This window comes from Streptomyces sp. T028 (assembly GCF_048159505.1).
Lineage (GTDB): Bacteria > Actinomycetota > Actinomycetes > Streptomycetales > Streptomycetaceae > Streptomyces.
Map to the genome: position 1 here is coordinate 165,149 of NZ_JBLRVZ010000005.1, position 57,015 is coordinate 222,163.

General features: G+C 70.4%; 51 protein-coding genes (2 of these 51 only partly in view). 29 read left to right on the forward strand and 22 right to left on the reverse strand.

The window, feature by feature from the left end; genetic code table 11:
* From ACLZN2_RS05215 to ACLZN2_RS05225, 3 genes are all read right to left on the reverse strand, one after another.
* On the reverse strand, positions 1 to 93 hold the 5' end (the start) of the coding sequence (locus tag ACLZN2_RS05215) for a PadR family transcriptional regulator (protein ID WP_133912636.1). Its footprint begins 432 nt before the window's first position; 93 of the gene's 525 nt are visible here — the first part of the coding sequence; the start codon lies at positions 91 to 93; the stop codon falls past the left edge of the window.
* A gap of 165 nt (positions 94 to 258) precedes the next feature.
* Positions 259 to 513, reverse strand: a complete 255-nt coding sequence (locus ACLZN2_RS05220) for a hypothetical protein (protein WP_416977160.1) — start codon at positions 511 to 513, stop codon at positions 259 to 261.
* Complete coding sequence (locus ACLZN2_RS05225) at positions 510 to 1,409, reverse strand: SPFH domain-containing protein (RefSeq protein WP_416977161.1); 900 nt, start codon at positions 1,407 to 1,409, stop codon at positions 510 to 512. Before ACLZN2_RS05225 ends, ACLZN2_RS05220 begins: the two co-directional genes overlap by 4 nt.
* A gap of 289 nt (positions 1,410 to 1,698) precedes the next feature.
* Here ACLZN2_RS05225 and ACLZN2_RS05230 point away from each other — a divergent pair, with 289 nt between their 5' ends.
* Positions 1,699 to 4,176, forward strand: a complete 2,478-nt coding sequence (locus ACLZN2_RS05230) for a transglycosylase domain-containing protein (protein ID WP_416977162.1) — start codon at positions 1,699 to 1,701, stop codon at positions 4,174 to 4,176.
* Between the two features lie 69 nt (positions 4,177 to 4,245).
* Here ACLZN2_RS05230 and ACLZN2_RS05235 read toward each other — a convergent pair whose 3' ends face one another.
* From ACLZN2_RS05235 to ACLZN2_RS05265, 7 genes are all read right to left on the reverse strand, one after another.
* A complete protein-coding gene (locus ACLZN2_RS05235; RefSeq protein WP_416977163.1) occupies positions 4,246 to 6,348 on the reverse strand; it encodes a SpoIIE family protein phosphatase in 2,103 nt (700 codons plus the stop codon).
* Positions 6,349 to 6,673: 325 nt separating this feature from the next.
* Positions 6,674 to 7,366 (reverse strand): DUF402 domain-containing protein, encoded by a 693-nt coding sequence (locus ACLZN2_RS05240; protein ID WP_416977164.1) that lies wholly within the window; start codon positions 7,364 to 7,366, stop codon positions 6,674 to 6,676.
* Between the two features lie 72 nt (positions 7,367 to 7,438).
* Positions 7,439 to 8,842 (reverse strand): class II fumarate hydratase, encoded by a 1,404-nt coding sequence (locus tag ACLZN2_RS05245; protein WP_416977165.1) that lies wholly within the window; start codon positions 8,840 to 8,842, stop codon positions 7,439 to 7,441.
* A 77-nt stretch (positions 8,843 to 8,919) separates the two neighbouring features.
* A complete protein-coding gene (locus ACLZN2_RS05250) occupies positions 8,920 to 9,588 on the reverse strand; it encodes a response regulator (RefSeq protein WP_416977166.1) in 669 nt (222 codons plus the stop codon).
* A complete protein-coding gene (locus ACLZN2_RS05255) occupies positions 9,585 to 10,751 on the reverse strand; it encodes a sensor histidine kinase (protein WP_416977167.1) in 1,167 nt (388 codons plus the stop codon). The genes ACLZN2_RS05250 and ACLZN2_RS05255 overlap by 4 nt, the downstream gene beginning before the upstream one ends.
* A gap of 241 nt (positions 10,752 to 10,992) precedes the next feature.
* The gene (locus ACLZN2_RS05260) at positions 10,993 to 11,559 is read right to left on the reverse strand and encodes a peptidoglycan-binding domain-containing protein (protein ID WP_416977168.1); all 567 of its coding nucleotides are present in this window, start codon (positions 11,557 to 11,559) and stop codon (positions 10,993 to 10,995) included.
* A 474-nt stretch (positions 11,560 to 12,033) separates the two neighbouring features.
* Positions 12,034 to 13,704 carry a fumarate hydratase gene (locus ACLZN2_RS05265; RefSeq protein ID WP_416977169.1) on the reverse strand — a complete coding sequence of 557 codons (1,671 nt, stop codon included), beginning with the start codon at positions 13,702 to 13,704 and terminating at the stop codon, positions 12,034 to 12,036.
* 149 nt (positions 13,705 to 13,853) lie between these two features.
* Between ACLZN2_RS05265 and ACLZN2_RS05270 the strand changes: the two genes are divergently transcribed.
* Both ACLZN2_RS05270 and ACLZN2_RS05275 read left to right on the forward strand, forming a co-directional pair.
* Complete coding sequence (locus ACLZN2_RS05270; protein ID WP_416977170.1) at positions 13,854 to 14,549, forward strand: DUF1707 SHOCT-like domain-containing protein; 696 nt, start codon at positions 13,854 to 13,856, stop codon at positions 14,547 to 14,549.
* A 164-nt stretch (positions 14,550 to 14,713) separates the two neighbouring features.
* Complete coding sequence (locus ACLZN2_RS05275) at positions 14,714 to 15,085, forward strand: WhiB family transcriptional regulator (RefSeq protein WP_416977171.1); 372 nt, start codon at positions 14,714 to 14,716, stop codon at positions 15,083 to 15,085.
* Between the two features lie 207 nt (positions 15,086 to 15,292).
* Here the strand turns inward: ACLZN2_RS05275 and glpX are convergent, their stop codons facing one another.
* Positions 15,293 to 16,327 carry a class II fructose-bisphosphatase gene (gene glpX / locus ACLZN2_RS05280; protein WP_416977172.1) on the reverse strand — a complete coding sequence of 345 codons (1,035 nt, stop codon included), beginning with the start codon at positions 16,325 to 16,327 and terminating at the stop codon, positions 15,293 to 15,295.
* Positions 16,328 to 16,454: 127 nt separating this feature from the next.
* On the opposite strand from glpX, the gene ACLZN2_RS05285 reads away from it, so the two are divergent.
* Entirely contained in the window at positions 16,455 to 16,979 is a 525-nt protein-coding gene (locus tag ACLZN2_RS05285; RefSeq protein ID WP_416977173.1) for a DUF4245 domain-containing protein, read from the forward strand.
* Positions 16,980 to 17,046: 67 nt separating this feature from the next.
* On the opposite strand, the gene ACLZN2_RS05290 is transcribed toward ACLZN2_RS05285, so the two are convergent.
* From ACLZN2_RS05290 to xseA, 3 genes are all read right to left on the reverse strand, one after another.
* Positions 17,047 to 17,637, reverse strand: coding sequence for a malonic semialdehyde reductase (locus ACLZN2_RS05290; RefSeq protein ID WP_416977174.1), 591 nt, complete (start codon positions 17,635 to 17,637; stop codon positions 17,047 to 17,049).
* Between the two features lie 151 nt (positions 17,638 to 17,788).
* Positions 17,789 to 18,010 carry an exodeoxyribonuclease VII small subunit gene (locus ACLZN2_RS05295; RefSeq protein ID WP_416977175.1) on the reverse strand — a complete coding sequence of 74 codons (222 nt, stop codon included), beginning with the start codon at positions 18,008 to 18,010 and terminating at the stop codon, positions 17,789 to 17,791.
* Complete coding sequence (gene xseA, locus ACLZN2_RS05300; RefSeq protein WP_416977176.1) at positions 17,994 to 19,229, reverse strand: exodeoxyribonuclease VII large subunit; 1,236 nt, start codon at positions 19,227 to 19,229, stop codon at positions 17,994 to 17,996. Before xseA ends, ACLZN2_RS05295 begins: the two co-directional genes overlap by 17 nt.
* A gap of 106 nt (positions 19,230 to 19,335) precedes the next feature.
* Between xseA and ACLZN2_RS05305 the strand changes: the two genes are divergently transcribed.
* Both ACLZN2_RS05305 and ppgK read left to right on the forward strand, forming a co-directional pair.
* Complete coding sequence (locus ACLZN2_RS05305) at positions 19,336 to 20,373, forward strand: 4-hydroxy-3-methylbut-2-enyl diphosphate reductase (protein ID WP_416977177.1); 1,038 nt, start codon at positions 19,336 to 19,338, stop codon at positions 20,371 to 20,373.
* A gap of 29 nt (positions 20,374 to 20,402) precedes the next feature.
* Positions 20,403 to 21,158: a polyphosphate--glucose phosphotransferase gene (gene ppgK / locus ACLZN2_RS05310; protein ID WP_416977178.1), complete on the forward strand. Its 756-nt coding sequence runs from the start codon at positions 20,403 to 20,405 to the stop codon at positions 21,156 to 21,158.
* Between the two features lie 22 nt (positions 21,159 to 21,180).
* Here the strand turns inward: ppgK and ACLZN2_RS05315 are convergent, their stop codons facing one another.
* On the reverse strand, positions 21,181 to 21,540 hold the full coding sequence (locus tag ACLZN2_RS05315) for a DUF6542 domain-containing protein (RefSeq protein WP_416977179.1): 360 nt from the start codon (positions 21,538 to 21,540) through the stop codon (positions 21,181 to 21,183).
* Positions 21,541 to 22,205: 665 nt separating this feature from the next.
* Here ACLZN2_RS05315 and ychF point away from each other — a divergent pair.
* Both ychF and ACLZN2_RS05325 read left to right on the forward strand, forming a co-directional pair.
* Positions 22,206 to 23,294, forward strand: coding sequence for a redox-regulated ATPase YchF (ychF, locus tag ACLZN2_RS05320; RefSeq protein ID WP_416977180.1), 1,089 nt, complete (start codon positions 22,206 to 22,208; stop codon positions 23,292 to 23,294).
* Positions 23,295 to 23,468: 174 nt separating this feature from the next.
* Complete coding sequence (locus ACLZN2_RS05325) at positions 23,469 to 24,497, forward strand: Clp protease N-terminal domain-containing protein (RefSeq protein WP_416977181.1); 1,029 nt, start codon at positions 23,469 to 23,471, stop codon at positions 24,495 to 24,497.
* A 42-nt stretch (positions 24,498 to 24,539) separates the two neighbouring features.
* On the opposite strand, the gene ACLZN2_RS05330 is transcribed toward ACLZN2_RS05325, so the two are convergent.
* The gene (locus ACLZN2_RS05330) at positions 24,540 to 25,727 is read right to left on the reverse strand and encodes a serpin family protein (RefSeq protein WP_416977182.1); all 1,188 of its coding nucleotides are present in this window, start codon (positions 25,725 to 25,727) and stop codon (positions 24,540 to 24,542) included.
* Between the two features lie 166 nt (positions 25,728 to 25,893).
* On the opposite strand from ACLZN2_RS05330, the gene ACLZN2_RS05335 reads away from it, so the two are divergent.
* The 6 genes from ACLZN2_RS05335 (at position 25,894) to ACLZN2_RS05360 (ending at position 32,531) form a co-directional block, all read left to right on the forward strand.
* Complete coding sequence (locus tag ACLZN2_RS05335; protein ID WP_416977183.1) at positions 25,894 to 27,138, forward strand: DUF4190 domain-containing protein; 1,245 nt, start codon at positions 25,894 to 25,896, stop codon at positions 27,136 to 27,138.
* Between the two features lie 189 nt (positions 27,139 to 27,327).
* Positions 27,328 to 28,080, forward strand: coding sequence for a GntR family transcriptional regulator (locus ACLZN2_RS05340; protein WP_416977184.1), 753 nt, complete (start codon positions 27,328 to 27,330; stop codon positions 28,078 to 28,080).
* Positions 28,081 to 28,461: 381 nt separating this feature from the next.
* A complete protein-coding gene (locus ACLZN2_RS05345; RefSeq protein ID WP_416977185.1) occupies positions 28,462 to 28,677 on the forward strand; it encodes an SPOR domain-containing protein in 216 nt (71 codons plus the stop codon).
* Between the two features lie 30 nt (positions 28,678 to 28,707).
* Positions 28,708 to 29,127, forward strand: a complete 420-nt coding sequence (locus ACLZN2_RS05350; RefSeq protein ID WP_416977186.1) for a (deoxy)nucleoside triphosphate pyrophosphohydrolase — start codon at positions 28,708 to 28,710, stop codon at positions 29,125 to 29,127.
* Positions 29,128 to 29,168: 41 nt separating this feature from the next.
* Positions 29,169 to 29,597, forward strand: coding sequence for an ATP-binding protein (locus ACLZN2_RS05355; RefSeq protein ID WP_416977187.1), 429 nt, complete (start codon positions 29,169 to 29,171; stop codon positions 29,595 to 29,597).
* 258 nt (positions 29,598 to 29,855) lie between these two features.
* Positions 29,856 to 32,531 carry a SpoIIE family protein phosphatase gene (locus ACLZN2_RS05360; protein ID WP_416977188.1) on the forward strand — a complete coding sequence of 892 codons (2,676 nt, stop codon included), beginning with the start codon at positions 29,856 to 29,858 and terminating at the stop codon, positions 32,529 to 32,531.
* On the opposite strand, the gene ACLZN2_RS05365 is transcribed toward ACLZN2_RS05360, so the two are convergent.
* Positions 32,494 to 33,621 carry a hypothetical protein gene (locus tag ACLZN2_RS05365; protein WP_416977189.1) on the reverse strand — a complete coding sequence of 376 codons (1,128 nt, stop codon included), beginning with the start codon at positions 33,619 to 33,621 and terminating at the stop codon, positions 32,494 to 32,496. The genes ACLZN2_RS05360 and ACLZN2_RS05365 overlap by 38 nt on opposite strands.
* Before the next feature lie 96 nt (positions 33,622 to 33,717).
* Positions 33,718 to 35,259, reverse strand: coding sequence for a hypothetical protein (locus tag ACLZN2_RS05370; protein WP_416977190.1), 1,542 nt, complete (start codon positions 35,257 to 35,259; stop codon positions 33,718 to 33,720).
* Between the two features lie 151 nt (positions 35,260 to 35,410).
* Here ACLZN2_RS05370 and ACLZN2_RS05375 point away from each other — a divergent pair, with 151 nt between their 5' ends.
* Entirely contained in the window at positions 35,411 to 36,508 is a 1,098-nt protein-coding gene (locus ACLZN2_RS05375) for a hypothetical protein (protein ID WP_416977191.1), read from the forward strand.
* A gap of 53 nt (positions 36,509 to 36,561) precedes the next feature.
* Positions 36,562 to 36,891, forward strand: a complete 330-nt coding sequence (locus ACLZN2_RS05380) for a hypothetical protein (protein WP_416977192.1) — start codon at positions 36,562 to 36,564, stop codon at positions 36,889 to 36,891.
* On the opposite strand, the gene ACLZN2_RS05385 is transcribed toward ACLZN2_RS05380, so the two are convergent.
* From ACLZN2_RS05385 to ACLZN2_RS05400, 4 genes are read right to left on the reverse strand one after another with little or no spacing between them, the layout of a single operon-like run.
* Positions 36,872 to 37,642 carry a succinate dehydrogenase/fumarate reductase iron-sulfur subunit gene (locus tag ACLZN2_RS05385; protein WP_416977193.1) on the reverse strand — a complete coding sequence of 257 codons (771 nt, stop codon included), beginning with the start codon at positions 37,640 to 37,642 and terminating at the stop codon, positions 36,872 to 36,874. The genes ACLZN2_RS05380 and ACLZN2_RS05385 overlap by 20 nt on opposite strands.
* The gene (locus tag ACLZN2_RS05390) at positions 37,639 to 39,585 is read right to left on the reverse strand and encodes a fumarate reductase/succinate dehydrogenase flavoprotein subunit (RefSeq protein WP_416977194.1); all 1,947 of its coding nucleotides are present in this window, start codon (positions 39,583 to 39,585) and stop codon (positions 37,639 to 37,641) included. Before ACLZN2_RS05390 ends, ACLZN2_RS05385 begins: the two co-directional genes overlap by 4 nt.
* A 16-nt stretch (positions 39,586 to 39,601) precedes the next feature.
* Entirely contained in the window at positions 39,602 to 40,435 is an 834-nt protein-coding gene (locus ACLZN2_RS05395) for a hypothetical protein (protein ID WP_416977195.1), read from the reverse strand.
* A 50-nt stretch (positions 40,436 to 40,485) separates the two neighbouring features.
* Complete coding sequence (locus tag ACLZN2_RS05400; RefSeq protein WP_416977196.1) at positions 40,486 to 40,785, reverse strand: hypothetical protein; 300 nt, start codon at positions 40,783 to 40,785, stop codon at positions 40,486 to 40,488.
* A gap of 298 nt (positions 40,786 to 41,083) precedes the next feature.
* Between ACLZN2_RS05400 and ACLZN2_RS05405 the strand changes: the two genes are divergently transcribed.
* The 13 genes from ACLZN2_RS05405 to ACLZN2_RS05465 form a co-directional block, all read left to right on the forward strand.
* The gene (locus tag ACLZN2_RS05405) at positions 41,084 to 43,288 is read left to right on the forward strand and encodes an ABC transporter family substrate-binding protein (protein WP_416977197.1); all 2,205 of its coding nucleotides are present in this window, start codon (positions 41,084 to 41,086) and stop codon (positions 43,286 to 43,288) included.
* 182 nt (positions 43,289 to 43,470) lie between these two features.
* On the forward strand, positions 43,471 to 45,378 hold the full coding sequence (typA, locus tag ACLZN2_RS05410) for a translational GTPase TypA (RefSeq protein WP_416977198.1): 1,908 nt from the start codon (positions 43,471 to 43,473) through the stop codon (positions 45,376 to 45,378).
* Positions 45,379 to 45,974: 596 nt separating this feature from the next.
* Positions 45,975 to 47,600, forward strand: a complete 1,626-nt coding sequence (locus tag ACLZN2_RS05415; protein ID WP_416977199.1) for a peptide ABC transporter substrate-binding protein — start codon at positions 45,975 to 45,977, stop codon at positions 47,598 to 47,600.
* A 142-nt stretch (positions 47,601 to 47,742) separates the two neighbouring features.
* Entirely contained in the window at positions 47,743 to 48,675 is a 933-nt protein-coding gene (locus ACLZN2_RS05420; RefSeq protein WP_416977200.1) for an ABC transporter permease, read from the forward strand.
* Positions 48,668 to 49,618 carry an ABC transporter permease gene (locus tag ACLZN2_RS05425; protein WP_416977201.1) on the forward strand — a complete coding sequence of 317 codons (951 nt, stop codon included), beginning with the start codon at positions 48,668 to 48,670 and terminating at the stop codon, positions 49,616 to 49,618. Before ACLZN2_RS05420 ends, ACLZN2_RS05425 begins: the two co-directional genes overlap by 8 nt.
* Before the next feature lie 11 nt (positions 49,619 to 49,629).
* The gene (locus tag ACLZN2_RS05430) at positions 49,630 to 50,682 is read left to right on the forward strand and encodes an ABC transporter ATP-binding protein (protein ID WP_416977202.1); all 1,053 of its coding nucleotides are present in this window, start codon (positions 49,630 to 49,632) and stop codon (positions 50,680 to 50,682) included.
* Positions 50,675 to 51,820: an ABC transporter ATP-binding protein gene (locus tag ACLZN2_RS05435; RefSeq protein ID WP_416977203.1), complete on the forward strand. Its 1,146-nt coding sequence runs from the start codon at positions 50,675 to 50,677 to the stop codon at positions 51,818 to 51,820. Before ACLZN2_RS05430 ends, ACLZN2_RS05435 begins: the two co-directional genes overlap by 8 nt.
* A 70-nt stretch (positions 51,821 to 51,890) precedes the next feature.
* A complete protein-coding gene (locus ACLZN2_RS05440; protein ID WP_416977204.1) occupies positions 51,891 to 52,280 on the forward strand; it encodes a VOC family protein in 390 nt (129 codons plus the stop codon).
* Positions 52,281 to 52,443: 163 nt separating this feature from the next.
* A complete protein-coding gene (locus ACLZN2_RS05445; RefSeq protein ID WP_416977205.1) occupies positions 52,444 to 54,069 on the forward strand; it encodes a peptide ABC transporter substrate-binding protein in 1,626 nt (541 codons plus the stop codon).
* A 6-nt stretch (positions 54,070 to 54,075) separates the two neighbouring features.
* Positions 54,076 to 54,999, forward strand: coding sequence for an ABC transporter permease (locus ACLZN2_RS05450; protein ID WP_416977206.1), 924 nt, complete (start codon positions 54,076 to 54,078; stop codon positions 54,997 to 54,999).
* Positions 54,992 to 55,954: an ABC transporter permease gene (locus ACLZN2_RS05455; RefSeq protein ID WP_416977207.1), complete on the forward strand. Its 963-nt coding sequence runs from the start codon at positions 54,992 to 54,994 to the stop codon at positions 55,952 to 55,954. Before ACLZN2_RS05450 ends, ACLZN2_RS05455 begins: the two co-directional genes overlap by 8 nt.
* Positions 55,955 to 55,961: 7 nt before the next feature.
* Positions 55,962 to 56,936, forward strand: coding sequence for an ABC transporter ATP-binding protein (locus tag ACLZN2_RS05460; protein ID WP_416977208.1), 975 nt, complete (start codon positions 55,962 to 55,964; stop codon positions 56,934 to 56,936).
* Positions 56,929 to 57,015, forward strand: the beginning of a protein-coding gene (locus ACLZN2_RS05465; protein WP_416977209.1) for an ABC transporter ATP-binding protein. It continues 942 nt past the right edge of the window; only the first 87 of its 1,029 coding nucleotides appear in the window; the start codon lies at positions 56,929 to 56,931; its stop codon lies off the right edge, out of view. Before ACLZN2_RS05460 ends, ACLZN2_RS05465 begins: the two co-directional genes overlap by 8 nt.

The window sequence follows — 57,015 nt, forward strand, 5'->3', positions numbered from 1 at the left end:
GTGACCGAACTTCTCGTCGAAGGCCCGCTTCAGGTCGTAACCGTGTCGGGGCCCGGACTCCAGGAGTCCCAGGAGGGTGTGACCGATGGACATGGGGAGGACTGTACACGCGGTGTATACCCGGGGTGTATACGCGGAGTGTGTAGGTGGTGGCGGGGTGTGGGGGCGTGCAGGTGGGCGCCTATTGTCACCGTTCTGCTACAGCCAACCAGCCCGTCTGGGGGTCCCCCCTCTGGGGGAGATCGGGGACGAGGCCGTTCAGGCCGACGGGGGTCTGGGGGCGGAGCCCCCAGGGGGCCGCCCGCGGCGAGGAATCGGCCCGGTGTCCCGCGGCAGCCTCCCGGCCTCCGCGAGAGCCCGCCGCAGCAGGAACTCGATCTGCGCGTTGGCGGAGCGCAGCTCGTCCCCGGCCCACCGCGCCAGCGCGTCGTACACCGCGGGATCCAGCCGCAGCAGCACCTGCTTGCGCTGCGGTCGACGTCGAGGGGCCGGACCCCCGGAGGGAACCGTCACTGGTAGAGGGTCCCGGTGTTCAGCACGGGCTGCGGCGCCCGGTCCCCGCACAGCACCACCATCAGGTTGGACACCATCGCCGCCTTCCGCTCCTCGTCCAGTTCCACGATGTCCTGCTCTGCGATCCGGGTGAGCGCCGCCTCGACCATCCCGACGGCCCCGTCCACGATCTCCCGCCGCGCCGCGACCACCGCGCCCGCCTGCTGCCGCTGCAGCATCGCCGAGGCGATCTCGGGAGCGTACGCGAGATGCGTGAACCGGGACTCGATGATCCGCACACCGGCCGCCTCCACGCGCGCGTGCAGCTCGGCCGCGAGCTTCTCGGTGATTTCCTCGGCGTTGCCGCGCAGCGAGAGCCCGTCCTCGTCGTGGGAGTCGTACGGGTACTCGATGGCGATGTGCCGTACGGCCGCCTCGGTCTGGGTGGAGACGAACTCCAGGAAGTCGTCGACCTCGAAGACGGCCTGTGCGGTGTCCTGCACCTTCCACACGACGACGGCGGCGAGCTCGATCGGGTTGCCGTACGCGTCGTTGACCTTCAGGACGGCCGTCTCGTGGTTGCGGACGCGGGTGGAGATCTTCTCGCGCGAGGTGAAGGGGTTAACCCAGCGCAGCCCGTCCTCGCGGATGGTGCCCCGGTAGCGCCCGAAGAGCTGCACCACGCGCGCCTCGCCCGGCGCCACCGTGTTCAGCCCGCACATCGACAGGAAGGCGGCGATGCCTATGGCGATGCCGCCGACGATCAGCGCGGCCTTGCCGCCGGCCGCGGACACCGCGGTCGCGGCGGCGATCAGCCCGGCGCCGATCAGCAGCCCGACCAGCCCGCCGAGCAGGGCGAGCCCACCGCCCACGCTGTGGGCGGGGAACTCCTTCACCGAGGAACGCTCTGTGGACATGGGTGATTCCCCCCGTTTCATGCAGGCGTGAGCCGGTACGCACCGCTCCCGCGTAATCTTTTTCCTAGCTAAGTGATATCACTTTATGAGTGCATGGCAACCCCCGGGGCGTTCTGTTCGTCGAATGAGGTGACGTGGTGTGCCGGTTTCCCGGCGGGGTGCTGATTCTCACCCCCTCCGAACACCGGACCGAGACCTCTTCGTCACAGCCGACGGTGTTAGCTTTCTGAGCTGACCTGCCTCCTGGCACTGGTGTGACTGCCGAGTACGAAGCGGAGCGAGCGGACTCATGGGACGAGCGGACGAGAGACGAGCGCGGCAGAGCGGTGGCCGTCGCGCGGCGCCCAAGAACCGCTCGCCGAGGAGAGAGGCCCCGCCGCCGCGCAGCGAGTCGCGCTCGGCCGTGGAGGCCCCCGAGGCGCCGGGGACGGCCGACACCGCGGGCGGTCCCGCACCCGGCGGCCGTGCGGCCGCGCGCAGGGCCGCGGCCGGCAGGAAGGGCGGCCGGGGCGTCAAGGGCGGCGGCAAGGGCGGTAAGAAGGAGAAGAGCCTCATACGCCGGATCTTCACCTGGAAGAAGATCCTCGGCGCGTTCCTGATCATGACGACGGCCGTGGTCGGCGCCCTCGTCTGGCTCTACGTCAGCACCCCGATACCCGAGGGCAACCCCGACGCCGAGCTCCAGAGCAACGTCTACGAATACGAAGACGGCTCGATCATGACCCGCGACGGCGACGTCAACCGTGAGCTCGTCGATCTCGCCGTGGTCCCCAAGAAAGTCCAGCGCACCTTCGTCGCCGCCGAGAACAAGTCCTTCTACACGGACGCCGGCGTGGACCTGAAGGGCACCACCCGAGGCGTTCTCAACACCCTCATGGGCAAGGGCGCGCAGGGCGGTTCGACGATCACCCAGCAGTACGTCAAGAACTACTACCTGAGCCAGGAACAGACCGTCTCGCGCAAGCTGAAGGAACTGGTCATCTCGCTCAAGCTGGACCGGGAGAAGTCCAAGGACTACATCCTGGCCGGCTACATCAACACCAGCTACTACGGCCGCGGTTGCTACGGCATCCAGGCCGCCGCCCAGTGCTACTACCGCGTCGACGCCGACAAGCTCACCGTCGAGCAGGGCGCCTACCTCGCCGCGCTGCTCCAGGCCCCCAGCCAGTACGACTGGGCCGTCGCCTCCGACACCGGCAAGCGACTGGTCAAGGCCCGCTGGAACTACGTCCTCGACAACATGGTCGAGCAGAACTGGCTCGACAAGACCGAGCGCGAGGAGATGACGTTCCCGGAGCCCAAGGAGCCGAAGGCCGCACCGGGCCAGGAGGGCCAGGTCGGCTACATGGTGTACGCGGCCAACGTCGAACTCGCCAAGCAGCTCGTCGCCACCGGCGTCGCCGACGACTTCGAGTCGGCCGCCGCCCTGGTGAAGAAGGGCGGCTGGAACATCCAGCTCAACATCGACAAGAAGAAGCAGAAGGCGCTGGAGAAGGCGGTCAAGGAACAGCTGACCAGCAAGCTCGACGCGAAGAAGCGCAAGGTCGACGGTGACGTCCAGGCCGGCGCGGTCTCGGTGGACCGCAAGACGGGCGCCGTCGTGGCGATGTACGGCGGCAAGGGCTACACCGACCACTACATCAACAACGCCACCCGCACCGACTACCAGCCCGCCTCCACCTTCAAGCCGGTGATACTCGCCGCGGCCTTCGACGAGCAGGCCAAGACGCAGGACGGCGACGAGATCACCGCCGACACGATCTACGACGGCACCAGCAAGCGCCCGGTCGTCGGCAGCGACATCGGCTTCGCGCCGGAGAACGAGGACGACCAGGACTACGGCGACGTCACCGTCCAGACGGCGCTGAACAAGTCCATCAACTCCGTCTTCGCGCAGATGGGTGTCGACGTCGGCATGGACAACGTGCTGAAGGTCGCGGACGACCTCGGCATGGACACCGAGGACCTCAAGGCGGTGCCGGCCCAGACCCTCGGCACCATGGGCGCGAGCCCCCTGCAGATGGCCGGCGTCTACGCCACCCTCGACAACCACGGCAAGAAGGTCACGCCGGCGATCATCGCGTCGGCGAAGAACAGCGCCTACCCGTCCTTCAAGCACACCGACCCCATCGGCGACCAGGTCATCAGCCGGGAGGCCGCCGACTCGGTCACCTCGGTCCTCACCGGCGTGGTCGACGACGGTACGGCCAAGAAGTCGGTGCGGGACAACCCGCTGCGCAAGGGGCAGAAGGTGGCGGGCAAGACGGGTACCTCCGACAACAACAAGTCGGCCTGGTTCACCGGCTACACCCCGGACCTGGTCACCTCGGTCGGCCTTTTCGGTGAGTCCGCCAAGGCCCCGCATCCCCAGGTCACCCTGACCGGCGCGACGACGGGCCTGACCACGGTCGCGGGCCGAATCAACGGTGGTGGCTTCCCCGCGCAGATCTGGGCGGCGTACATGTTCGGCGTCTCCACCAAGGTCACCAAGTTCGACCTGGAGACCGACCAGGGCGCGGCGGTCCAGACGTCGTCCCCGTCCCCGACCAACTCCCCCTCGTCGAGCCCGACCCCCTCCGACACCCCCACGGCGAACAACACCCCGACCAACGCGCCCACGACGAACCCGCCCACGACGAATCCGCCCACGACGAATCCGCCTACGACGAATCCGCCGACGGGCGACACGACCACCGCACCGAGCACCGAGGACCCGACAGTGGACCCGACGAACCCGACGGACCCATTGAGCGGCGACGGCCAGTAAGCGCGCAAAGAGGGGGTGCCCGGTGACTACCGGGCACCCCCTCTTTGCGCTTACTGGCCGTCACTCGAACTACGACCGATTCAACTCAAACCACACAACCTTGCCGGTACTGAGCCGCGTAGCCCCCCACCGCCGTGCCAGCCGATTGACCAGATACAGCCCCCGCCCACCCTCATCGGTGGCCCGAGCCTGCCGCAACCGCGGCAGCTGCGGCACGTCGTCCCCCACCTCACAGCGCAGGACGTCGGTGCGCAGGAGCCGCAATGTGACCGGCCGGGAGGCATACCGCACCGCGTTGGTGACGACCTCACTCACCAGCAGTTCGACGGAGTCGGTCAGATCCTCCATCCCCCACCGGGACAACGCCCGCCGGGCCAGCCGCCGGGCACGGCCGGGTGCCGCGTCCTCCGGCTCCAGGAACCAGTACGCCACATCGCTCGGCGCGATCCCGTCGAAGCGGGCGGCGAGCAGCGCGATGTCGTCGTCCCGGTCGCCCGGCCCGAGCATGTCGAGCACCTCGTCGCAGAGCGCCTCCAGCGGCGGCGGATGGTCGGGCCCCGTGAGCTGAGCGGTCGCGGCCAGCTTCTCCCGCAGCTGCTCTATCCCGGTCGCCACGTCGCGGAGCCGGGACTCCACCAGGCCGTCGGTGTACAGCAGCAGTGTCGCGCCGGCCGGCGCGTCCAGCTCCACGGCCTCGAAGTCGACCCCGCCCACGCCGATCGGGGCCCCCGGCGGCACCCGCAGCACCTCGGCCCGGCCGCCCAGATGCAGCAGGACCGGCGGGGGATGGCCGGCGTTGGCGATCGTGATGCGGTGCGATACGGGGTCGTAGACGGCGTAGAGACAGGTCGCCATGCGGTCGGAGCCGAGCCGCTGGGCCTGCTCGTCGAGGTGGTGCAGCACCTCCTGCGGCGGCAGGTCGAGCCCGGCGAGGGTCTGGGCGGTCGTCCGCAGCTGGCCCATGATCGCGGCCGATGTCATCGAGTGCCCCATGACATCGCCCACGACCAGTGCCACCCGGCTGCCGGGCAGCGGGATCGCGTCGTACCAGTCGCCGCCGACCCGCGCGGTCTCGGCCGCCGGGAGGTAGCGGGACGCGAGCCGTACGCCCGTCGGCCGGGGGAGGTGCTCCGGCAGCATGGTGCGCTGCAGTTCGTCGGCGATGTACGCCTCACGGTCGTACAGCACGGCCTTGTCGATGCCGAGCGCGCTGTGTGTGGCGAGCTGGGCCGCCACCAGCAGGTCGTCGTTCTCGAACGGGAAGCGCTCCGGGCGGCGCAGGAAGACCGCCGCGCCGATCACCCGGCGACGGCCCCGCAGCGGCGCCAGGATGGCCCGCTGGCCGCCCGGGACGACCAGGGTGCTGTCCTCGCCCAGGAGTTCGGGCAGCGCGGCACGGGCGGCCGGGCTGTCGGCGAACACCGGGCGCACCCCGCGCAGCACCTCCGCGAGCGCCCCGCCGGGCCGCACCTCGCACAGTTCGGCGATCGCGGAGGACAACTCGGCGCTCAGCTCGGAGGGCTCGGGCGGCGGCAGCGCGAGCGCGGCGAAGCCGGTCTCGGTGTCGCGTTCCTCCGGGATGCGGTCGGTGCGCCGCAGCCGCAGCATGACGCGGTCGGCCACCGGCCGCTCGTCACCGACCGGCAGCGGGTCGCGCAGATAGACGAGTATCGCGTCGGAGAAGGTCGGCACGGTGGCCCGGCACAGCCCCATCACGATCTCGTCGAGGTCCAGGCCGCGGGCGATCCGCCGGGTCGCGGCGCCCACGAAACGCAGCCGGTCCCCGTCCCTGCGCATCGGTATGGGCCGCCCGGGCGTCACCCCTTGCCCCGTACGACGCTCGGAGCGCGTGTCACCGCCCGGCTGGGCCGGGATGGACTCGGGCGCCGGACGTGGCCGGTGGCTGTCGGGTTCGGCTCCGGCCGCCGGCTGTGAGTGCTCGGCCTGTGAACCGGCCGGATCCGTTCCCTGGGCACTCTTGTTTCCCTTGCTGCCCTTCCCGCTGGTGGCACACGACGCGGTGGTGCCAGGGCCGTCCTCCGCGCGGCCCTGGGAGGCGGCGGGAGGTAAGGCGTCCGAGGCGTCCGGGGCCTGGGTGTGCAGGAGCGCCCCGCGGGCTTCCGCGGGGTCGCCGCCCTGGGGGCGTTCGTAGCTGGTGGGCTGCTCCGTCACGCGTGTCGAATCCGTCCGTCCGGGGCTGCGCGGCGCGCACACAGTTGGTCCCGCAGAAAACCCGATACCCGGAATATCTGTCCCCGGAACGGAATTCCCACGTGGTCAGAGGCTGTTCCTGTGCCACCGGAGGACCGGGCGCGGCCCTGACAGCGGGCGCCGGATGTCCCTTCGGCCCCGCCGGTGTTGCCCTCGTACCCCTCGCTCACGTCCTGCCGCCCCTCGGTGACGTTCGGTCAGACCCGGTGTCGGCCCCGGGAGTTGCTGTTCGATGGTCTTGCGGAGGACGATCCTACGTTTCCTGCCCGGGGGCGCATCAAGGGTCTCATGTGGACATGTGCGCCGGGACGCGGTCCCAGTCCTCCGGAAGCAACGGTACGGCCCAGGAGGGATCCGGGCGCCAGTGCTGCCAGCCCTTGTTGAACGGAGCCTCCCAGGCGCCGATCGCCTCCACCGCCGACCGGCCCGCCTCCCGCACCCGCTCGGCGACGGCGGCGTCCATCAGTCCGTCCTGCTGGGCCTGCGCGAACTCGTCCTCGTCGCGCCAGCCCCAACTGCGGTCCGGATACACGCAGATGTCCAGAAAGTGATCCTCGGAGTCCACTCCGCCGTCCCAACGGGCAAGCGGCTGCTCCAGGTTGACGTACCAGTTCTTGAACTGCCAGCCCGGCTCCCAGAACAGCCACACCGACCAGGGGGCGCCGGGCCGGGCCAGCTTCAGCACGCCGGTGCCGAACCAGCGGTCGAGCTGGACGGTCCGCGGCTTGGTGTAGCGCGTCGGCAGCGGCTCCTGGTGCAGCGGGGTGCCGTCCGCGAGCACGGGCTTGACGACCTGGGTGCCGGGCGCCAGCCAGACCGCGAGCAGCTCCTCGTCGTCGCGGACCACGGTGACCGGGCGGGCGATGTGGAAGCCCGGGCCGCCGTTCTCCCGGTAGCGCCACAGGATCCGGTCCCCGGGCGCCCAGTGGGCCGCCGTACCGCCAGTTCCCATGCGTCTCACCGCTCCACCGTCTGCCATGCACAGATATTAGGTGCCATGGGCATACGACGCTGCGGCGCGCGTCACGGTTCTGCGCGCCGTCGGGAAAGGTTACGGGCGCGTCATCCGCAGGACATCCAGGGCTTCGTCGAGTTGTTCGACCGTCAGCCTGCCGCCCTCCACATACCCGCTTTCGAGGACGACCTGGCGGATCGTCTTGCGCTGCGCCAGCGCCCTCTTGGCGACCTTGGCGGCCTCCTCGTAGCCGATGTACTTGTTGAGCGGGGTGACGACGGAGGGGGAGGACTCGGCGTACTCCCTGGCCCGCTCCCGGTGTGCCACGATCCCGTCCACGGTCCGGTCGGCGAGCAGCCTCGAGACATTCGCCAGCAGCCGGACCGACTCCAGCACGTTCTTGGCGATGACCGGGAGCATGACGTTGAGTTCGAAGTTGCCAGCCGCTCCGGCGGCGGCGACGGTGGCGTCGTTGCCCATGACCTGCGCGGCGACCATCAGCACGGCCTCCGGGATGACCGGATTCACCTTTCCGGGCATGATCGAGGACCCGGGCTGGAGGTCGGGCAGCGAGATCTCGGCGAGCCCGGTCCTCGGTCCCGAGGCCATCCACCGCAGATCATTGGCGATCTTCGTCAACGAGACCGCGATGGTCCGCAGCTGCCCGCTGGTCTCCACGATCCCGTCCCGGGCACCCTGCGCCTCGAAGTGGTCCCGCGCCTCGGTCAGCGGCAGCCCGGTGACGCGGGCGACCTCCGCGATGACGGCGGCGGAGAACCCGGGCGGGGTGTTGATCCCGGTCCCGACGGCGGTCCCGCCGAGGGGCAGCTCGGCGAGCCGCGGCAGGGAGGCGGTGAGCCGTTCCACGCCGTACCGCACCTGCGCGGCGTACCCGCCGAACTCCTGTCCCAGCGTCACGGGCGTGGCGTCCATGAGATGGGTCCGCCCCGACTTCACGACGTCGGCGAACTCCTCGGCCTTGCGGGTGAGGGCGTCGGCGAGGTGCTCAAGGGCCGGGATCAGATCCCGGGTGACGGCGGCGGTGGCGGCGATGTGGATGGAGGAGGGGAAGACGTCGTTGGACGACTGCGACGCGTTGACATGATCATTGGGGTGGACGGCCCGGCCGAGCCGCTCACTCGCGAGCGTGGCGAGGACCTCGTTGGTGTTCATGTTGGACGAGGTCCCGGACCCGGTCTGGAACACGTCCACCGGGAAGTGCGCGTCCCACTTCCCCTCGGCGACCTCCGCGGCCGCGTCCTGGATCGCCGCGGCCACCTCCTTGTCGAGCACCCCGAGCTCGGCGTTCACCTTCGCGGCGGCACCCTTGATCCGCGCCAGCGCCTCGATGTGCGCCCGCTCGATCCGCTGCCCGGACACGGGAAAGTTCTCCACGGCCCGCTGCGTCTGCGCCCGCCACTTGGCGTCCGCCGGCACCCGCACCTCACCCATGGAGTCGTGCTCGATCCGGTACCCGCCCTTGTCCTGCTCGTCGGCCATCGACGATCACCTCCACACAGGACAGCATCGCGGACGCGCCCGCTGTTCCCATGGAGGTGACCTGCCGCGTGCCTCTCCTACCCTCCCGGTGTCACCAGCCCTGTCTCATAGGCCACCACGACTGTCTGGGCGCGGCTGTCCAGGTTCAGCTTGGCCATGATGCGGTTGAGGTGGGTCTTGACCGTCGCTTCGCTGATGCAGAGACGGTCGGCGATCTCCGGGTTGGACAGGCCACGCGCGACGAGCTTGAGGACCTCGACCTCGCGGGTCGTCAGGGTTTCGAGGTCCGGCGGGGGGTTGGCACCATCCGCTTCGTGGTTCTGGCGGGCGAACGCCTCGACCAGTCGGCGGGTCACGGTGGGTGCGAACAGCGCGTCGCCGGCGCCGACCGCGGCGACCGCCGCCAGCAGCCGTTCGGGCCCTGAGTCCTTGAGCAGGAAGCCGGAAGCTCCAGCGCGCAGTGCCCCGTACACGTACTCGTCGAGGTCGAAGGTGGTAAGGACCAGTACCCGGGGTGCGGGGTCGGCCGCCTCGGCGAGGATGCGCTGTGTGGCCTGGATGCCGTTCATGCCGGGCATGCTGATGTCCATCAGGATCACGTCGGGCCGAGTCGTGGCGGCCAGCCGCACCGCCTCCTCGCCGTCTGCCGCCTCGCCCACGGCCTCGAAGCCGGGCGCGGCGTTGAGCAGGCCGACGAGCCCGGCGCGGATGAGGAACTGATCGTCGACCACGAGCACTCTGGTCATTTCGTTTGCTCGCCTCCCCGCTGTGCGCCGGTCGCCGCGGTCGGCAGGCTCAGGCGGACCGCGAAACCCCCCTCGGGGCGTGGGCCGACGCTGATCGTCCCGCCGTAGAGCCTGGCCCGCTCCCGCATGCCGATCAAGCCGTGTCCACCGCCTGTCGGGAGTTCGGCCGGCATCACCTCAGCTCCGTTGTCGGTGACACTGACGGTCAGTTCACGCTGCCGGTAGTCGAGCCGCACCTGTGCGCCCGCGTGGTTGGTGTGCTTGAGGACGTTGGTCAGTGCCTCCTGGACGACGCGGTACGCGCACAGCTCCACGCCCGGGGTGAGGCGGCGCGCGGTGCCCTGGACACTCAGCTCGACGGGGACGCCGCCGGCCCTGACCCGCTCGACCAGATCGTCGAGGCGGGCGAGGGTGGGCATGGGCGCGGCTGACTCCTCACCGCCCAGATCGTGTTCCCGCAATACCTTCAACATCCGCCGCAGCTCCTCCAGGGCTTCGCCGCTGGTGTCCTCGATGGTGGTGAGCGCGTTCCGGGCCGTGGCGGCATCGGAGTCGAGGACGAACCGGGCCAGGCCTGCTTGCACGGAGATCACCGCCATGTGGTGGGCGACGACGTCATGCAGCTCCCGTGCTATGCGCCCGCGTTCCTCGGTGACCTCACGGCGGGTCCGCTCGGCCTGCTCCGCGCGGAGCCGCTGAGCGAGTTCGCGGGAGCGGCGGGCCAGAGTACCGGACCACACCAGCACCAAGCTGAACAGCAGGGCCTGGCCGACGACCAGCACCGTGGACAGGCTGTCGCTGATCGCTGCGGCGTACACCCACTTGGCGGTCATCACGGCCGCGCAGCAGAGGGCGGTCCGCGTCGAGTGCGTCGACGCCACCGTGTGCAGCGCGAGCAGCGAGCCGAACGCGGACACCACCGGCCAGTACCCCAGGCCGATGTAGGCGATGCTTGCGCATTGCACGGCCGCGAACACCACGAGCGGTGCCCTGCGCCGCAGAACGACAGGCAGATGCGCCAGGGCAAGCAGCACATAGGCGCGCGCGTCAGGTTCCGGCCAGCCGTGCGCCGCCGATTCCTGTCCCAGCCGGACGGCCACCCAGACCATGACGAAGACGATCACCGTGTCGACGGCGAGCGGGCGGGATGTACGCATGCGCATCGCCGCAGGGTAACGCCGGCGCGGGTGCGGCGGCGTCAACCTTCCGCGGTACCACGGAAGTTGCGGATCGGCGCGGCTACCGCGGTCGGTGGAGTGGTGGATGCTCATCTCCGCCGCTCCCGTCGTCGGTGGCCTCACCCTGCTCTTCTTCCTCGCAACCTCGGCACAGGTCGCGGTCGTGTGCCCCCGACGAACGGTGCGCCCACGATGAACGGGGCATCCTGGGCGCATCGAGGTGGTGTCAGGTGCAGCTCAGGTAGTCGTAGCCGGCGATCCGCGCGTCGCCGCTGCCGTCGTAGAAGTGGTACCGGCCGTCACTGTCGCGGGTGACGCTGATCGTGTGGTCGAAGCCGATGTAGGTGTCCACGGCACCGTCGGCGGTCAGGTCGAACAGCCCGTAGGAGCCGGAAGACACGCGGATCGCGGCTCCGAAGGTTTCCTTGCCGACCACTCCGTCAGCGGTCAGGCCCGTGGTGTTCTGCCAGCTCGCGGTCGCGGCCTTGGTGTTCGATCCGAAGTGGCCGTCGATGTCCCCGGCGTCGAACTTCGTGCCGTCCGTTTCGATGGCGCCATCCGCCCAGAGGATCTTCTGCCACAGGCAGGTGGCGTTGGACGACGTGTTCGTGCTGGTCGACAGGATGCCCTCGTCCACCCAGTCGTCGGTCCAGGTGCCCGCGCCGTAGACATACGCGCGCCCGCTGTAGGTGCCGCTTGCCGCGGCCGGCGAGGTGCTCAGCGCGAGTGTGGCGGCGGTCAGCGTGCCGACAACGCCCGCGGCCAGCCGGGCTCTCTTCACACGTGTACTCACAGGTGTCCCATTTCGATCGTGTGGATGACTGTGCGTCCTGGTCTGCGAGCCCGGCTCCGCTCGACGGGCCGTGCCGCTCGCTGTGCCCAGACAGTAGGAGCGATGCCACGGCTGACGCGTCCCACAAGGGTTGGAACTCCCGCTCCACCGCGCGCGGTAGCCGCCGGGTTGTACAACCACCGTGGTATTTCCACACCCGACCCTGTGGGACGGGGAGAGCCCCTGGCGTCGGCCAGGGGCTCTCTGGGGTGTCTCTGCCGGCTCAGCCGAGTCCGGGCCCCCGCACGGGGATCGAGGACTTGTTCGTCCGGCGGCACCATTCAGTGTCAGGCGTTTGAGGACGAGGCCCTTCGGGCCGTACGGGGGGTCAGGGGGCGGAGCCCCCTGGGCGGGGTCGAAGGGGCGGCAGCCCCTGGGGACGGGACGGGTAGGGGCGGCGGGGGGCGAAATCCATCCCCCGCCGCGCCAGAGGCACTACGCCAGCCCGGGCCCCCGTACCGGAATGGTCGTGAACGTCGGCGCCGGAGCCGGATCCTTGAAGAAGTCGTTGCCCTTGTCGTCGACGACGATGAACGCCGGGAAGTCCTCGACCTCGATCTTCCAGACGGCCTCCATACCGAGCTCCTCGTACTCGACGACCTCGACCTTCTTGATGCAGTCCTGGGCGAGCCGCGCGGCGGGCCCGCCGATGGACCCGAGGTAGAAGCCGCCGTGGCTCCCGCACGCGTCGGTGACCTGCTGCGACCGGTTGCCCTTGGCCAGCATCACCTTGGAGCCGCCCGCCGCCTGGAACTGCTCCACGTAGGAGTCCATCCGGCCGGCGGTCGTCGGGCCGAAGGAGCCGGACGCGTAGCCCTCGGGGGTCTTGGCCGGGCCCGCGTAGTACACCGGGTGGTCCTTCAGGTACTGCGGCATCTCCTCACCCGCGTCCAGCCGCTCCTTGATCTTGGCGTGCGCGATGTCGCGGGCGACGACCAGCGGCCCGGAGAGGGAGAGGCGGGTCTTGACCGGGTACTTGGTCAGCTCGGCGAGGATGTCGTCCATCGGCTGGTTGAGGTCGATGCGGACCACGTCCTCGTCGGAGGAGTCGAGGTGCTCGTCCGTCGTGTCCGGCAGGAACCGCGCCGGGTCGGTCTCCAGCTGCTCCAGGAAGACGCCCTCCGCCGTGATCTTCGCGACGGCCTGGCGGTCGGCGGAGCAGGACACGGCGATGGCGACCGGGCAGGACGCGCCGTGCCGCGGCAGCCGCACCACCCGCACGTCGTGGCAGAAGTACTTGCCGCCGAACTGCGCGCCGATGCCGATCTTCTGCGTCAGCTCGAAGACCTTCTCCTCCAGCTCCTTGTCCCGGAAGCCGTGCCCGAGCGGCGAGCCCTCGGCCGGGATCTCGTCCAGGTAGTGCGCGGAGGCGTACTTCGCGGTCTTCAGCGCGTACTCGGCGGACGTACCGCCGACGACGATCGCCAGGTGGTACGGCGGGCACGCGGCCGTACCCAGTGAACGGATCTTCTCCTCCAGGAACCTCATCATGGAGGCCTCGTTTAGGACGGCCTTCGTCTCCTGGTAGAGGAAGCTCTTGTTGGCGCTGCCGCCACCCTTCGCCATGAACAGGAACTTGTACGCGCCGCCGTCGGTGGCGTACAGCTCGATCTGGGCCGGGAGGTTGGAGCCGGTGTTCTTCTCCTCCCACATGGTGAGCGGAGCCATCTGCGAGTACCGCAGGTTGAGGTTGAGGTACGCGTCGTAGATGCCCCGGCTCAGGGCCTCCTCGTCGCCGCCCTCGGTCAGCACGTTCTGTCCGCGCTTGCCCATGACGATCGCCGTGCCGGTGTCCTGGCACATCGGCAGCACGCCCGCCGCCGCGATGTTCGCGTTCTTCAGCAGGTCCAGCGCGACGAACTTGTCGTTGCTGGAGGCCTCCGGGTCGTCGATGATCCGCCGCAGCTGCGCGAGGTGGGCCGGCCGCAGATAGTGCTGGATGTCGTGGACGGCCTCCGCGGCGAGCTTGCGCAGCGCCTCCGGCTCCACCTTGAGGAACGTCCGCCCGTCGGCCTCGAAGGTGGAGACACCCTCGGAGGTCACCAGCCGGTACGGGGTGGTGTCCTCTCCCATGGGGAGCAGATCGGTGTACGCGAACTCAGGCATCGCAGCCCATTCCTCACTCTGCAGACGGCGGCCCGCCGACACCGGCGGGCCTCACCAGCGTAGAACCTGCCTCTGACACGGAGCTTGTGAGGTAAGGCTCAGTTGGAGTGGGGGTATCGCGATCTATCGTGTTTGGGTACGCTGGTCCCGTGGACCTTCAGAAGCAGACCGCTGCCGCCCCCACACCGCCCCCGCCCGCCCAGCTGCGAGCGTCGGACGCCGACCGCGACCGTGTCGCCGACATCCTCCGCGAGGCCCTCGCCGAGGGCCGGCTCACCGCCGACGAGCACGCCGAGCGCGTGGAAGGCGTACTGGCCGCCAAGACCGTCGGCGAACTGGAGGTCTTCATACGGGACCTGCCCGCCGCCCACGCCCGCCGTACGGCACCCGGCGGAGCCCCGAGCCACCCCGCCGCCGGAGCCATCCCCGCCGACCCCGACGACAACGTGGTCGCGGTCTTCAGCAGCGCCAGCCGCCGGGGCCGCTGGCGCGCGGGCCGCCGTATCCACGCGTACGCGATCTTCGGCAGCGTCGAGATCGACCTCAGCGAGGCGCTCTTCGAGTACCAGCAGGTCATGATCAAGGCCTGGGCCGTCTTCGGCAACGTCGAGGTCCGCGTCCCGGAGAACGTGTCGCTGCGCGGCACCGGCGGCGGCGTCCTCGGCAACTTCGAGGTGGACGCCCTCGACTCGCCCGAGCCCGACGCCCCTGTGGTCTATGTCGACGGCTGGGCGGTGCTCGGCAGCATCGAGGGCCGGCCGAAGCGCGGCAGGCTCGTCGCGGACATTCTCGATCGCGTGCAGCGCAAGGTCGACAAGGGTTTGCGCAAACACCTGGACCGTTGACGGTCGTGAATCGCGCCGCGCCCCCAGGGACCCTCACACCCCACGGGACCGCGCACGACTCCCCGGAACCCAGCGGTTCGGGACCGAGTGCATAGGCGCGCGCACAGCGGGTAGGCCTTGCTGCATCGTCTCTCGCTCGCGAAGCCGTCGTCAGGAGTAGACCCGTGCTGCAACCGCCGCATTCGTCCCTGCAGGTCGCCGCTGTTCCGGCCCAGCGGGTGCCAGCGCGCGACCAAGACGCTCCCTGGCACACCGAGGCGGTGTGCCGCCGTGACGAGGCAGGCCTGTTCTTCGCCCCCTCCAAGGAACCCACCGCCGCCCGCCTCTCCCGCGAAGAGGCCGCGAAGCGGGTCTGCGCCCGCTGTCCCGTCATGGTGGAGTGCCGCGAGCACGCCCTGCTCCAGCCCGAGCCCTACGGCGTCTGGGGCGGCCTCACCGCCGCCGAACGCCGAGTCGTCCTGGCCCGACGCCGCCGCCGCGACATGGAACTGAAGAAGGCAGCCCGGGCGACGGACCGCATAGCGCAGGCGGGCTGACGGCCACATGCAAAAGTGGGCGCCCCCCTCCGCACCGGGGGGCGCCCACTTTTCGGCATGCGGGGAGGTGCGCCAGTTCAGGGGCGCGGGGCTGTATCGATCTGCGGCTTCGCCGCGATGGGGGTCCCCCCGCTCGAGCGAAGCCGAGAGTGGGGGAGCGACCAGCCACAACGCACCCGCACCCGTCAGCGCACCACAAGCCCCCGGCTACTTCGCCCGATCGAAATCAATCGCGGAGTAAGCGCGAAGCTTGCTGAGCCGATGCTCGGAGTCGATCCGCCGAACCGTCCCCGACCGTGACCGCATCACGATCGAGTCGGTCGTCGCGGTCTCCGACCGATACCGCACCCCCCGCAGCAACTCCCCGTCGGTGATCCCGGTCGCGACGAAGAACACGTTCTCGCCCTTGACCAGGTCCTCGGTCGTCAGCACCCGGTCGAGATCGTGCCCCGCGTCGACCGCCCGCTGCCGCTCCTCGTCGTCCTTGGGCCACAGCTTGCCCTGGATGGTGCCGCCCAGGCACTTCACGGCACAGGCCGAGATGATCCCCTCCGGCGTACCGCCGATGCCGAGCAGCAGGTCGATACCGGTGCCCTCGCGCAGCGCCAGGATCGAGCCGGCCACATCACCGTCGGAGATCAGCTTGATGCGCGCCCCGGTGTCCCGGATCTCCTTGATGATGCCCTCGTGCCGCGGCCGGTCCAGGATGACGACGGTGACGTCCTCCGGGGTGGCCCGCTTGGCCTTGGCGACCCGGCGGATGTTGACCTCGACGGGCGCGTTGATGTCGACGAACTCGGCGGCCTCCGGGCCGGTGACCAGCTTGTCCATGTAGAACACGGCGGACGGGTCGAACATCGCGCCCCGCTCGGTCGCCGCGAGGACGGCGATCGCGTTGGGCATGCCCTTGGCCGTCAGCGTCGTCCCGTCGATCGGGTCGACGGCGATGTCCACCTCCGGCCCGGTCCCGTCGCCGACCCGCTCACCGTTGAACAGCATCGGCGCCTCGTCCTTCTCGCCCTCGCCGATGACGACGACGCCGTTCATCGAGACGGTCGAGACGAGGGTCCGCATCGCGCGCACCGCGGCACCGTCGGCGCCGTTCTTGTCACCGCGCCCCACCCAGCGGCCCGCGGCCATCGCGGCGGCCTCGGTCACACGGACCAGTTCCAGGGCGAGGTTGCGGTCGGGGGCCTCGGAAGGGACATCGAGCTCGGACGGCAGATGATGATTCTCGGTCATCGGAGCGCACCTTTCTGATACGACGACGGCCGGATGAGGGTTCGATCCTCGACTCTATCGCCAGTCCGACAAAATGAGCAGGGGACCCCACGGATGAGCGGATCGGGCACCTGCGACGATAGGGCGCGTGGCAGGTTCGAACGGCAAGCAGAAAACGGCCCGGGACATGATTCTCTCCCTGGGTGTCATCGTCATCGCGGCGTATGTGATCTACCTCTTCGTCCCGCACGACGAGACCGCTCCCGACGTCAAGCGGGTCGACTACCGCGTCGAGCTGCTCACGGCGCGACGTGCGGCGTCGTACCCGGTGGCCGCGCCCGAGGGCCTGCCCGACAGCTGGAAGGCCACCTCCGTGCGCTTCCGGGGTGCCGAGTCCGACGCCTGGCATCTCGGCTTCCACGCTCCCGACGGGGAGTACGTCGCCATCGAGCAGTCGACCCGGAAGCGCGCGGAGTTCATCGAGGAGGCGAGCCAGGGCGGGCGGGCGACCAAGGTCACGCAGGACATCGCCGGCCGTACCTGGACCCGCTACACCGGCGGCCGCTACGACGCGCTCGTCCTGCAGGGAACCGACGGCTCGACGACGGTCGTCGCGGGCACGGCGTCGTTCGACCGTCTGACGGAGATGGCGAAGGCGCTGAAGACGGCATGAGCCCCTGCTGACGCACGAAGAGGCCCCCGACCGTCCGGTTGGGGGCCTCTCGCGTGTCTCGACCCGCTCAGACGGTGGTGACGACCTGGTCGTAGGCGAGGCGCGGGGAACGCGGGAAGGAGGCGTCCGGGCCGGGCTTGCCGATGTTGATCACCATCAACGGGGTGTGGTCGTCGTCGAGGAACTCCTTGCGGACGCCCTCGAAGTCCAGGCCGGTCATCGGGCCGGCGGCCAGACCGGCGGCGCGGACACCGATGATGAAGTAGGCGGCCTGCAGGGCGGCGTTCATCCCGGCGGCACCCTCGCGGGCCGCGCGCTCGGCGAAGAACAGGTCCTTGGCCTGCGGGAAGGCCGGGAACAGGGTCGGCAGCTCCTCGTGGAACTCGTTGTCCGCGGAGAGGATCGCGACCAGCGGGGCGGTGGAGGTCTTGGCCTTGTTGCCGTCGGCCATGTGCTGGACCAGCCGCTCGCGGGCCTCGGCCGAGCGGACCAGGGTGATGCGCAGGGGGGTCTGGTTGAAGGCGGTCGGGCCGAACTTGACCAGGTCGTAGATCGCCTGGACCTGCTCGTCGGTCACCGGCTCGTCCGTGAAGGTGTTCGCGGTGTGGGCATCGCGGAACAGCAGGTCCTGGGCGGCGGGGTCAAGAACGAGAGACATGCCTGAACTTCCTCGGGGTGGGGCGCCTGACTCCGTTCCGGACCGTGGTCCGGATCGGCTGACATCGACGACCGTACGCGAGGAGAGGTTCAAGTTTCAACAAAAGGCGGGCGCGGGTGACCCGGCTCACAGCGGCACCCCGCCGCCGCGCTCACTCGCCGTCCGCTTCCTCCTCCTCGGCCAGCGCCGCGTCCAGCCGTGCCCGCGCGCCCTCCAGCCAGCGCCGGCACACCTTGGCCAGCTCCTCCCCGCGCTCCCACAGGGCGAGCGACTCCTCCAGCGTCGTACCCCCCGCCTCCAGACGTCGTACGACCTCGATCAACTCGTCCCGGGCCTGCTCGTACCCGAGGGCTTCCTCAGCCTTGCTCGTCATGCGGCCTTTCCTTCTTGTCGACACGAACCGTGAACTCGCCCTCGGCGACCCGCGCGCGGAGAGCCTCGTCCGCCGTCACCTCGCCCGGACCCCGGACCACGTGCCCGTCGGCCCGCTGGAGCACCGCGTACCCCCGCTTCAGCGTCGCGGCCGGCGACAGCGCCACCACGCGCGCGTGGGTGTGCGTCAGCTCCGAGTCCGCGCGGTCCAGAAGATGCCCGAGGACGCGCCGGGAACGGTCGGTCAGCGCGGTGACGTGATCGGCGCGCTCGTCGATCATCCGGTGCGGATCCTGCAGCACGGGCCGCGCGAGCGCGTGCGCGAGCCCGCGCTCCTCCCGCTCCACGAACCCCTCCACGCACCGCCGCGCCCGCCCACGCAGCATCCGCACCCGCTCCAGCTCCTCGCCGACGTCCGGTACGACCTTCTTGGCGGCGTCGGTGGGGGTGGAGGCGCGGAGGTCGGCGACATGGTCGAGCAGCGGATTGTCGGGCTCGTGCCCGATGGCCGAGACCACGGGCGTACGACAGGCCGCGACCGCCCGCACCAGCTGCTCGTCGGAGAACGGCAGCAGGTCCTCCACGCTGCCGCCCCCACGGGCGACGATGATCACGTCGACGTCCTCGATCGCGTCCAGCTCCTTCACTGCCTGGACGACCTGCGCCACCGCGTGCACCCCCTGCACGGCGACATTGCGCACCTCGAAGCGGACCGCCGGCCACCGGTGCCGGGCGTTCTCCAGCACGTCCCGCTCGGCCGCCGAGGCCCGCCCGCACACCAGCCCGATCAGCTGCGGCAGAAACGGCAGCGGCTTCTTCCGCTCGGCCGCGAACAGCCCCTCCGCCGCCAGCGACTTCTTCAACTGCTCCAGCCGCGCCAGCAGCTCCCCGACACCCACGGGCCGTATCTCGACGGCCCGCAGCGACAGCTGCCCCCGCGGCGCGTACCACTCCGGCTTCGCGTGGACGACGACCCGGGCGCCCTCCCCGACGACGTCCGCGACGGTGTCGAACACCTGCCGGTAGCAGGTCACGCCCACCGAGATGTCGTACGACGGATCCCGCAGCGTCAGAAAGACGACGCCCGCACCCGGACGCCGCGACAACTGGGTGATCTGCCCCTCGACCCACACCGCGCCGAGCCGGTCGATCCACCCTCCGATGAGCCGCGACACCTCGCCGACGGGCAGCGGGGCGTCCGCGGACGTGTTCACAGCCATGCGACCGAGAGTATCGGCCGGGACCGACAACGCAGCCGAGCGTTTCCGGCGGGCGCGGGGCGGTACGGCAGGCAGCCTCACGGGCGGCCTCACGAGCGGCCTTACGATGGGACACATGACTGCTTCGCCAGCCCGCCGCCGTGTCCTGCTCGCCGCTCCCCGGGGCTACTGCGCGGGTGTGGACCGCGCCGTGATCGCCGTCGAGAAGGCCCTGGAGCAGTACGGGGCCCCGGTCTACGTCCGGCACGAGATCGTCCACAACAAGTACGTCGTGCAGACCCTGGAGAAGAAGGGCGCCGTCTTCGTCGAGCGGACCGAGGAGGTCCCGCCGGGCAACATCGTGATGTTCTCGGCGCACGGAGTCGCGCCGGTGGTGCACGAGGAGGCCGAGCGCGGGCAGCTCGCCACGATCGACGCGACCTGCCCCCTGGTCACGAAGGTCCACAAGGAAGCGGTCCGGTTCGCGGGGGAGGACTACGACATCCTCCTGATCGGGCACGAGGGCCACGAGGAGGTCATCGGCACCTCCGGTGAGGCTCCCGACCACATCCAGCTCGTCGACGGCCCGGGCGACGTCGCCAAGGTCGAGGTCCGCGCCCCCTCCAAGGTCGTCTGGCTGTCCCAGACCACCCTGTCGGTCGACGAGACGATGGAGACGGTCGACGCCCTGAAGGAGAAGTTCCCGCAGCTGATCTCCCCGCCGAGTGACGACATCTGCTACGCCACGCAGAACCGTCAGCTCGCGGTGAAGCAGATGGGCGCCGAGGCCGAGCTGGTCGTCGTGGTCGGTTCGCGCAACTCCTCCAACTCCAAGCGGCTCGTCGAGGTCGCGAAGCTCGCCGGTGCGCGTGAGTCGTACCTGGTGGACTTCGCGAGCGAGATCGACGAGGCCTGGCTGGAGGGCGTGAGCACGGTCGGCGTCACCTCCGGGGCCTCCGTCCCCGAGGTTCTCGTCGAGGAGGTCCTCGCCTGGCTCGCCGAGCGTGGCTACGAGGACGTCGAGCTGGTCAAGGCCGCCGACGAGCACATCACCTTCTCGCTGCCCAAGGAGCTCCGCCGGGACCTGCGCGAGGAGGCGGCGGCCCTGGTGGCGGCGCGCGGCGGCAGCGGAGCCGAGGGCTCCGCGGCCGACTCGGGTGAGTGACTGTCAGTCGTCCGTCGTAACGTAGGGCCATGCAGATCTTCGGCGTGGACATCGGTGGATCCGGGATCAAGGGCGCCCCTGTGGACCTGGACAAGGGCGACCTGGCTCAGGAGCGCCTGAAAGTGCTCACCCCGCAACCGGCGACGCCCGATGCGGTGGCCGACGGCGTCAAGGAAGTCGTGGAGCACTTCGGCTGGACGGGACCGGTCGGCCTCACCTTCCCCGGTGTGGTCACCGGCGGCTCCCACATCCGTACGGCGGCCAACGTCGACAATGCCTGGATCGACACCGACGCGCGCGCGTTGTTCAGCGAGCGGCTGGGCGGTCACCCGGTGACCGTCGTCAACGACGCGGACGCGGCGGGCGTCGCCGAGATGGCCTTCGGCGCCGGGCGCGACCGCAAGGGCACGGTCATCCTGCTGACCTTCGGCACTGGCATCGGCAGCGCGGTCTTCGCCGACGGCGTTCTCGTCCCCAACTCCGAGCTGGGCCACCTCGAGCTGAACGGGCACGACGCGGAGAAGCGGGCCTCCAGCAAGGCGAAGGAAGACCACGAGCTGACCTGGGAACACTGGGCCCGCCGGGTCACCAAGTACCTCGCGCACGTAGAGATGCTGTTCTCGCCCGAGCTCTTCATCATCGGCGGCGGCGTCAGCCGCAAGTCGGAGAAGTTCCTCCCCTACATCGAGGGCATCAAGGCAGAGATCGTCCCGGCCCAGCTGCAGAACAACGCGGGGATCGTGGGGGCGGCGATGAGGGCGAGGGAGACCGGGCGGGCCGGCTGAGTCCCGTCGCCGGTTCGCCGGTTCAGGAAACCCGGCCGGAGGGGCGCGGGCCCCGGCTCACGGCTCGGCGGCGGGCAGCCGCCCTGCGTACGCCTCGCACGAGCACGGTCACAGCCGCGACGAGCGTCCCGGCGTAGAGCCAGCCGGCCTGGGTGGCCAGTGCCGTGACCAGCCCCATCAGCCGTGCCCCCAGCCCGTCCCCGCCCCCGGCGACGGGGAGCAGCCCCAGCGCGAAGGCGATCGGCACGACGACGGGGGCCGACAGCAGATCGCCGGGGCGCACCCAGAGCGCGGTCAGCAGGCACACGGGCAGGAACAGCACGCCGTACACCGTCAGCGAGCTTCCGAACAGCAGTTCGTCCACGCCTCCGAGTGCGCACATCACCGCCCCGCCGAACAGCCCGCTCCCCAGCCCGGTGAGCCGAGGATTCGGCCACCGCCGCCCGCCCGCCCCGGACGGCACCGACGCCCCGCCTGAGCGGGCAGAGGGCAGGCCACCGGAGGGCGGCCGCCGACCGGAGGAAGGACGAGACCGCGCACGCGGACCGGGGGAAGGCTGACGGCCGGCGGAGACCCGCCGGTCGGGGCAGGACCGCCGGTCGGAGCAGGCCTGCCGGTCGTGGGAGGCCTGCCGGTCGTGGAAGGCGCGCCGTTCGGGGGAGAGGCGCGGCCCGAGGGCGGGATCCCGCCCCTCACGACGCTGAGCCACGACGGGCACCGCTCGCGAGGCCCCAAGGCCCGCCCCGCGTGCTGCTTCCCGGGCTGTCTGGGGTGGCAGGGGCGGTGGCGAAGGCGGGTCGCGGCGCGTCGCGCTCTGCGGGGGTCGCGTCCTGTGTTGCTGCTCCACCGCACCAACTTAGGTCGGTTTATGTGCCGAATCGGGTGTCGGACACGCCGAGGGGCGGGCCTTGGCCATGCGTTCGACAGGTCCGCCGGCCCGGCGTCCCGCACGCCGTAAACTGGTGGATCGGTCGGCCCCCCGGCCCGCCCCGGCCCTCTCACTACGGGAACCGGCCCCCTGGCCCTCTGACTACGGGAAGTCGCAACGTGTCGCTCACGATCGGAATCGTCGGTCTGCCGAATGTCGGCAAGTCGACCCTGTTCAACGCCCTGACCAAGAACGACGTGCTGGCGGCCAACTACCCGTTCGCCACGATCGAGCCGAACGTCGGCGTCGTCGGCGTCCCCGACGCCCGCCTGACCAAGCTGGCGGAGATCTTCGGCTCCCAGCGCATCCTCCCGGCGACGGTCGACTTCGTCGACATCGCGGGCATCGTGCGCGGCGCATCCGAGGGCGAGGGTCTCGGCAACAAGTTCCTCGCGAACATCCGTGAGTCCGACGCGATCTGCCAGGTCATCCGCGCCTTCAAGGACGAGAACGTCGTCCACGTCGACGGCAAGGTCTCGCCCAAGGACGACATCGAGACGATCAACACCGAGCTGATCCTGGCCGACCTCCAGACCATCGAGAAGGTCCTGCCCCGGCTCCAGAAGGAGTCGCGGATCAAGAAGGACGTCGCCCCGAAGGTCAAGGCCGTCGAGGAGGCCAAGGAGATCCTGGAGAGGGGTGACACGCTGTTCGGGCAGGGCGTCGTCCAGGGCGGCGAGCGCGCCGAACTCCTCCACGACCTGCACCTGCTCACCACCAAGCCCTTCCTCTACGTCTTCAACGTCGACGAGGACGAGCTGACCGACGACGCGTTCAAGGACGAGCAGCGCGCCCTCGTCGCCCCGGCCGAGGCGATCTTCCTCAACGCCAAGCTGGAGGCGGACCTCGCCGAGCTGGACGAGGCGGACGCCATGGAGCTGCTGGAGTCGGTCGGCGCCGAGGAGCCCGGCCTCGCGACCCTCGCCCGCGTCGGCTTCGCCACCCTCGGCCTGCAGACCTACCTGACGGCCGGCCCCAAGGAAGCCCGCGCCTGGACGATCAAGAAGGGCGACACCGCCCCCGAGGCCGCCGGTGTCATCCACACCGACTTCCAGAAGGGCTTCATCAAGGCCGAGGTCATCTCCTTCGCCGACCTGGTGGAAACCGGCTCGGTCGCCGAGGCCCGCGCCAAGGGCAAGGCCCGCATGGAGGGCAAGGAGTACGTCATGCAGGACGGCGACGTGGTGGAGTTCCGCTTCAACGTGTGATCGCCGCACCGCTGTGCGTTGACGCGATTGGTCTTTCCACGCCCCTGCAGGCCCGGTCCACTCCGGCGACGTGTACCCCAGGGTGCAGGGGCAGATCCTTCTCCGGAGCGACGCCGCCTCCCACGCCGGTCGGGGAGGCTGCTACGCAGGAGCAGCCGGAAGAGGAAAGGCCGTATGGAAGCGATCAAGTCGCCCGACTGGAACATGGTGGGAATCCTGGGGGCCGCTCGGGGCGCGCAGTCGGGCGCCGAGGGGCCCATCGGCACCGAGCATCTGCTGGCCGCCGTCACCACGGCCAAGGGGCCGGCGCGCGAGGCACTCCTGGACGAAGGGGTGACCAAGACCGCGGTGCTGGCGGTGTTGCGGGACAGGATGGACAGGAACGACGCGTGGAGCGCCGGCGACGACGCGGAGGGAAGCGTCGCCTCGAAGGACGTCCTGGGGGACGACGGTGATCGGCGCACCCACTTCACGGGCGCTGCGGCACGAGCGCTGACCGCCGCGATGGGGCACGCGCGGCGGGAGGACGCGGCGAAGTTCGGCGCCGAGCATCTGCTGAGGGGACTGCTGGAGGAGGACAACCGCGCCGTGGAGCTGCTGGGCGCGTGCGGTATCTCACCGCAGGCCGTACACGCCCGCCTCGACGGTGGCTCCGGCAGTCAGGAGGATGGCCTCAATCCTCTGCTGCACGCCACCCGCGACGTTCTCCTCGGCCGCAGCCACTATCGTCGGATGCCCTTCTGGATGCGCTGGCTGGTCAGATCCAGTGGCGTCAACTGGGCGGCGCTGCCTGCCGGTTGGGTCAGGCTCGAGACCCACGAGCAGGCACGTCGTCTCGGCCGCGGCGTGGTGGGCACCGAGCATGTACTGCTCGCGATCCTGGCCACCCACGAGGTCGCGCTCCGGTACCCGCACCTGTTGGGGGAGGGCGCCCCCGATCAGGACACCCGGTACGCGGGCGGTGAGCGGCTGGCCCGCCTGGGCATCGACTACGCCTCGGTCCACCGTGTGCTGACCGCCGGTGATCGCGTCGCCCTGGCGGCCGACGCCCGGCCGGTCGAGGAGTACGTCGACGAGGCCGCGGGCCTGAACCTGGTGCCTACGGCCGATCCGGGCACCGGTCCCCTGGTCGAGGCCCTCCTGAGCGAGGAGACCCGCGCCCGGCAGCTGATCGACGCGCTGACCGGCACTTCCGGCGACTGACAGGTGCGGCGGCCGCTCCGTTGACCAGCGGTATCGCCCGCGTCAGAAGCGCTCGGCGTCCTCGGCGTCCTCGGCGTCCTCCGGGAGCCGTTCGGGGTCCGCGACCCAGCCCGCCGCGAGCACCAGCCGTGAGTGGCGGTGCAGGGCGAGGAAGCCGAAGGGGCGGTCGAAGCGGGCCCTGAGGGTGGTGACCAGCCACCGCGTACGAGGCACACCGCAGCCGACCGCGGCGAACGCCGTCACCACGCCCGCCTCGAACCCCGTCGCGCCGAACCTCGCCACCGCCGACTGCCCGCCCGACCCGATCGCCAGCGGCAGGGTGCCGCTGATGCCGGGGAAGTGACCGTGCAGGGTGTCGCGGGCGGTGGTGAGTCCGAACAGCTCGTGCCGTTCCAGCAGATCGTGATGGGCGGTGACGCGGAACGCCGGTGTCGTCACCTGCAGCGTCGGCGGCTGGGGCGTCGCGGAGCGCCGCCTCTCGACGCTGAGCCCGGGTCCGACCTCGCCGAGCGGAAGCCGCGGCCCGGGCACGACCGGGTGCCGGCGGGCGAGCAGGTCCACGCCCGCGCCCAGCACCTGGCTGGGCGTCATGTGCTCCTCGCCGAGCAGCAGATGGACGTCGAGGGCGTTGTCGCCGAGGACCTTCAGCTCGGTGACATGACCGTGGGGCGTGTCCGCCACCCCGATCCGGTCCACGGCGGCGCTCACCCGCCACAGGCTCAGCACGTTGCCCTCGGGCCAGTGGAGGCTCTCCAGGACGCCCTCCTGGAAGGGCCGCAGCCACCGGGTCCGCAACGCCAGCGCGCTCGCCAGCACCAGTTCGGTCCGGTCCGTCACCGCGACGGGCATCCGCTCCACCAGCCCGCCGGTCCGTTTCGCCGCCCAGGCGTCCAGTGCCGCCCCGTCGGCCTCCGCGTCCCCGGTGAGCGCCCCGTGCGCCCCGGCCGGCAGCCCCGCCTCCCAGGCCTCCCGCAGCTCCAGGGTCCGCCGGGTCCACACCCCCAGGGCCGAGTCCAGCCCCCGCATCGAGTCCATCCCGGCGAGCAACTCCCGTGCGGCGCCCGCCGCCTGCCCGGCCGGTACCCCGAGGGCACCCGCGAGCTCCTCCCGCGCGGTCCCCTCGGCGCCGTCCGCGAGAAAGGCCAGCAGCGGCCAGACCCCCGCCGCCGAGAAGACCGAGTTCCCGTTCCCGCGGATCTCCCCGGCCCAGCGCGCGGCAAGCGCGTTCACCGCCCGAATCGTCGCGTTCGCGACCGCTGTTCCACCCCTGATCGTCACACGCTTACGATGCCGCCCAGTCGGGTTCTTCGCACGTCAGTTCCGCATGGCTGTCGGACCCTGCTGCCAGACTGCCCGCACCCGGCCTCGATCCGCCCGAACCAGGAGCACGGTACTCGTGTCCATACCCCCGCCCCCAGGGCCCCAGCAGCCCCAGGACCCGTACCGGCCTCCGCAGCCGCAGGGCGGCTCCGTACCGCCACAAGGGCCCCAGGGGCCGTATCCGCAGGGCCCGTATCCCCAGCCTCCGGGGCCGTACGCCCACACCCCCTACGGGGCCGCGCCCTATCAGGTCTGGGGCCAGGGCTACACCCCCTTCGCCCGCCCCGCGCCCGTCAACGGCGTCGCCATCGCCTCCCTCGTGCTGGGCCTGCTGTGCTTCCTGCCGGCCGTCGGGCTGGTCCTCGGGATCATCGCGCTGGTGCAGATCAGGAAGCGCGGCGAGCGCGGCAAGGGGATGGCGATCGCGGGCGCGGTCGTCTCCTCGCTCGGGCTCGCGCTGTGGGTGGTGTCGCTGTCCACGAACGTCGCCTCCGAGGTCTGGGAGGGCGTCAAGGAGGGTGCCAGGGGCACCAGTTACTCGCTCGTCAAGGGTGACTGCTTCGACGTCCCGGGCAGCTTCGACCAGGACGTGTACGACGTCGACGAGGTGCCCTGCTCCGGTGCGCACGAGGGCGAGGTGTTCGGGGTGATCCCGCTGTCCGGCGACGACTACCCGGGCGACGGATACGTCGCGGACCGCGCCGAGGACGAGTGCTGGACGCTCCAGGACGCCTACGCCATGGACCCCTGGGCGCTCGGCGACGAGGTCGACGTCTACTACCTGACGCCCACCGAGGACAGCTGGGCGTGGGGCGACCGCGAGATCACCTGCGTCTTCGCCCACACCGACGAGACCGGCACCCTGACGGGCTCGCTGCGCGCCGACGAGACGACCCTCGACGCCGACCAACTGGCCTTCCTGAAGGCGATGAACGCGATCGACGAGGTCCTCTACGAAGAGCCCGAGGACTACGCCGAGGAGGACCTCGACGCCAACAAGGACTGGGCGGCGGACGTACGGGACGTGCTCGCCGAGCAGGCCGGGGCGCTGCGCGGCCACACCTGGTCCGGCGACGCCCGGAAGTCCGTCGACGCCCTGGTCGAGGACATGGACGACGCCCGCGCGGACTGGGCGAAGGCGGCCAGCGCGCGCGACGCCGACACGTTCTACCTGCACTACGACAGCGGCTACGAGTACGTCGACGGCGACACCACCGTCGGCGCCCGCGCGGCCCTGGACCTGGCCACCACCCCGCCCTCGTACGACGAGGACGACTACGACACCGGCAGTGGCGGCGGGAGCGGCAGCGAGGACGTGTGATCACCCCCGGGGCGGGGTGATCGCCGCCCCGGTGAGGTGTGACCGCCGCCATAGCGGGGAGAAACTGCCTGCGCAAAGCCTTTCCGGGGCGCATGTCATCACATCGAGTGATTCTCTGGCCTTTGCTTGCATGGTCGAACCCACGGTTGCCACGCTGTAGCTGTCTGTACAACCTGATGGGAGTGGCCAGTGACATTCGGTGAGCAGCCGGCGTACCTGCGTGTCGCGGGCGATCTCCGCAGGAAGATCGTCGACGGCTCGCTGCCGCCGCACGCCCGCCTCCCGTCCCAGGCCAGAATCCGCGAGGAGTACGGCGTCTCCGACACCGTCGCCCTGGAGGCCCGCAAGGTCCTGATGGCCGAGGGTCTGGTCGAGGGTCGCTCCGGGTCCGGTACGTATGTCCGCGAGCGCCCGGTGCCCCGCCGTATCGCCCGCTCCGGCTACCGGCCCGCGAGCGGGGCCACGCCGTTCCGGCAGGAGCAGGCCGACGCGCATGCCCGCGGGACCTGGGAGTCCAGCAGCGAGCAGACCGAGGCGAGCGGCGCCGTCGCCGAGCGGCTGGGCATCAAGGCCGGCGACCGCGTGATGTGCACCAAGTACGTCTTCCGGGAGGCCGGCGAGACGATGATGCTCTCCACCTCCTGGGAACCCCTCGCCGTCACCGGCCGTACGCCCGTCATGCTGCCCGAGGAGGGCCCGCTCGGCGGGATGGGCGTGGTCGAGCGGATGCGCGCCATCGACGTCATCGTGGACAACGTGACGGAGGAGGTCGGTGCCCGCCCCGGCCTCGCCGAGGAACTCCTCGCCCTCGGCGGCGTCCCCGGACATGTCGTCCTGGTCGTCCAGCGCACGTACTACGCCTCGGGCCGCCCCGTCGAGACGGCCGACGTGATCATCCCGGCCGACCGCTACCGCGTCGCGTACCACCTGCCCGTCAGATGACCGCACCGCCGAGGACCGTGGGACGCTCTCGGCTGTCCTTGCGGTAGCGCAGCGCGCCGGGCGGCGCACACCCTTCCGGCAGTTGCCCCCGGAAAACGCCCGCACACGGCGCGCCCGCACGCCGTCGGGATCCGGTCGTTTCCGGCCGTTCTCGCAGGTCGTCCCATATATGCCCGACCCCCCGCCGACCGGACGAGTCAGCCCGCCCGCACGGCGCGTTCGGCCCCGTGCGCCCCCTGTGTCTTGGCTGGTTGCGTACCTCTTTGTGCAAAGCCGTGTTCGCTGTGTAAAGGTAAGGCGTACGCTCGGGCATATGCGGATTGCGGTTTCCTTAGAGGGCGGGGCCCAGGGCGGGCCGCGCCAGGGAAGCGGAGGGGCGCGATGAACGAGGGCACCATCTCTCTGCCCTGGCTCGTCATACGGCAGGACGACAACGGCAATCGCTACCGTGTGGGCCGGTACGCCACCCGGGCGGAGGCCCAGAAGATCGCGGACAGCCTCGACAGCCGGGGCCACAAGCAGCTCTACTGGGTCGAGCGCATCGGCCAGGGCCGGCCCCAGAGCCAGACCCAGAGCGGAGACGGCACCCGGAACTGACACGCACCCACGTCCCGTAGGCTCCGGCGCATGACCGAACGGACCGTGGTGGTCGGAGCCGCCCTCCTCGACGGCGGCCGCCTCCTCGCCGCGCGCCGCAGCGCACCCCCCGAGCTGGCCGGCCGCTGGGAGCTGCCCGGCGGCAAGGTCGAGCCCGGCGAGCGGCCCGAGGCGGCCCTCGTCCGTGAACTGCGCGAGGAACTCGGCGTCGACACCGAGGCCGTTGAGCGCGTCCCCGGCGAGTGGCCGCTCAGACCGCCGTACGTCCTCCAGGTGTGGACCGCCCGCCTGCGCCCCGGCTCCGCCGGCCCCGCGCCCCTCCAGGACCACGACGAAATCCGCTGGCTCACCCCCGGCGAGATCTGGGACGTGCCCTGGCTGGACCAGGACGTCCCCGCCGTCCGCGAGACCCTCACCCGGCTCGGCACGGGAACGGTACCGCCCCGCTGATACCGGGTATGTGCCCATTAACCCCACGAAACCAGACATGGGTGTACTCGCCGGCCCGGGAAGTGATCGGTGTGACCGACACCGAAGACGGCTACGCCGAGTGGACGTTCCCGGCGGACCCCGGTGCCGTGCGCACCGCCCGCCGCGTCGTCCGGGGCCGGCTGCACGGCTGGGGCCTCGACAGTCTGGGAGACATCGCCGCACTGCTGGTCAGCGAGCTGGTGACCAACGCCCTGCGGCACTCCACCGGACCCATCGGTGTGCGCCTGGTCCGCCCGGCCGGCCTGGAGGGCGTCCTGCTCGTCGAGGTCTCCGACCCGCTGCCCGACCCGCCCCGCGAACGGTCCGCCCGGCCCGAGGACGAGAGCGGCCGCGGACTGCAACTGGTGGCGTCCTCCTCCCGCCGCTGGGGAACCCGGCCGGGGGCCGACGGGAAGACGGTCTGGTTCGAACTGGCGGTACCTGGTTGACCAGGTCGACCGGGTGTACAGCGGGCGTTCCGGCGTCACCCGTCCGGTGCCGGTCCACGGCCGGTCCCGGAAGGTGTGGTTCGACCGCGTGCCCGCTGGTTAGAAGACTGGATGTGTTGTCGCGGAACGGTCCAAAAAAAGCCTGGAGCGTGTTGTGATCGTGAACACCGTGTCGTGCGGCGCCGTAGTGCTGGATACTGCGGGCAGCCGCCGCCGGTGACCGGTGCCGGACGCGGTGAGCTGGAGGGGACGGTTCGCGTGAGCGAGATACCAGCGAAGGCCACGGGGTCCGACGACCCGTCGGGCGGCGTGAGGGACAGGGCCGCAGGGGCGTTCGCTTCGGACGCGTCCCCGGCCCCGGACCGCGTGCGCGACGGTTTCGCGGACGGCCGCCTCGTGGACGGCGGGGCGACACCGGGGGACGCCGTCTGGCAGAGCAGCCCGCCCGGCTCCATCTACGACTACATCAAGGTCGCGTCCTTCTCGATCGGCCCCGACGGGCTCGTCGACCAGTGGAGTCTGCGTGCCGAGCAGATCTTCGGTATCCCCGCGGACCAGGCGGTCGGCATGGACCCCATCGCGGCGTTCATCGACCCGGACCTGCGCGAGCGCGGCCAGCGCAAGATGGCGGAGATCCTCGACGGACGGGAGTGGACCGGCGTGGTCCCCTTCCGGATGCCGGACCCCGTGCCCGGCGGCGGGCGCGGCGAGCGGGGCCTCGCCGAGGTGTACGTCATGCCGACCCGCGGCAGCGACGGCGAGAACGCCGCCGTGTGCATCGTCGTCGACGTCCGCACCCTGCGCAGCATCGAGACCGACCTCGCCGCCTCGCAGTCCATTTTCGGCCAATCCCCGTTCGGCTTCCTGCTGATCGACCCCGACCTGCGGGTCCGCCGCGCCAACCAGCGGTTCGCCTCCATCTTCGGCGGCACCCCCGACGACCACCGGGGCAAGGGCGTCCACGACTATCTGGTCCGGCCCGAGGCCGAGCGGGTCAGCGCCACCCTGCGCCGGGTCCTGGAGACCGGCGACTCCATCACGGACATGCACGTCACCGGCTTCGTACCGGGCTCGGACGAACGCCGGCACTGGTCGATCAACCTCTACCGCGTACACAGCGGCACCGGCCGCCCCATCGGCATCGCGTGGCTCGGCATCGACATCACCGCCCGCCGTGCCGCCGCCCGCGAGGCCGCCGCCGCACGGCGCAATCTCGCCCTTCTGAACGAGGCGGGCGCCCGCATAGGGAACTCGCTCGACCTGGAGACCACCGCGCGCGAACTCCTCGACGTGGTCGTACCCGGGTTCTGCGACCTGGCCACCGTCGACCTCTACCAGGGCCTCCTGGCGGGCGACGAGACGCCGCCCGGCCTCGCCGACGGCAGCGCCGAACTGCGCCGGGTCGCCTTCTCGTCCGCCGTCTCCGACGCCCCGTACTCGGCCACCGGCACGCCCGTCGCGGTCGGCGCGGTCCACCACTTCTCGTTCAACTCGCCCTGCGCGGACGCCCTGCGCGCCGCCCGCCCGGTGTCCATCCCGGGTGAGGAGGGCGGCCTGGTGCAGTCCACGCTCGCCATCCCGATGGTCGCCCACGACACGGTCGTAGGCCTGGCGCAGTTCTCCCGGACGAAGGGCAGTGAGCCGTTCGGGGACCGCGACCGGGACCTGGCCGTGGAGCTGGCGGCGCGCGCCGCCGTCTGTATCGACAACGCCCGCCTCTACCGGCGCGAGCACGAGCGGGCGTTGATACTGCAGCGGTCCCTGCTGCCCCCCGGCGACCCGGTCGCCTCCGGCCTGGACATCGCCTGCCGCTACCTCCCCGGCAACGTCTCCACGGGCCGCCCCAGCGAGGTCGGCGGCGACTGGTTCGACGTCATCGAACTCCCGGGCCACCGCACGGCTCTGGTGGTCGGCGACGTCATGGGCCGAGGCCTGCGCGCGGCGGTCGCGATGGGTGAACTCCGCACCGCCGTCCGCACCCTGGCCCTGCTCGACCTCGAACCCGCCGAGGTCCTCTCCGCGTTGGACGAGATCGCGCGCGGACTCGGCACCCCCGGCGGGGTCCAGCAGGCCACCCGGGCCGCCCGCCGCCCCCGCGAGGCCGATCTCTCCGAGGTGTACCTCGCGACCTGCGTCTACGCCGTCTACGACTCCGTCACGCGCCGCTGCACCTTCGCCAACGCGGGCCATCTCCCGCCGGTGCTGGTCGAACCCGGCGAACCGGCGCTGATGCTCGACGTCCCGCCCGGCATGCCGCTCGGCGTCGGCGGCGAGCCCTTCGAGGAGGTGGAGGTCGACCTCCCCGAGGGCGCGCTGCTCGCCCTCTACACGGACGGCCTCGTCGAGTCCCGCGACCACCCCCTGGACGAGGGCCTCCAGGCCTTCGTGGGGGCGCTCACGGACCCCACGCGCCCCCTGGAGGACGTCTGCGACCACGTCCTCAACACCCTCGACACCCACCACGGCGAGGACGACATCGCCTTGCTGATGGCACGTGTACAGGGCCTCCCCGAGGACTCCGTCGGCGACTGGACCCTCCCTCGCGAGCCGCGCAGCGTCGGCCGGGCGCGGGAGTACGCCCGCACCCGGCTCCTCTCCTGGGACCTCGAACCCCTCGTCGACACCACGGAGTTGCTGGTCAGCGAACTGGTCACGAACGCCCTGCGGTACGGCGAGGGCGAGATCCGGCTCCGCCTCCTCCTCGACCGCACCCTGGTCTGCGAGGTCTGGGACGCGGGCCTGGTCCAGCCACGCCGCCGCCGCGCCCGCGACACGGACGAGGGCGGCCGCGGCCTGCAACTCGTCGGCCTCCTCAGCGCCGCCTGGGGCTCCCGCCGCACACCGCGCGGCAAGACGGTCTGGTTCGAACTGCCGCTACCGGACGGCGAAACGGGCCTCACGGACCCGGCGGAGGCACTGCTGAGCCTGTTCTAAGACTTGTCCGAGCAGAGGCCGTTTGTTGCCGGGGAAGGGTGTTCCCGCGGGGTTCGGCTGCCGCGCGGGTCCGGCCCGGGGGCGCGGACTTCGGTGCGGTTGACTCGGTCAGGGCTTCTTGCAGCCCCTGGGCGAATAGGATCTGGGAGGCCCGGGCGCGGGTGTGGTCCAGGCGGGCGGTGGCGGGGGCGTCGGGGTCGGTGAGGGTGGTGAAGGCGGCCAGGGCGGCGGAGACCAGATCGCGGCCGCCCGTCAGCCCGCAGCCGCCGTCGGCCGGGTCACAGTGATGGGTGCGCCGGCGTAGGGACTTGGTCACGCGTCGGCCGCACAGGCAGTGCTGTGACAGGGCGGTGGTGAAGGTCGAGGCGCGCAGGAGGCGTCCGCCGGTGGCCGTGCACTCGGCGGCGAGTGCGGTGATCAGCCGTCCGGGGGTGGTGGCGGAGCAGGCGCGGCCCCACAGGCGGAACCAGGTACGGATGTCGCAGTCCTCGACGGTCAGGTTCGGGCCGTGGACGGCGACCAGAGCGGCGGCGATCTTCTTCGCGCGGTGGTGGGAGGCCTCGGCCGCGCTCGCGGCCGCAGCACTGTGGCGGGCCCGCAGATTGCGGTAGCTGGTGCTGACCGTGTCGCGGCGGTAGGTCTGTTGGGGTCTTCCGGTCGCGGTGGTGCGCCGGGGTCCGGCGGGGACGGTGACGGCCTTCGGGGGCAGACCTGCTGTCTGTCGGCGTTCGGCGCGGGCCTTCTGACGCCGGGAGCGCTGGTACTGCTGGGGGTTGGATGCGCGCCGCGAACGGTCAAGGGCGCGCTGGCGCCCCCGGGCCTTCTTGCGCCCTGCGGTCAGGACGTCTTGCTCCTGCTCGGCCAGGGTGATCCGGTCGGAGCGCACGCCGCCGTCATCGGGGTCGAGCGTGGCGGGCAGGGAGACGACGGCGAGGTTGGAGACGTTGCCGTCCACCCCGCCGACGCGCTGCAGGGCGGCGGCCTGCTTGCGCCGGGTATGGGTGGCGGTGGAGGCGTAGCCGGGGGCAAGGACCATCAGATGGGCCTCATAGACCCAGCCGCCCGAGGCGGCCGGATCCCGCCGCCGCACCAGGTGGACGGGACTGGCCGACGCCTGGCGATGGCCGGCCTGACCCAGGGCATCCAGTAAGTGACCTGCTCGCCGGTGACCTGGCCTGTGCTGAGCCTAGAACCCGCCGAACCCCGTCGGTGGCTGCTCGCCGTCCTCGTCGGACGCCTCCCCGGGGAGGATTCCGCCGATGACCGCCCCGGCGGCGCCGTCCGTCCCCGGTTGTCCGGCCGGTGCGGCGGACGCCGGGTTGCCGCGCAGGCGTACGTCCTGCTCGGCCAGCTCCCTTGCCTCCAGTGCGAGTTCGTCGGCTCGCACCGCATCCGCCGGTGCCCCGTCCGCCAGGAGCCGTCGTGCCTCCGCGAGCCTGGTGCGGGCCGTCGCGCTCACCGCACCCCGGTGCGTCGTCACGAAGTCCTCCGCGGCGGCGGTCGCGGCGCGGGCCACGGACAGCGCGGCGGCCGGAAGCACCCCGGCCCGCCCCGAGGAGAGCGGCGCGGTCGCCCGGACGATCCGGCGCAGGGCGCCCAGTGGGTCGTACGGCCGGTTCGACGTCAACTCCTGGCGTACGGAGGACAGGACGGCGTCGGCGTTGAGGAGCCGGGGGTGCGGCTCGTCCTCGCGGAAGGTGTGGCGCCGTACCGTCGACAGTTCCGCCTCCGCGCCGGTGAGCGCCGCCGGTACGGTCTCCTCGGCGTCCCGCAGTTCGGCGGCGCTACGGTCGACGCCCTCGACGAAGACGGCCGTCTGGGCGATGGCGGCCTCGGCGGCGTGCAGTTGGCGGGTCGCGGCCTCCGTCCGGCCGGAGAAGAGCTCCTGGCGGGCCAGGTTGAGCCGGGCGGTGGCGAACAGCAGCCGGTCCTTGGCCTGTTCGACGTTGCCGGTGACGGCGGAGGTCGCGGTGGGGGCGTACCGCGTGCCGAGGGCGGTGAGCAGGGTCTGGGCCGCGGCGGTGCGTCCGGTCAGGTCACGGAAGCGCGCCTCCGCGTACGGAAGGGCCTGGTCCGGTTCCCGCAGGCGGGTGAAGTCCGCCGCCACGGCGTCCAGCCGGCGGCCGGCCTCCTCGCACCGGCCGATCATCCCGGCGAGCGCGTGCCGCCGGGGCGCCTCTTCCTCCGGTACGCCCTCGTCGTACCGCTGCCGCATCCGGAAGGCGGCGGCCAGTTCGCCCTCGGCCTCGCCCAGCGCGCGGGCGAACGGGGTGACGGCCGCCGGCCCGAGGAGTCCGCGCGCAAAGCCGAGTTCGGCGCGGGCCGCGCGGAGCCGGTCGTCGGTGCGGACCAGTGCCGCACAGGCCTCCGCGTCCGGCCCGGCGAGAAGTGGCGCCGAGCTCGCGGCCGGGGGAGGGCCGCTGAGCACGCCGGGACGTCCGGAACCTCCGGGGGTCGTCCGGTCGCGCGCCCGCCGTACCCGGCGTATGTATCCGTACGCCGCGGCCGCGCCCACCACACCGACCGCCGCCAGGGGCAGGACGAGATCTGTGGCGGACGTCTCGTCGTCCTGGGCCGTCTGCGATGCCGGGGAGTCCCGGGCCGCGGCGACGGCGCTCACCACCGGCCGCGGCTCCTTGATCGCAACCGACGGGCCGCCTCCCGACGTCATCCCCGGCAACACCAGCCACACCACCCCGGCCGCACCGCCCACCACGGCGTGCGCCACCCGCACGGGTATGTGCGATCTGGCACGCCGTCGGCCTCGATGCAGGGATGTCGTCACATTTCGGAGCGTATGGCCGTGAATGCGGCCACGCGAGCGGGATACACCCGAGGCGGGGCCGGTGGGGCGGGGGACCACGGAAGGGGGAACGGGGATGGAGATCGAGGCACGTCAGGGGGAGCCACCTCAGGCACCCGAGCCCACCACGCCCGAGTCGCAGCCGCCTCAGCCAGAGCCACAGCCACAGCCACGGCGTCGGCGTTGGCGCCGCCTCGTCCTCGCCGCCGTTCTGCTCCTCCTCTCCCCGGTCCTCGTCTCCCAGGCCGCCCTCGGCGTCAACAACCTCGGCGATCCGGCCGACGGCACCCGTACCCGCGGCAAGGACGCCTTCTGGCTGGGGCACGCCTGGGTCGACGGGCGGAAGGACGACGCCGACGTCGAGGCGCTCGCCGAGCGGCTGCGCGCCACCGGGATACGCGACCTGTACGTCCACGCCGGCCCCCTCGAACACGACGGGACACTGCCCGCCTCCGCCTACCCGAGGGCGGCCTGGTTCATCGCCGCCGTCCACCGGGAGGCGCCCGGCGTCCGGGTGCAAGCCTGGCTGGGGGACAGGCTGGCCAGCGAGAGCCCGAACGGCATGCGGCTGGAGCGGGCGGCGACCCGGGCCGCCGTCGTGCGGTCCACCCGCCAGATCCTCGCCGTCGGCTTCGAGGGCGCCCACTTCGACCTGGAGCCCCTGCACTCCGGAGACCGGAACTACCTGGCCCTCCTCGACACACTTCACGAGGTCACCGGCTCGCGCGGCGCCCAACTCTCCGTCGCCGCCCACCAGATCGACCCCGTCCCCGGCTTCCACTCCTTCTGGGGCTCCACCACCGGTCACCCCAAGTGGTGGTCGCAGCGGTTCTTCGGGCAGGTGGCCCGCCGTGTCGACCAGATCGCCGTGATGTCGTACGACACCATGCAGCCGCTGGAGAGCACGTACGGCGGTTACGTCGCCCAGCAGACCTCCCTCGCCCTGGAGGTCACCCCGTCCTCCACGGACCTGCTGATGGGGCTGCCGTTCTACAGGGAGAACCGCTTCGGCCACTGGGCGCACGCCGAGACGGTCGCCGCCGCCGTCCGGGGCGTACGGCTCGGACTGTCCCGGACCGACGCCGACCGCGCGAACTTCGGGGTGGCGGCGTACGTGGACTTCACGGCGACGGAGACCGACTGGGCGTCGTACGACAAGGGGTGGGGCCGGTGAGTCCCCGCGCACCAGACTTCAAATCTCTTGTGGGTGCTGGAGATCCTGGGAGTATGAGCGCCATGCACTTGGCACTGGTGAGTATCGGGGTCGCCGTCGTCACGGCCGCTGCGCTGGCCGGCGTCGCGGGCGTCACCACGGGCTGGACCCTGCCTTTCCGGCGGGAGAGGATCCTGCGGCCGAAGCTGTGGGGCGCGGGCCTGCTGCTGATCGCCTTCGGCACAGCCTTCTTCCTGTTCCTCGGCCCGCTGGGCGGCACGCCGACCCGGCATCCCTACCTCCCGTTCCTCGGCATTGCCGTGAACTTCGGGGGGCTTGCCCTCCAACTGCTCGCCCAGCGCCCCGGCCGGGCGGACCTCCGGTCTACGAAGTCCGCCTCCTGATCTTCGACCCCAGCCACACCAGCGGGTCGTACTTACGGTCGACCGCCCGTTCCTTCAGTGGGATCAGCGCGTTGTCCGTGATCCTGATGCCCTCGGGGCAGACCTCCGTGCAGCACTTGGTGATGTTGCAGTAGCCGAGGCCGTGCTCGTCCTGGGCCGTCCTCTTGCGGTCCAGGCCCGTCTCGTCCGCCGCGTCCAGCGGGTGCATGTCCAGCTCGGCGACCCGCATCAGGAAGCGCGGGCCGGCGAACGCCGTCTTGTTCTCCTCGTGGTCGCGCACCACATGGCAGGTGTCCTGGCACAGGAAGCACTCGATGCACTTGCGGAACTCCTGCGACCGGTCCACGTCCTCCTGGAACATCCGGTACTCGCCCGGACCGACGCCCTCGGGTGGCACGAACGACGGGACCTCGCGCGCCTTCTGGTAGTTGAAGCCGACGTCGGTCACCAGGTCGCGGATCACCGGGAACGTCCGCAGCGGGGTCACGGTGATGGTCTCGGCCCGGTCGAACACGGACATCCGGGTCATGCACATCAGACGGGGCCGCCCGTTGATCTCCGCCGAGCACGAACCGCACTTGCCCGCCTTGCAGTTCCAGCGGACGGCGAGGTCGGGCGCCTGGGTGGCCTGGAGGCGGTGGACGATGTCGAGGACGACCTCGCCTTCGTTCACCTCGACCGAGAAGTCCTCCAGGCCGCCGCCCTGCGTGTCGCCCCGCCACACCTTGAAGCGGGCCTCGTAGCTGCTCACTCGTACAGCTCCTCTTCGGCGAGGTACTTGACCAGCTCCTCCTTCTCGAACAGGGCGAGCAGGTCCGGGCGGATGGGGTCGGTGTTCTCGCGTACGAGACGGATCTGGCCGCGCTCCGGGTCGGTGGCCGCGAGCCCGCCGGTCGGGTCGGCGAGGCCGCACAGCAGGTTCACGTTGCGCCAGGTCCGCTCCATCGTCGGATGGTCCTCGCGGGTGTGGCCGCCGCGCGACTCGGTGCGCTCCAGTGCGGCCCGCGCCACGCACTCGCTGACCAGCAGCATGTTCCTGAGGTCGAGGGCGAGGTGCCAGCCGGGGTTGAACTGGCGGTGGCCCTCCACGCCCGCCCGCCGGGCCCGGACCCTGAGCTCCGCCAGCCGGTGCAGGGCCTGCTCCATCTCGCCCTCGCGGCGGATGATGCCGACCAGGTCGTTCATGGTCTGCTGGAGCTCCTGGTGGAGGGTGTACGGGTTCTCCGGCGGGCCGCCGCCCTCGCCCTCCGCCGAGAACGGCCGCAGCGCCTCGGCCGCCGCCGCGTCGATCTGGGCGTCGTCCACCTCGGGCCGGTCCGCCCTCTGCGCGTACTCCGCCGCGTGCCAGCCCGCCCTGCGGCCGAAGACCAGCAGGTCCGACAGCGAGTTGCCGCCGAGCCGGTTGGAGCCGTGCATCCCGCCGGCCACCTCACCGGCCGCGAACAGGCCCGGTACCCCGCGTGCCCCCTCCGTGTCGGAGTCGACCGCGATGCCGCCCATCACGTAGTGGCAGGTGGGGCCGACCTCCATGGGCTCGGCCGTGATGTCCACGTCCGCCAGCTCCTTGAACTGGTGGTACATGGACGGCAGCCGGCGCTTGATCACCTCGGCGGGCATCCGCGTCGACACGTCCAGGAACACCCCGCCGTGCGGGGAACCCCGGCCCGCCTTCACCTCGGAGTTGATCGCGCGAGCCACCTCGTCGCGGGGCAGCAGCTCGGGCGGGCGCCGGTTGTTCTCCTGGTCGTCGTACCAGCGGTCGCCCTCCTCCTCGGACTGGGCGTACTTCTCCTTGAAGACGTCGGGGACGTAGTCGAACATGAACCGCTTGCCCTCGGAGTTCCTGAGCACCCCGCCGTCACCGCGCACCGACTCCGTCACCAGCAGGCCCTTGACCGACGGGGGCCAGATCATGCCCGTCGGGTGGAACTGCACGAACTCCATGTTCAGCAGGGTGCCGCCCGCGAGCAGCGCCAGCGCGTGACCGTCGCCGGTGTACTCCCACGAGTTCGACGTCACCTTGAACGACTTGCCGATGCCCCCGGTCGCGATCACGACCGCCGGTGCCTCCAGGACGAAGAAACGGCCGCTCTCACGGTCGTACGCGAAGACCCCGCTCACCCGTGGGCCCGCGGCGGAGCCGCTGTCGGGCACAGTCTTCAGGACCCTGGTGACCGTGCACTCCTGGAAGACCTTCAGCCGGGACTCGTAGTCGCCGGTCTCACGGTGGTCCTCCTGCTGGAGCGCGACGATCTTCTGCTGGAGGGTGCGGATCAGCTCCAGGCCGGTGCGGTCGCCGACGTGTGCCAGGCGCGGGTACTCGTGGCCGCCGAAGTTGCGCTGGGAGATCTTTCCGTCCTTCGTACGGTCGAACAGGGCGCCCCAGGTCTCCAGCTCCCACACCCGGTCGGGGGCCTCGCGGGCGTGCAGCTCGGCCATCCGCCACTGGTTGAGGAACTTGCCGCCGCGCATGGTGTCGCGGAAGTGGACCTGCCAGGTGTCGTGCTCGTTGACGTTGGCCATCGCCGCCGCGATGCCGCCCTCGGCCATCACGGTGTGCGCCTTGCCGAACAGGGACTTGCAGATCACGGCCGTACGGGCGCCGCGCTCACGGGCCTCGATGGCGGCGCGCAGACCGGCGCCCCCGGCACCGACGACCACGACATCCCACTGTTGCCGTTCCACCGCTGCCATCAGAAGGCCTCACTCATCAGAAGAACCTCGGATCGTCGAAGACACCGGACGCGACCAGGTACACGTAGAAGTCGGCGACCGCCACGCTCACCAGCGACGCCCACGCCAGCAGCATGTGGCGGGCGTTGAGCCGGCCGACGAACTGCCACGCCCGGTAGCGCACCGGATGCCGGGAGAAGTGCCGGAGCTTTCCGCCCACGATGTGCCGGCAGGAGTGGCAGGAGATCGTGTACGCCCAGATCAGCGTGATGTTGACCAGGAAGACCAGGGTGCCGAGGCCCATGTGGCCCCAGTCGTAGTGCTCGTCGCGGAAGGCGAGCACGGTGTCGTACGTCAGGATCCCGGCGACGACGATCGCGGCGTAGAAGAAGTACCGGTGGATGTTCTGCAGGATCAGCGGGAAGCGGGTCTCACCGGTGTACTTGGTGTGCGGCTCGGCCACCGCGCAGGCCGGGGGCGAGGCCCAGAAGCCCCGGTAGTAGGCCTTGCGGTAGTAGTAGCAGGTCAGGCGGAAGCCCAGCGGGAAGATCAGGATGATGATCGCGGGCGAGATGCCCCACCAGCCGCCGAGGATCTCCGCGTTGGGTCCGGCGCGCATGGGCTCGCAGTTCTCCGCCAGACAGGGGGAGTAGAACGGCGAGACGTACGGCGCCGCGTAGTAGTCGGCGTTCGCGAAGGCCCGCCACGTCGAGTAGACGATGAACGCCAGCAGACCGGCGGCGGTGGCGGCGGGCGCCAGCCACCAGCGGTCGGTCCGCAGATGAGGGGCGGCGATCGCGGCGCGGCCGGCACCGCGTACGCCGCCCGGGGGATGGGGCTCTGTGGAGGGAGGTTCCGTACCAGTGGCCAATGGAGGACTCCGGTCGGTGTCGGGTCAGAGGGGTAGGGCCCTTCTGGGCCCTAGGGGGCGTGCCGGTCCCGGGCGCCGAGTCCCTCGTCGTCCGTGTCGATCCACAGGGAGTCGTCGTAGGGGGTGTCCGGGATGGTGAGGAGCTGCTGCTTCTGCGGGACCTTCGGAGCCGTCGGGCCCGAGGCGGACTCGCGCAGCAGCGCGACGCTCTCGCGGAGATGGTCGGCGTCGGCGCGGACGCGGCGCATCTCCAGGCCGCGGGTGCCGAGCTGCTGCTCCAAGCGGCCGACGGACCGGGAGAGGTCGTCGAGGCAGCGCTGGACCGTAGTCAGGTCGTCGTGCACGGACATGACGTGACCTCGCTTCCGTGGGCGGCTGTGCCCTGGACGGCAACGTTCATGTGCGCCTGCGAGTGTTGCGCGTCACACCGGTCGATGTGAAGGCGTGTGCAGCGATTGGCGGATGCGGAGCGGGTGCCGCGTTGCTCCGCACGGGTGGGGCTGTGCGCCCCCGCCGCCGTGTCGCCCTCGGCAGGCGAACCCTTTCCTCTTCAGTGAGCCGTAGACCAGACCGTAGATCTGATCAACTCCAAAATACCGCCAAATGTGATCAGAACGCACCGGAAGTGGCTCCCCGGAGGTGCCAGAGATGTCGAAGCCCTACGACGGCGTCGGACTGCGCGCGGTCATGCGCTCGGTCGCCTTCCTCACGGCGGGTGTGCTCGCGGTGCCCCTGCTGACCGCCTGCGGCGCCGAGGACGAGGCGGGCAAGCCGCTGGCCCGGCAGGACATCGCCCCGGCCGCCCGGGCCCTGGTCGCCGACGGGGGCACCCTGCACTGGGCGGTCGACGCGGTCCCGGAGACCTTCAACACCTTCCAGTCGGACGCCGACGCCACGACCACCCGGGTGGCCCAGGCCGTCCTGCCGTCGATGTACCGGATCGACGAGAACGGGCGGGCGCGGCGCAATCCCGACTACCTGGAGTCCGCGAAGGTCGTCGACACCGAGCCCAGGCAGGTCGTGCTGTACAAGCTCAACCAGCAGGCCGTGTGGAGCGACGGCCGGGAGATCGGCGCCGCCGACTTCGCCGCCCAGTGGCGCGCCCTGTCCGGCAAGGACAGCGCCTACTGGACCGCGCGCAACGCCGGCTACGACCGCATCGAGAAGATCGAGCGCGGCGACAACGACCTCGAGGTCCGGGTAACCTTCGCCCGCCCCTACTCCGACTGGCAGTCGCTGTTCTCGCCGCTGTACCCGAAGGACGTCATGGGCACGCCCAGCTCGTTCAACGACGGGGCGCGGCGCACGCTGAAGGTGACGGCCGGTCCGTTCCTGGTGAAGCAGGTCGACCGCAAGAAGGCCGAGGTCCGGCTCACCCGCAACCCGCGCTGGTGGGGGGAGCCGGCGAAGCTCTCGGAGATCCGGCTGACGGCCGTGCCGCGCGAGGAGCGGGCCGCCGCCCTGGCCGACGGGAAGATCGAACTGGCCGAGATCGACCCAGCCGACGCCCGGCGCATCGACGGCGCCGCGAAGGGATCGGCGGCCGGACCACTCGCCGGACCCGGCGGCGGACGCACCGCCGCCAAGGCCCTGCACTCCTGGGCGCTCGCCCACGGCTCCGACGAGAAGGCGGCCGAGCACGAGACGAAGGCCCGCAAGAAGCTGCGCAGGGCGATCGCCAAGTGGGAGCGCCGGCAGAAGGCTCTGAAGGACTTCGAGGTACGGCGCTCCCTGGAGCCGGCGTACACCCAGCTGGCCCTCAACGGCGCGGACGGGCCGCTGGCGGACGAACGCGTGCGGCGGGCCGTGGCCCGGGCGCTGGACCGCAGGAAACTGGCCGAGCTGGTGCTCGAGCCGCTCGGCCTGCCCGCGGAACCCGTCGGCAGCCACCTCGCCCTCTCCGGCCAGGAGGCCTACGCCGACAACAGCGGCGCGCTCGGCGGCCAGGACACGTCGGAGGCGCAGGCGCTGCTCACGGACGCGGGATGGGTGGCCGGGGGACCGGTCAAGGAGGAGAAGGGCGAGAAGGCGGCGGGGGCCAAGGGCGAGAAGCCGAAGGACGAGGCGTCCGAGGACGAGAAGTCGAAGGGCGGCTCCGACGGCGCGTACATCGTGGGGGAGGACGACAAGGGCCCTGGCTCGGACGACCGGCACGGCAAGGACGACAGAGCCGGACGGCGGCTCGCCCAGGAGGGCGCGCAGTACAAGCACCAGCAGCAGGGCGGCGCCCCCGGCGCCTACGCGCCCAAGGGCACCCGGGCCCCGGCCGATGCCGCCGCCGGGGCGCTGGCCAAGGACGGCAAGGCGCTGTCGCTGCGGTTCGTGCTGCCGTCCGGGCCGGGCTCGGAGCCGCTGCGCACGGTCGCCGCGCGGATCACGAGGATGCTGGAGAAGGTCGGCATCCGCACGGAGACCGTCAAGGTCGCGGACGTGAGCTACTTCAAGGACCACATCGCCTCCGGCCAGTACGACCTCGCGCTGTACTCCTGGCCCGCGACCGCGTTCCCGGCCACCGACGCCCGCCCGATCTACGCCAAGCCCGTCCCGGCCGCCGACGGCTCGCTCAGCGTCGAGCAGAACTACACCCGCGTCGGCACCGACCAGGTCGACCAGCTCTTCGACCGGGCCATCACCACCCTGGACGCGGACGAGGAACGCTCCCTGATCCGCAAGGCCGACTCCCGCATCTGGGCGGCGGCCGCCTCGATCCCCCTCTACCAGCGCCCCCAGCTCACGGCCGCGAAGAAGAACGTCGTCAACGCGGGAGCCTTCGGCTTCCAGACGCCGGTGTACGAGGACATGGGCTTCCTGAAGAAGGGCGCCGAGCTGCCGCCGAGCCCGTCGGAGGGATGAGGACAGGGGGCGCTCTCTGCCGGGGCACAGCGCGCCCGACCGGGTCGGGAAGCCCCGTGGAGGTCCACCCGCTCCGGGCCACGTACCATGGGGTGAGGCCGTGGCATGTCAAGCCCGGCAGGGCCCGCGTCACACAGACGTACACGACGGGCCTTCCTCACACTCCGGGAGAACGCCGCTTTATGGCCACGCGCCACGACATCCGCAACGTCGCCATCGTCGCCCACGTCGACCACGGCAAGACGACCCTCGTCGACGCCATGCTGAAGCAGGCCGGTGCCTTCGCAGCGCACGCGGCCGAGTCGCTCGACGACCGAATGATGGACTCGAACGACCTGGAGCGTGAGAAGGGCATCACGATCCTGGCCAAGAACACGGCCGTGAAGTACCACCCGAAGGATGGCGGCGACGTCATCACCATCAACATCATCGACACCCCGGGCCACGCCGACTTCGGTGGCGAGGTCGAGCGCGGTCTGTCGATGGTGGACGCGGTGGTGCTGCTCGTCGACGCCTCCGAGGGCCCGCTGCCGCAGACCCGGTTTGTGCTCCGCAAGGCGCTCCAGCAGCGCCTGCCCGTCATCCTGTGCATCAACAAGACGGACCGCGCGGACTCGCGCATCGACGAGGTCGTCAACGAGACCTACGACCTCTTCCTCGACCTGGACGCGGACGAGGACCAGATCGAGTTCCCGATCGTCTACGCGTGTGCGCGTGACGGTGTCGCCTCGCTGACCAAGCCGGAGGACGGCACCGTCCCGGCCGACAGCGACAGCCTGGAGCCGTTCTTCTCCACGATCCTCTCGCACGTCCCGGCTCCGGAGTACGACGAGGCGGCCCCGCTCCAGGCGCACGTCACCAACCTGGACGCCGACAACTTCCTCGGCCGTATCGCGCTGCTCCGCGTCGAGCAGGGCGAGCTGCGCAAGGGCCAGACCGTCACGTGGATCAAGCGTGACGGCAGCATGTCCAATGTGCGCATCACCGAGCTGCTGATGACCGAGGCGCTCACCCGCAAGCCCGCCGAGGTGGCCGGCCCGGGCGACATCTGTGCCGTCGCCGGTATCTCGGACATCATGATCGGCGAGACCCTCGCCGACACCGAGAACCCGATCCCGCTGCCGCTGATCACGGTCGACGAGCCGGCGATCTCGATGACCATCGGTACGAACACCTCGCCGCTGGTCGGCCGGGGCGGTACCGGCAAGGGTGCCGACAACAAGGCCGCGGTCAAGGACCGCAAGGTCACCGCCCGCCAGGTCAAGGACCGCCTCGAGCGCGAGCTGGTCGGTAACGTCTCTCTCCGCGTGCTCGACACCGAGCGTCCGGACGCCTGGGAGGTCCAGGGCCGCGGTGAGCTGGCGCTGGCCATCCTGGTCGAGCAGATGCGCCGTGAGGGCTTCGAGCTGACCATCGGCAAGCCGCAGGTGGTCACCAAGAACGTCGACGGCAAAGTCTACGAGCCGGTCGAGCGCATGACGATCGACGTGCCCGAGGAGCACATGGGCGCCGTCACGCAGCTCATGGGCGTCCGCAAGGGCCGTATGGACAACATGTCCAACCACGGCTCCGGCTGGGTTCGCATGGAGTTCGTCGTCCCGTCCCGCGGTCTGATCGGCTTCCGCACCGAGTTCCTGACCCAGACCCGTGGCACCGGCATCGGCCACTCCATCCACGAGGGCCACGAGCCCTGGTTCGGCACGCTGCAGACCCGCAACAACGGCTCCCTGGTAGCCGACCGCGCCGGCGCCGTCACCGCCTTCGCGATGACGAACCTCCAGGAGCGCGGTGTGCTGTTCACCGACCCCGGCACCGAGGTGTACGAGGGCATGATCGTCGGCGAGAACTCCCGCTCCGACGACATGGACGTCAACATCACCAAGGAGAAGAAGCTCACGAACATGCGGTCGTCCTCGGCCGACTCGTTCGAGGCGATCGTCCCGCCGCGCAAGCTCTCCCTGGAGCAGTCGCTGGAGTTCTGCCGCGACGACGAGTGCGTCGAGGTCACCCCGGAGGCCGTCCGCATCCGCAAGGTGAACCTGGACGCCCGCGAGCGCGCCCGCGCCGCGAGCCGCGCCAAGCACGGCTGACGAGCCCCGTAGCAAGCGAGCCAGGTCCCGCGCGGCGGGGCCTGGCTCGCTTGTTGAACACAGTTTTTACTCCGCGGGGACATAGGGATAACCCTTTGATCGCGTGCGGAACCGCCCGCAAGGGGCCGATCGGTACTAGCCTCGGATGTGTGTGCAGTGCGCGCACTGCGGGTGCGGTGTCGGCCAACGGCCTCTCGGGCATGAACCGTTGACGGCGGTGGACATGCCGAGTCACCCCCGCACAGCGGCCACGGTAGCCGCAACTCATTTTCCGCTCCCCCGCGTCCGGAATGCGGACAGTCGTCGTCGATAGATGTGTAACAAGTCCGTTTCGCAGGGATCTTCCCTCTATCCCTTTGTCCGGATTTTGGAAGATGTTGCCGCCAGGTGTGATCGAACCGAGACCTTGCCGGTGTGGTTCGGTCTTCGCTGATGGCAGATAGTTAGGCGCGTAGAGCTCGGAGGACGGGTCAGGCGCCGACAGGCGGCGCAGGCTCGCGAGCGCTGGGGGCACCGATCATTTTCAGGCACCGGCAACGGTGTTGAGTCGTGTGCTGCCCTGTGCAGTGAACCAATGGATTCTTGAGGAGGAACCCATGCGCGGTGCGAGGAGTGCCAAGTGGGTCGCGATAGCCGCGGTTGTGGCACTGGGGGCGACCGCCTGTGGTGGTGGCGACAGCGACAGCAAGGACGACAGCAAGGCCGCCGTCGACCCGAACGGCACGTTCACGGTCGAGTCTGGTGAGCCGCAGAACCCGCTGCAGCCCGCCAACACGATGGAGTCCTACGGCAGCATCGTGATCAACTCGCTGTTCACGGGTCTCGTCGACTACGACGACAGCGGCAAGATCGTCCTCATGAACGCCGAGTCGATCGACACCACGGACAGCAAGACCTACACGGTCAAGCTGAAGGCCGGCTGGAAGTTCCACGACGGCACCCCGGTCACCGCGGAGTCCTACGTCAAGGCCTGGAACTGGGCCGCGAACCCGGACAACAAGCAGACCAACAGCTTCTGGTTCTCCGACATCGCGGGCTACGACAAGGTCGCGCCGGAGAAGGGCAAGGCCACGGCCACCGAGCTGTCCGGTCTGAAGGTCGTCGACGACACCACCTTCACCATCGAGCTGACCTCGGCGATCCCGTACTACGAGTTCAAGCTCGGCTACCAGGCCTTCTCGCCGCTGCCCGAGTCCTTCTTCAAGGACCCGAAGGCCGCCGGCGAGAAGCCGGTCGGCAACGGCCCGTACCAGTTCGTCAGCTGGGACCACAAGAAGGCCATCACGGTCAAGAAGTACGCCGCCTACACGGGCTCGAACGCCGCGAAGAACGGCGGCGTGGTCTTCAAGAACTACTCCACCCCGGAGACCGCGTACGAGGACCTGAAGTCCGGCAACCTCGACGTCATCACCCAGATCGCCCCGAAGGACCTGCCGGTCTACAAGACGGACCTCGGCGACCGCGCCATCGACCAGGCGTACTCCGCCATCCAGTCGATCGTCCCGGCCTTCTACAACAAGCAGTGGAAGGACATCGACCCGAAGGTCCTGCAGGGCCTGTCGATGGCGATCGACCGCGACACCATCACCAAGACCGTGCTCCAGGGCACGCGTGAGCCCGCCACCGGCTGGGTCGCCAAGGGCGTTCTCGGCTACCAGGAGAACGTCGCGGGTGACGTCACGAAGTACGACCCGACCAAGGCCAAGGAGCTCATCAAGGAGGGTGGCGGCGTTCCGGGCAACTCCATCACCATCCAGTACAACACCGACGGCGGTCACAAGGAGTGGGTGGAGGCGGTCTGCAACTCCATCACCAACGCCACCGGTGTGAAGTGCGCCACCGACCCGAAGGCCGACTTCCAGGCCGACCTCGACGCGCGTGACGCGCACGAGGTCAAGTCGATGTACCGCGGCGGCTGGGTGCTGGACTACCCGGTGAACGCCAACTTCATCCGTGACCTGTACGGCAGCAAGTCCTCCGGCAACACCAGCGGCTTCTCCAACAAGACGATCGACGAGGGGATCGCCGCCGCCGACAGCGCCACCTCGCTGGACGAGTCGGTGAAGAAGTACCAGGAGGTCGAGAAGGAGTTCGTCAACGTCATGCCGAGCATTCCGCTCTGGTACTACAAGGTCAACGCGGGCTACTCGGAGAAGGTCTCGGGCGTGAAGTTCGGCCAGGACGGTGACCCGATCCTGACTGGCGTCCAGGTCAAGAAGTAACCGTAGACAGCCCGTAGCCCGGGGCGCGCACGCCGCGCCCCGGGCAACGGCAGCGGCCGGGGGGCCCTTTCCGCACGCATCGCCAGGCGGTGCGCGGGGAAAGGGCCCGCCTGCTGCCGCTGTGACATTTCATGGAGGCACGATGGGGCGCTATGTCGCACGACGACTGCTCCAGATGATCCCGGTGTTCTTCGGGACCACCCTGCTTATCTTCCTCATGGTCTACGCCCTGCCCGGTGACCCCGTCCGAGGGCTGTTCGGCGACAAGGGCGGCAGCCCACAGGTGATCGCCGCGCTGAGGCACGAGTACGGCCTGGATCAGAACATCTTTGTGCAGTACTTCAATTACATGAAGGGCATCCTGCTGCACGCCGACTTCGGCACGCAGATCGCCAGCGGCCGCCCCGTGACCGACGTCCTCGGCGAGGCCTTCCCGGTCACCCTGCGCCTCGGCAGCTTCGCCTTCGCCATCGAACTCGTCTGCGGCATCGGCCTCGGTGTGTTCGCCGGCCTGCGTGCCGGACGCGCCGCCGACACCTCGGTGCTGCTGATCACGCTGCTGCTGATCTCGGTTCCGGTGTTCGTCCTCGGCTTCATCCTCAAGTGGATCTTCGCCGACGAACTCCACTGGCTGGAACCGAACGTCAACGACCCGACGAACTACGGTCAGTTGCTGATGCCCGCGATCGTGCTGGCCACGGCGTCACTCGCCTATGTGTCCCGGCTCACCCGTACGTCGATCGCGGAGAACATGCGCGCCGACTACGTGCGTACGGCCGTCGCCAAGGGCCTGCCCCGCCGCCGGGTGGTCGGTGTCCACCTCATGCGCAACTCGCTGATCCCCGTGGTCACCTACCTGGGCACCGACATCGGCGCCCTGCTCGGCGGTGCCGTCGTCACCGAGGGCATCTTCAACATCCACGGCGTCGGCGGCACGATCTACCAGTCGATCGTCCGACGGGAAGGCACCACCCTCGTGGGCCTGGTGACCATCCTCGTCCTCGTCTACCTCGTCGCCAGCCTCCTTGTCGACCTGCTCTACGCGGTCCTTGACCCGAGGATTCGCTATGCCTGACATGACCAAATCCGACACCGCCGCCACCACCGCCACGGACGCCGTGGCCACCGCCGACGCCGCCGTGCAGCCGGTCAAGGCCGAGAAGGTCCGCAGCCTGTGGGGCGACGCCTGGGCCGACCTGCGCCGCAACAAGATCTTCATCACCTCGGCGGTAATGATCCTGCTGCTGATGACGATCACCTTCTTCCCGGGCTGGTTCACCAGCGCCAACCCGACCTACGGCGACCTGGCCAAGCACTACATCCAGAAGCCGCAGCTCGGAAAGGTCTTCTCGCCCGAGTGGCTGGGCTACGACGCGCAGGGTCGCAGCGTCTACGCCCGGCTCATCTACGGCGCCCGGGCCTCCATAGCCGTCGGCTTCGGCACCACGATCGTCGTGACCGTCGTCGGCGGTCTGGTCGGCATGATCGCCGGCTACTTCGGCGGGCTCGTCGACTCGATCCTGTCCCGGCTCGTGGACGTGTTCTTCGGCATCCCGTTCCTGCTGGGCACGATGGTCGTGCTCAACTCCTTCCCGGAGCGCACCACCTGGGTCGTCATCGGTGCCCTGGGCTTCTTCGGCTGGACCCAGCTGGCGCGTGTGATGCGCGGCGCGGTGATCACCACCAAGCAGTCCGACTACGTCCAGGCGGCCAAGGCGCTCGGCGCGAGCACCCCGCGCATCCTGTTCCGGCACATCCTGCCGAACACCCTGGCCCCGGTGATCGTCGTCGCGACCATCTCGCTCGGCGTCTACATCGGCTCCGAGGCCACGCTGTCCTTCCTGGGGCTCGGCCTGAACGGCGTCTCCTGGGGCAACGACATCTCCGACGGCGGCAACTCGATCCGGGTCGCCCAGTGGATCATGCTCTACCCGTCGATCATGCTCACCATCACGGTGCTGGCGTTCATCATGCTCGGTGAAGCGGTCCGCAACGCCCTTGACCCGAAGACGCGCTGAGGGAGGCGTACGTGACCATCATCGAAGAAACCGCACCGGTACCGGCGCCCCGCGAGGGCGAGGACGTCCCCCTGCTCGAAGTGCGCGACCTGCACGTCGAGTTCGTCACCCGTGAGGGTGTCGTACAGGCCGTCAACGGCGTCAACTACAGCGTGAAGGCCGGCGAGACCCTCGCCGTCCTCGGTGAGTCCGGCTCCGGCAAGTCCGTGACCGCGCAGGCGGTCATGGGCATCCTCGACATGCCGCCGGCCCGGATCCCCAAGGGCGAGATCCTCTTCCGCGGCCAGGACATGCTGAAGATGTCCGCCGAGGAGCGCCGGCGCATCCGCGGCCGGCGGATCGCCATGATCTTCCAGGACGCGCTCAGCTCGCTCAACCCGGTGCTCTCCGTCGGCTACCAGCTCGGCGAGATGTTCCGGGTGCACCAGGGCCTCTCCAAGAAGGAGGCCAGGGCCAAGTCGATCGAGCTGATGGACAAGGTGAAGATCCCGGCCGCCACGGCCCGGGTGGACGACTACCCGCACCAGTTCTCCGGCGGTATGCGCCAGCGCATCATGATCGCCATGGCGCTGGCCCTGGAGCCGGACCTGATCATCGCCGACGAGCCCACCACGGCCCTCGACGTGACGGTCCAGGCCCAGGTCATGGACCTGCTCGCGGAGCTGCAGCGCGAGTACAACATGGGCCTGATCCTGATCACCCACGACCTCGGCGTGGTCGCCGACGTCGCGGACAAGATCGCGGTGATGTACGCGGGCCGGATCGTGGAGCGCGCCCCGGTGCACGAGCTTTACAAGCGCCCCGCGCACCCCTACACGCGGGGTCTGCTGGACTCGATCCCGCGCCTGGACCAGAAGGGCCAGGAGCTGTACGCGATCAAGGGTCTGCCGCCCAACCTGCTGCGCATTCCCACCGGTTGCGCCTTCAACCCGCGCTGCCCCAAGGCGCAGGACATCTGCCGCACGGAGATCCCGGCCCTGGTGCCGGTGACCGAGCAGGACGGCGGCGAACTGGTCGGCCGGGGTTCGGCGTGCCACTTCTGGAAGGAGACGATCCATGGCTGAGCTCAGCAAGAACGACGAGCAGGAGGCCACGCCGAACGTCTCCGAGGTGGAGACCGCCGACGTCCACTCCGAGTCGGAGGCGGTCGCCGCGATCGAGGCGCCCGTGGACCGCGGTGAGCCGATCCTCCAGGTGCGCGACCTGGTGAAGCACTTCCCGCTCACCCAGGGCATCCTGTTCAAGAAGCAGATCGGCGCGGTCAAGGCCGTCGACGGGGTCTCCTTCGACCTGTACCAGGGCGAGACCCTGGGCATCGTGGGCGAGTCCGGCTGCGGCAAGTCCACGGTCGCCAAGCTGCTGATGAACCTGGAGCGGGCCACCGCCGGCGAGATCTTCTACAAGGGCCAGGACATCACCAAGCTGTCCGGGCGTGCGCTGAAGGCGGTCCGCCGCAACATCCAGATGGTGTTCCAGGACCCGTACACGTCCCTGAACCCCCGGATGACGGTCGGCGACATCATCGGCGAGCCCTTCGACATCCACCCGGAGGTGGCCCCCAAGGGCGACCGCCGCCGGAAGGTCCAGGAGCTGCTGGACGTCGTGGGTCTCAACCCGGAGTACATCAACCGCTACCCGCACCAGTTCTCGGGCGGTCAGCGCCAGCGCATCGGTATCGCCCGCGGCCTGGCCCTCAACCCCGAGATCATCATCTGCGACGAGCCGGTCTCCGCGCTGGACGTGTCCGTCCAGGCCCAGGTCATCAACCTGATGGAGCGTCTGCAGGACGAGTTCAACCTGTCGTACATCTTCATCGCGCACGACCTGTCGATCGTCCGGCACATCTCGGACCGGGTCGGGGTCATGTACCTCGGCAAGATCGCCGAGATCGGCTCCGACGAGCAGATCTACGACCACCCGACGCACCCCTACACCCAGGCGCTGCTGTCGGCGGTCCCGGTCCCGGACCCGGAGGCCCGTGAGGGGCGCGAGCGGATCATCCTCACCGGTGACGTGCCCTCGCCCGCGAACCCGCCGTCCGGCTGCCGCTTCCGCACCCGGTGCTGGAAGGCGCAGGACAAGTGCTCGACCGAGGTGCCGGTGCTCGCCGTACCGGAGCGCTTCCGGGGCGAGGACACCCCGGCGGCCCACGAGTCGGCCTGCCACTTCGCCGAGGAGAAGGACGTCGTGCACGCGGCGTGAGTGACACCCACAGGCCCGGCACCTCGCGGAGAGGTGCCGGGCCGTTGTGCTTTCCGGAGAGAGGACGCCGGTGCTTCACCACATCGAGCTGTGGGTCCCCGACCTGCGCAGGGCCGTGACCGAATGGGGCTGGCTGCTCGGCCGGCTCGGCTGGGAGCCGTACCAGGAGTGGAACCGCGGCCGCAGCTGGCGGCAGGGCACGCTCTACGTCGTCGTGGAGGAGTCCCCGGCGCTGCGGGAGGGCGCCGGGCACGACCGGCTGCGGCCGGGCCTCAACCACCTGGCGTTCCACGCCGGAACCCGGTCCCAGGTGGACGCGCTGGCGGAGGAGGGACCGGCCCACGGGTGGACTCCGCTGTTCGCGGAGCGCTACCCGCACGCCGGCGGCCCCGACCACTACGCCGCCTACCTGGAGAACACGGACGGATTCGAGGCCGAGCTGGTCGCCGGCCACCCCTGAGCCGCCGCTGCTTCTCGTTCAGGGTCATCCGTCTGACGCCCCTTTGAACCCGTACGGGTGGGGTGAAAGTGCAGGGAAGCCACCATGTGCCGATATTGACTGGTAAAGGATCAAGGCGTTTCCGGGTCCGGCGCAGTCGAGGCGCAGTCAAGAGGAGGCATCCATGCGTGGAGCCACGCACGCCAGGTGGGCCGCATGCGCGGTGGCGGCAGCGCTCGTGGCGACGGCCTGCGGGGGCGGAGGCAGCGGCGGCGGCGACGGCAGCGCGGTGCTCACCTCGTCCTGGGGCGACCCGCAGAACCCGCTGGAGCCCGCCAACACCAACGAGGTGCAGGGCGGCAAGGTCCTCGACATGATCTTCCGCGGGCTGAAGCGGTACGACCCCGAGACCGCCCAGGCGCAGAACATGCTCGCGCAGAGCATCGAGACGCCGGACTCGCAGAACTTCACGATCACCCTCAAGGACGGCTGGACGTTCAGCGACGGCGAGAAGGTGACGGCGCGTTCGTTCGTCGACGCCTGGAACTACGGGGCGAGCCTGAAGAACGGCCAGAAAGCCGCCGAGTTCTTCAAGTACATCGACGGCTACGACCGGATCCACCCGGAGACGGGCACCCAGACCGCCGACACCCTCTCCGGGCTGAAGGTCGTCGACGACCGCACGTTCACCGTGCGGCTCAGCCAGAAGTTCTCGTCCTTCCCGGACACCCTCGGCTACGCCGTCTTCTCCCCGCTGCCCCGGGCGTTCTTCGACGACCACGAGGCCTGGCTGAAGAAGCCGGTCGGCAACGGGCCCTACACGATCCGCTCGTACACCCGGGGCGCGCAGATGAACCTCGTCCGCTGGGACGCGTACCCCGGGGACGACAAGGCGCGGAACGGCGGGGTGACCCTGAAGGTCTACACCGACCCCAACACCGCCTACACCGACCTGCTGGCCGGCAACCTCGACCTCACCGACGACGTGCCCGCCGCCCAGCTCAGGAACGCCCCGGGCGACCTCGGCGGCCGCTATCTCAACCAGCCCGCCGGCATCATCCAGACGATCGCCTTCCCCTACTACGACAAGGAGTGGGGCAAGGCAGGCATGGACAAGGTCCGCAAGGGGCTGTCCATGGCCATCGACCGCGACCGGATCACCGAGACGATCTACCAGAAGACACGGGTCCCCGCGACGGACTGGACGTCACCGGTCCTCGGGACCAAGGGCGGCGACAGCAAGGGGCTGTGCGGTGAGTGGTGCACGTACGACCCCGTCCGGGCGAAGGAGCTGATCCAGGAGGGCGGGGGACTGCCCGGCGGACAGGTGAAGATCACGTACAACGCGGACGCGGGATCGCACAAGCAGTGGGTCGACGCCGTCTGCAACTCCGTCAACAACGTCCTGGGCGACGACAAGGCCTGTGTCGGCAGCCCGATCGGCACCTTCGCCGACTACCGGAACAGGACCACCCGGCAGAAGCTGAGCGGCCCCTTCCGGGCCGGCTGGCAGATGGACTACCCGCTGATCCAGAACTTCCTCCAGCCGCTCTACTACACCAACGCCCCCTCCAACGACGGCAAGTGGTCCAACGAGAAGTTCGACCGGCTCGTCGACCAGGCGAACGCCGAGACCGACACCGCCAAGGCCGTGCGGCTGTTCCAGCAGGCCGAGGAGGTCGTCCGGGACGACATGGCCGCCATCCCGCTCTGGTACCAGAACGGCACGGGCGGCTACGGCGAACGCCTCTCCGACGTCCGCCTCAACCCGTTCTCCGTCCCCGTCTACACCGACATCAAGGTCGGCTGACCCGCCATGGGGCGGTACGTCGTAAGGCGGCTGCTGCAGATGGTCCCGGTGTTCGTCGGGGCGACGCTGCTGATCTTCGTGATGGTGAACGTGATGGGCGACCCCGTCGCGGGCCTGTGCGGCGAACGGCAGTGCGACGCGGCGACGACCGCCCAGCTGAAGCGGGAGTTCGGCCTCGACCGGCCCGTCTGGCAGCAGTACCTGACCTACATGGGGAACGTCTTCACCGGGGACTTCGGTACGGCGTTCAACGGCCAGCCGGTGACCGAGCTGATGGCGACGGCGTTCCCCGTCACCGCGCGGCTGACCGTCGTCGCGATCCTCTTCGAGATCGTCATCGGCATCACGCTCGGCGTGATCACCGGGATGCGCCGGGGCCGCCCCGTCGACACCGGGGTCCTGGTGGCCACCCTCGTGGTGATCTCCGTACCCACCTTCGTCACCGGTCTGCTGCTCCAGCTGTTGCTCGGCGTCGAGTGGGGCTTGATCAAGCCCTCCGTCTCCATGGACGCCGGCTTCGGTGAACTCCTCGTGCCCGGCCTGGTGCTGGCCTCGGTCTCCCTGGCGTACGTCACCCGGCTGACCCGGACCTCGATCGCCGAGAACCGGCGCGCCGACTACGTCCGTACCGCCGTCGCCAAGGGGCTGCCGCACCGCCGGGTCGTCACCCGGCACCTGCTGCGCAACTCCCTCATCCCCGTGGTCACCTTCATCGGCGCGGACATCGGCTTCCTGATGGGCGGCGCCATCGTCACCGAGCGCATCTTCAACATCCACGGCGTCGGCTACCAGCTCTACCAGGGGATCCTCCGCCAGAACACCCAGACCGTGGTCGGCTTCGTCACCGTCCTCGTGCTGGTCTTCCTGGTCACGAACCTGCTCGTCGACCTCCTGTACGCCGTACTCGACCCGAGGATCCGCTATGCCTGAACTGGAGCCCGAGGGCGAGATCGCGGCGCCGGGGCTGACGGTGGGGGAGCCGCTGCCGCTGGAGAAGGCCGCCACGGGAGCGCCGGCCCCGGTCACCGGGACGACGGGCAGACCCCGCTCCCTGTGGTCCGACGCCTGGCGCGACCTGCGCCGCAACCCGGTCTTCCTCGCCTCCTCCCTGATCATCCTCTTCCTGGTCCTCATCTCCCTGTGGCCCTCGGCCATCACCTGGGAGAGCCCCCTCAAGTGCGACCTCGCCCATGCCCAGCAGGGCTCCGGACCCGGCCACCCCTTCGGCTACGACGGCCAGGGCTGCGACGTCTACACGCGCACGGTCTACGGCGCCCGTACGTCCGTCACGGTCGGCGTCCTCGCGACGCTCGGGGTGGCGGTCCTGGGAAGCCTGCTGGGCGGCCTCGCGGGCTTCTTCGGCGGCGCGGGCGACGCGATCCTGTCCCGCGTCACCGACGTGTTCTTCGCGATCCCGGTGGTCCTCGGCGGGCTGGTGCTGCTCTCCGTGGTCACCAGCGACACCGTCTGGCCGGTCATCGGCTTCATGGTGCTGCTCGGCTGGCCCCAGATCTCCCGGATCGCCCGAGGCTCGGTGATCACGGCGAAACAGCACGACTACGTCCAGGTCGCCCGCGCCCTCGGCGCCTCCCACTCCCGGATCCTCCTGCGCCACATCGCCCCGAACGCGGTGGCCCCCGTGATCGTCGTCGCGACCATCGCCCTCGGCACGTACATCGCCCTGGAGGCCACGCTCTCCTACCTCGGCGTCGGCCTGAAGCCCCCCACCGTCTCCTGGGGCATCGACATCTCCGCCGCCTCCCCGTACGTCCGCAACGCCCCCCACGCCCTCCTGTGGCCCTCCGGCGCCCTCGCCCTGACGGTCCTGGCCTTCATCATGCTCGGCGACGCGGTCCGCGACGCCCTCGACCCGAAGCTGAGGTGACGCGGCGATGCTGCTTGAAGTGCGGGACCTGCGGGTGGAGTTCAGGACGCGGGACGGGGTCGCCCGGGCCGTCAACGGGGTCAGTTACGCGGTGGACGCGGGGGAGACGCTCGCGGTGCTCGGGGAGTCCGGGTCCGGGAAGTCGGTGACCGCGCAGGCCGTGATGGGGATCCTCGACGTGCCGCCCGGCAGGATCACCGGCGGCGAGGTCCTCTTCCGGGGCAGGGACCTGCTGAGGATGAAGGAGGACGAGCGCCGCGGGATCCGGGGCGCCGAGATGGCGATGATCTTCCAGGACGCCCTGTCCTCCCTCAACCCGGTGGTCTCCGTCGGCGACCAGCTCGGCGAGATGTTCGTCGTCCACCGGGGCATGTCCCGCAAGGACGCGCGGGCCAGGGCCGTGGAACTGATGGACCGCGTCCGCATCCCGGGCGCGAGGGAACGGGTCGGGGACTATCCGCACCAGTTCTCCGGCGGTATGCGCCAGCGCATCATGATCGCGATGGCGCTCGCCCTCGAACCGGCCCTGATCATCGCCGACGAGCCGACCACGGCCCTCGACGTCACCGTCCAGGCCCAGGTCATGGACCTGCTCGCCGAACTCCGGCGCGAGTACCGCATGGGCCTCGTCCTCATCACCCACGACCTGGGCGTGGTCGCCGACGTCGCCGACCGCATCGCCGTCATGTACGCGGGCCGGATCGTCGAGTCGGCCCCGGTGCACGACCTCTACAAGGCCCCCGCGCACCCGTACACCCGCGCCCTCCTCGACTCCGTCCCCCGCCTCGACCGCAAGGGCCGCGAGCTGAACGCCATCCGGGGCCTGCCGCCCAACCTCATGGACATCCCGCCCGGCTGCGCCTTCCACCCCCGCTGCCCGGTGGCCCGGGACGTCTGCCGCACCGACGTACCGCCGCCGCACCCGGTGGACGAGGACCGCAGGAGCGCCTGCCACTTCTGGAGGGAGTGCCTGCATGGCTGAGCCGATTCTCCAAGTGAGCGGGCTGTACAAGCACTACCCGCTCACCCGGGGCGTCCTGTTCGGGAAACGGGTCGGCTCG

What these genes read in the sequence shown, in the direction of transcription:
- ACLZN2_RS05225 (WP_416977161.1), bottom strand. Translation starts at nt 1,409, where the DNA reads ATGTCCACAGAGCGTTCCTCGGTGAAGGAGTTCCCCGCCCACAGCGTG.
- ACLZN2_RS05230 (WP_416977162.1), top strand. Translation starts at nt 1,699, where the DNA reads ATGGGACGAGCGGACGAGAGACGAGCGCGGCAGAGCGGTGGCCGTCGC.
- ACLZN2_RS05240 (WP_416977164.1), bottom strand. Translation starts at nt 7,366, where the DNA reads ATGGCAGACGGTGGAGCGGTGAGACGCATGGGAACTGGCGGTACGGCG.
- ACLZN2_RS05245 (WP_416977165.1), bottom strand. Translation starts at nt 8,842, where the DNA reads ATGGCCGACGAGCAGGACAAGGGCGGGTACCGGATCGAGCACGACTCC.
- ACLZN2_RS05250 (WP_416977166.1), bottom strand. Translation starts at nt 9,588, where the DNA reads ATGACCAGAGTGCTCGTGGTCGACGATCAGTTCCTCATCCGCGCCGGG.
- ACLZN2_RS05255 (WP_416977167.1), bottom strand. Translation starts at nt 10,751, where the DNA reads ATGCGCATGCGTACATCCCGCCCGCTCGCCGTCGACACGGTGATCGTC.
- ACLZN2_RS05265 (WP_416977169.1), bottom strand. Translation starts at nt 13,704, where the DNA reads ATGCCTGAGTTCGCGTACACCGATCTGCTCCCCATGGGAGAGGACACC.
- glpX (WP_416977172.1), bottom strand. Translation starts at nt 16,327, where the DNA reads ATGACCGAGAATCATCATCTGCCGTCCGAGCTCGATGTCCCTTCCGAG.
- ACLZN2_RS05290 (WP_416977174.1), bottom strand. Translation starts at nt 17,637, where the DNA reads ATGTCTCTCGTTCTTGACCCCGCCGCCCAGGACCTGCTGTTCCGCGAT.
- ACLZN2_RS05295 (WP_416977175.1), bottom strand. Translation starts at nt 18,010, where the DNA reads ATGACGAGCAAGGCTGAGGAAGCCCTCGGGTACGAGCAGGCCCGGGAC.
- xseA (WP_416977176.1), bottom strand. Translation starts at nt 19,229, where the DNA reads ATGGCTGTGAACACGTCCGCGGACGCCCCGCTGCCCGTCGGCGAGGTG.
- ACLZN2_RS05305 (WP_416977177.1), top strand. Translation starts at nt 19,336, where the DNA reads ATGGGACACATGACTGCTTCGCCAGCCCGCCGCCGTGTCCTGCTCGCC.
- ppgK (WP_416977178.1), top strand. Translation starts at nt 20,403, where the DNA reads ATGCAGATCTTCGGCGTGGACATCGGTGGATCCGGGATCAAGGGCGCC.
- ACLZN2_RS05315 (WP_416977179.1), bottom strand. Translation starts at nt 21,540, where the DNA reads ATGTGCGCACTCGGAGGCGTGGACGAACTGCTGTTCGGAAGCTCGCTG.
- ACLZN2_RS05325 (WP_416977181.1), top strand. Translation starts at nt 23,469, where the DNA reads ATGGAAGCGATCAAGTCGCCCGACTGGAACATGGTGGGAATCCTGGGG.
- ACLZN2_RS05345 (WP_416977185.1), top strand. Translation starts at nt 28,462, where the DNA reads ATGAACGAGGGCACCATCTCTCTGCCCTGGCTCGTCATACGGCAGGAC.
- ACLZN2_RS05350 (WP_416977186.1), top strand. Translation starts at nt 28,708, where the DNA reads ATGACCGAACGGACCGTGGTGGTCGGAGCCGCCCTCCTCGACGGCGGC.
- ACLZN2_RS05375 (WP_416977191.1), top strand. Translation starts at nt 35,411, where the DNA reads ATGGAGATCGAGGCACGTCAGGGGGAGCCACCTCAGGCACCCGAGCCC.
- ACLZN2_RS05380 (WP_416977192.1), top strand. Translation starts at nt 36,562, where the DNA reads ATGAGCGCCATGCACTTGGCACTGGTGAGTATCGGGGTCGCCGTCGTC.
- ACLZN2_RS05390 (WP_416977194.1), bottom strand. Translation starts at nt 39,585, where the DNA reads ATGGCAGCGGTGGAACGGCAACAGTGGGATGTCGTGGTCGTCGGTGCC.
- ACLZN2_RS05400 (WP_416977196.1), bottom strand. Translation starts at nt 40,785, where the DNA reads ATGTCCGTGCACGACGACCTGACTACGGTCCAGCGCTGCCTCGACGAC.
- ACLZN2_RS05405 (WP_416977197.1), top strand. Translation starts at nt 41,084, where the DNA reads ATGTCGAAGCCCTACGACGGCGTCGGACTGCGCGCGGTCATGCGCTCG.
- typA (WP_416977198.1), top strand. Translation starts at nt 43,471, where the DNA reads ATGGCCACGCGCCACGACATCCGCAACGTCGCCATCGTCGCCCACGTC.
- ACLZN2_RS05415 (WP_416977199.1), top strand. Translation starts at nt 45,975, where the DNA reads ATGCGCGGTGCGAGGAGTGCCAAGTGGGTCGCGATAGCCGCGGTTGTG.
- ACLZN2_RS05420 (WP_416977200.1), top strand. Translation starts at nt 47,743, where the DNA reads ATGGGGCGCTATGTCGCACGACGACTGCTCCAGATGATCCCGGTGTTC.
- ACLZN2_RS05425 (WP_416977201.1), top strand. Translation starts at nt 48,668, where the DNA reads ATGCCTGACATGACCAAATCCGACACCGCCGCCACCACCGCCACGGAC.
- ACLZN2_RS05435 (WP_416977203.1), top strand. Translation starts at nt 50,675, where the DNA reads ATGGCTGAGCTCAGCAAGAACGACGAGCAGGAGGCCACGCCGAACGTC.
- ACLZN2_RS05445 (WP_416977205.1), top strand. Translation starts at nt 52,444, where the DNA reads ATGCGTGGAGCCACGCACGCCAGGTGGGCCGCATGCGCGGTGGCGGCA.
- ACLZN2_RS05450 (WP_416977206.1), top strand. Translation starts at nt 54,076, where the DNA reads ATGGGGCGGTACGTCGTAAGGCGGCTGCTGCAGATGGTCCCGGTGTTC.
- ACLZN2_RS05455 (WP_416977207.1), top strand. Translation starts at nt 54,992, where the DNA reads ATGCCTGAACTGGAGCCCGAGGGCGAGATCGCGGCGCCGGGGCTGACG.
- ACLZN2_RS05460 (WP_416977208.1), top strand. Translation starts at nt 55,962, where the DNA reads ATGCTGCTTGAAGTGCGGGACCTGCGGGTGGAGTTCAGGACGCGGGAC.